General features: G+C 28.5%; 64 protein-coding genes, 3 tRNA genes, 1 rRNA gene, 1 other RNA gene and 2 other annotated features (1 of these 71 only partly in view). Of the genes, 59 read left to right on the top strand and 10 right to left on the bottom strand.

What is annotated here, in order from left to right:
- Window positions 1–4 precede the first annotated feature (4 nt).
- The 5 genes from rrf to AB4Y15_RS00025 all read left to right on the top strand — a co-directional run bounded on the left by rrf (window position 5) and on the right by AB4Y15_RS00025 (window position 5160).
- Window positions 5–121, top strand: a 5S ribosomal RNA gene (gene rrf / locus AB4Y15_RS00005).
- A gap of 72 nt (window positions 122–193) precedes the next feature.
- Window positions 194–865, top strand: coding sequence for a SanA/YdcF family protein (locus tag AB4Y15_RS00010; protein WP_427337649.1), 672 nt, complete (start codon window positions 194–196; stop codon window positions 863–865).
- An 89-nt stretch (window positions 866–954) separates the two neighbouring features.
- Window positions 955–3729: a UPF0182 family membrane protein gene (locus AB4Y15_RS00015; RefSeq protein ID WP_427337650.1), complete on the top strand. Its 2775-nt coding sequence runs from the start codon at window positions 955–957 to the stop codon at window positions 3727–3729.
- Between the two features lie 20 nt (window positions 3730–3749).
- The gene (locus AB4Y15_RS00020; protein ID WP_427337651.1) at window positions 3750–4199 is read left to right on the top strand and encodes an S-ribosylhomocysteine lyase; all 450 of its coding nucleotides are present in this window, start codon (window positions 3750–3752) and stop codon (window positions 4197–4199) included.
- A gap of 1 nt (window position 4200) precedes the next feature.
- The gene (locus AB4Y15_RS00025; RefSeq protein WP_427337652.1) at window positions 4201–5160 is read left to right on the top strand and encodes a PLP-dependent cysteine synthase family protein; all 960 of its coding nucleotides are present in this window, start codon (window positions 4201–4203) and stop codon (window positions 5158–5160) included.
- On the opposite strand, the gene AB4Y15_RS00030 is transcribed toward AB4Y15_RS00025, so the two are convergent.
- Window positions 5157–5354: a hypothetical protein gene (locus AB4Y15_RS00030; RefSeq protein WP_427337653.1), complete on the bottom strand. Its 198-nt coding sequence runs from the start codon at window positions 5352–5354 to the stop codon at window positions 5157–5159. The genes AB4Y15_RS00025 and AB4Y15_RS00030 overlap by 4 nt on opposite strands.
- A 404-nt stretch (window positions 5355–5758) precedes the next feature.
- Window positions 5759–5956: a binding site (T-box leader), on the top strand.
- A gap of 59 nt (window positions 5957–6015) precedes the next feature.
- Between AB4Y15_RS00030 and serS the strand changes: the two genes are divergently transcribed.
- The 5 genes from serS (at window position 6016) to AB4Y15_RS00055 (ending at window position 9418) form a co-directional block, all read left to right on the top strand.
- Window positions 6016–7290, top strand: coding sequence for a serine--tRNA ligase (gene serS / locus AB4Y15_RS00035; RefSeq protein ID WP_427337654.1), 1275 nt, complete (start codon window positions 6016–6018; stop codon window positions 7288–7290).
- A gap of 103 nt (window positions 7291–7393) precedes the next feature.
- Window positions 7394–7470, top strand: a tRNA-Arg gene (locus AB4Y15_RS00040).
- Window positions 7471–7496: 26 nt separating this feature from the next.
- Window positions 7497–7955, top strand: a complete 459-nt coding sequence (gene tadA, locus AB4Y15_RS00045; RefSeq protein WP_427337655.1) for a tRNA adenosine(34) deaminase TadA — start codon at window positions 7497–7499, stop codon at window positions 7953–7955.
- A gap of 49 nt (window positions 7956–8004) precedes the next feature.
- Window positions 8005–8099 (top strand) — tRNA-Ser (locus AB4Y15_RS00050).
- A gap of 299 nt (window positions 8100–8398) precedes the next feature.
- The gene (locus AB4Y15_RS00055; RefSeq protein WP_427337656.1) at window positions 8399–9418 is read left to right on the top strand and encodes a calcium/sodium antiporter; all 1020 of its coding nucleotides are present in this window, start codon (window positions 8399–8401) and stop codon (window positions 9416–9418) included.
- Here the strand turns inward: AB4Y15_RS00055 and AB4Y15_RS00060 are convergent.
- Complete coding sequence (locus AB4Y15_RS00060) at window positions 9409–9516, bottom strand: helix-turn-helix transcriptional regulator (protein WP_427337657.1); 108 nt, start codon at window positions 9514–9516, stop codon at window positions 9409–9411. The two genes, AB4Y15_RS00055 and AB4Y15_RS00060, sit on opposite strands and share 10 nt — an antisense overlap.
- A 158-nt stretch (window positions 9517–9674) precedes the next feature.
- Between AB4Y15_RS00060 and AB4Y15_RS00065 the strand changes: the two genes are divergently transcribed.
- The 29 genes from AB4Y15_RS00065 (at window position 9675) to AB4Y15_RS00205 (ending at window position 31964) form a co-directional block, all read left to right on the top strand.
- Window positions 9675–9767, top strand: a tRNA-Ser gene (locus AB4Y15_RS00065).
- 13 nt (window positions 9768–9780) lie between these two features.
- Window positions 9781–10045: signal recognition particle sRNA large type (gene ffs, locus AB4Y15_RS00070), an RNA gene on the top strand.
- 164 nt (window positions 10046–10209) lie between these two features.
- Window positions 10210–12891 (top strand): HD domain-containing phosphohydrolase, encoded by a 2682-nt coding sequence (locus AB4Y15_RS00075; protein ID WP_427337658.1) that lies wholly within the window; start codon window positions 10210–10212, stop codon window positions 12889–12891.
- 68 nt (window positions 12892–12959) lie between these two features.
- The gene (dnaX, locus tag AB4Y15_RS00080; protein WP_427337659.1) at window positions 12960–14642 is read left to right on the top strand and encodes a DNA polymerase III subunit gamma/tau; all 1683 of its coding nucleotides are present in this window, start codon (window positions 12960–12962) and stop codon (window positions 14640–14642) included.
- A gap of 41 nt (window positions 14643–14683) precedes the next feature.
- The gene (locus AB4Y15_RS00085) at window positions 14684–15013 is read left to right on the top strand and encodes a YbaB/EbfC family nucleoid-associated protein (protein ID WP_427337660.1); all 330 of its coding nucleotides are present in this window, start codon (window positions 14684–14686) and stop codon (window positions 15011–15013) included.
- A gap of 13 nt (window positions 15014–15026) precedes the next feature.
- Window positions 15027–15626 carry a recombination mediator RecR gene (recR, locus tag AB4Y15_RS00090; RefSeq protein ID WP_427337661.1) on the top strand — a complete coding sequence of 200 codons (600 nt, stop codon included), beginning with the start codon at window positions 15027–15029 and terminating at the stop codon, window positions 15624–15626.
- A 983-nt stretch (window positions 15627–16609) separates the two neighbouring features.
- Window positions 16610–16858: a hypothetical protein gene (locus tag AB4Y15_RS00095; RefSeq protein WP_427337662.1), complete on the top strand. Its 249-nt coding sequence runs from the start codon at window positions 16610–16612 to the stop codon at window positions 16856–16858.
- 807 nt (window positions 16859–17665) lie between these two features.
- Window positions 17666–17980, top strand: a complete 315-nt coding sequence (locus AB4Y15_RS00100; protein ID WP_427337663.1) for a hypothetical protein — start codon at window positions 17666–17668, stop codon at window positions 17978–17980.
- A 485-nt stretch (window positions 17981–18465) separates the two neighbouring features.
- Window positions 18466–19035, top strand: coding sequence for a PadR family transcriptional regulator (locus AB4Y15_RS00105; protein ID WP_427337664.1), 570 nt, complete (start codon window positions 18466–18468; stop codon window positions 19033–19035).
- Window positions 19028–19744 carry a flavodoxin family protein gene (locus AB4Y15_RS00110; RefSeq protein ID WP_427337665.1) on the top strand — a complete coding sequence of 239 codons (717 nt, stop codon included), beginning with the start codon at window positions 19028–19030 and terminating at the stop codon, window positions 19742–19744. Before AB4Y15_RS00105 ends, AB4Y15_RS00110 begins: the two co-directional genes overlap by 8 nt.
- On the top strand, window positions 19725–19988 hold the full coding sequence (locus AB4Y15_RS00115) for a hypothetical protein (protein WP_427337666.1): 264 nt from the start codon (window positions 19725–19727) through the stop codon (window positions 19986–19988). Before AB4Y15_RS00110 ends, AB4Y15_RS00115 begins: the two co-directional genes overlap by 20 nt.
- Window positions 19988–20125, top strand: coding sequence for a hypothetical protein (locus AB4Y15_RS00120; protein ID WP_427337667.1), 138 nt, complete (start codon window positions 19988–19990; stop codon window positions 20123–20125). The genes AB4Y15_RS00115 and AB4Y15_RS00120 overlap by 1 nt, the downstream gene beginning before the upstream one ends.
- Before the next feature lie 6 nt (window positions 20126–20131).
- Window positions 20132–20674 (top strand): hypothetical protein, encoded by a 543-nt coding sequence (locus AB4Y15_RS00125; protein WP_427337668.1) that lies wholly within the window; start codon window positions 20132–20134, stop codon window positions 20672–20674.
- A 140-nt stretch (window positions 20675–20814) separates the two neighbouring features.
- Entirely contained in the window at window positions 20815–21435 is a 621-nt protein-coding gene (locus AB4Y15_RS00130; RefSeq protein ID WP_427337670.1) for a hypothetical protein, read from the top strand.
- A gap of 116 nt (window positions 21436–21551) precedes the next feature.
- Window positions 21552–21836: a YaaL family protein gene (locus tag AB4Y15_RS00135; RefSeq protein WP_427337671.1), complete on the top strand. Its 285-nt coding sequence runs from the start codon at window positions 21552–21554 to the stop codon at window positions 21834–21836.
- 87 nt (window positions 21837–21923) lie between these two features.
- Window positions 21924–22196, top strand: a complete 273-nt coding sequence (locus tag AB4Y15_RS00140) for a pro-sigmaK processing inhibitor BofA family protein (RefSeq protein ID WP_427337672.1) — start codon at window positions 21924–21926, stop codon at window positions 22194–22196.
- Window positions 22197–22594: 398 nt separating this feature from the next.
- The gene (locus AB4Y15_RS00145; RefSeq protein ID WP_427337674.1) at window positions 22595–23182 is read left to right on the top strand and encodes a 2-oxoacid:acceptor oxidoreductase subunit gamma family protein; all 588 of its coding nucleotides are present in this window, start codon (window positions 22595–22597) and stop codon (window positions 23180–23182) included.
- A complete protein-coding gene (locus AB4Y15_RS00150; RefSeq protein WP_427337675.1) occupies window positions 23172–23477 on the top strand; it encodes a 4Fe-4S binding protein in 306 nt (101 codons plus the stop codon). Before AB4Y15_RS00145 ends, AB4Y15_RS00150 begins: the two co-directional genes overlap by 11 nt.
- A gap of 18 nt (window positions 23478–23495) precedes the next feature.
- Window positions 23496–24680: a pyruvate synthase subunit PorA gene (gene porA / locus AB4Y15_RS00155; RefSeq protein ID WP_427337676.1), complete on the top strand. Its 1185-nt coding sequence runs from the start codon at window positions 23496–23498 to the stop codon at window positions 24678–24680.
- 12 nt (window positions 24681–24692) lie between these two features.
- Window positions 24693–25625: a thiamine pyrophosphate-dependent enzyme gene (locus AB4Y15_RS00160; RefSeq protein ID WP_427337678.1), complete on the top strand. Its 933-nt coding sequence runs from the start codon at window positions 24693–24695 to the stop codon at window positions 25623–25625.
- Window positions 25626–25750: 125 nt separating this feature from the next.
- On the top strand, window positions 25751–26371 hold the full coding sequence (locus AB4Y15_RS00165; protein ID WP_427337680.1) for a 50S ribosomal protein L25: 621 nt from the start codon (window positions 25751–25753) through the stop codon (window positions 26369–26371).
- A gap of 243 nt (window positions 26372–26614) precedes the next feature.
- Window positions 26615–27211, top strand: a complete 597-nt coding sequence (locus AB4Y15_RS00170) for a 50S ribosomal protein L25 (RefSeq protein WP_427337681.1) — start codon at window positions 26615–26617, stop codon at window positions 27209–27211.
- Between the two features lie 502 nt (window positions 27212–27713).
- A complete protein-coding gene (locus tag AB4Y15_RS00175) occupies window positions 27714–28394 on the top strand; it encodes a hypothetical protein (protein WP_427337682.1) in 681 nt (226 codons plus the stop codon).
- Window positions 28395–28445: 51 nt separating this feature from the next.
- Window positions 28446–28643 (top strand): hypothetical protein, encoded by a 198-nt coding sequence (locus AB4Y15_RS00180; RefSeq protein ID WP_427337684.1) that lies wholly within the window; start codon window positions 28446–28448, stop codon window positions 28641–28643.
- Between the two features lie 524 nt (window positions 28644–29167).
- Complete coding sequence (locus AB4Y15_RS00185) at window positions 29168–29374, top strand: hypothetical protein (RefSeq protein ID WP_427337686.1); 207 nt, start codon at window positions 29168–29170, stop codon at window positions 29372–29374.
- Window positions 29375–29380: 6 nt separating this feature from the next.
- A complete protein-coding gene (locus tag AB4Y15_RS00190) occupies window positions 29381–29896 on the top strand; it encodes a hypothetical protein (RefSeq protein ID WP_427337688.1) in 516 nt (171 codons plus the stop codon).
- A 15-nt stretch (window positions 29897–29911) separates the two neighbouring features.
- Complete coding sequence (locus AB4Y15_RS00195) at window positions 29912–30085, top strand: hypothetical protein (protein ID WP_427337689.1); 174 nt, start codon at window positions 29912–29914, stop codon at window positions 30083–30085.
- A gap of 212 nt (window positions 30086–30297) precedes the next feature.
- Window positions 30298–31020 (top strand): LytR/AlgR family response regulator transcription factor, encoded by a 723-nt coding sequence (locus AB4Y15_RS00200; protein ID WP_427337690.1) that lies wholly within the window; start codon window positions 30298–30300, stop codon window positions 31018–31020.
- Between the two features lie 431 nt (window positions 31021–31451).
- Window positions 31452–31964: a hypothetical protein gene (locus tag AB4Y15_RS00205; RefSeq protein ID WP_427337691.1), complete on the top strand. Its 513-nt coding sequence runs from the start codon at window positions 31452–31454 to the stop codon at window positions 31962–31964.
- A gap of 375 nt (window positions 31965–32339) precedes the next feature.
- Here AB4Y15_RS00205 and AB4Y15_RS00210 read toward each other — a convergent pair whose 3' ends face one another.
- Together AB4Y15_RS00210 and AB4Y15_RS00215 are read right to left on the bottom strand one after the other, a co-directional pair.
- On the bottom strand, window positions 32340–33461 hold the full coding sequence (locus AB4Y15_RS00210; protein WP_427337692.1) for a YibE/F family protein: 1122 nt from the start codon (window positions 33459–33461) through the stop codon (window positions 32340–32342).
- 54 nt (window positions 33462–33515) lie between these two features.
- Complete coding sequence (locus AB4Y15_RS00215; protein ID WP_427337693.1) at window positions 33516–35015, bottom strand: alkaline phosphatase; 1500 nt, start codon at window positions 35013–35015, stop codon at window positions 33516–33518.
- 291 nt (window positions 35016–35306) lie between these two features.
- On the opposite strand from AB4Y15_RS00215, the gene AB4Y15_RS00220 reads away from it, so the two are divergent.
- Genes AB4Y15_RS00220 through AB4Y15_RS00235 form a run of 4 tightly spaced genes read left to right on the top strand, consistent with a single transcriptional unit; the run spans window position 35307 to window position 38449 of the window.
- Window positions 35307–36149: a fumarate hydratase gene (locus AB4Y15_RS00220; protein WP_427337694.1), complete on the top strand. Its 843-nt coding sequence runs from the start codon at window positions 35307–35309 to the stop codon at window positions 36147–36149.
- Window positions 36150–36201: 52 nt separating this feature from the next.
- Window positions 36202–36750 carry a Fe-S-containing hydro-lyase gene (locus AB4Y15_RS00225; protein WP_427337695.1) on the top strand — a complete coding sequence of 183 codons (549 nt, stop codon included), beginning with the start codon at window positions 36202–36204 and terminating at the stop codon, window positions 36748–36750.
- 13 nt (window positions 36751–36763) lie between these two features.
- Window positions 36764–37918, top strand: a complete 1155-nt coding sequence (locus AB4Y15_RS00230) for an NAD(P)-dependent malic enzyme (protein WP_427337696.1) — start codon at window positions 36764–36766, stop codon at window positions 37916–37918.
- A 27-nt stretch (window positions 37919–37945) separates the two neighbouring features.
- Window positions 37946–38449 (top strand): DUF6106 family protein, encoded by a 504-nt coding sequence (locus AB4Y15_RS00235; RefSeq protein WP_427337697.1) that lies wholly within the window; start codon window positions 37946–37948, stop codon window positions 38447–38449.
- 50 nt (window positions 38450–38499) lie between these two features.
- Here AB4Y15_RS00235 and AB4Y15_RS00240 read toward each other — a convergent pair whose 3' ends face one another.
- A complete protein-coding gene (locus tag AB4Y15_RS00240) occupies window positions 38500–39204 on the bottom strand; it encodes a diguanylate cyclase (RefSeq protein ID WP_427337698.1) in 705 nt (234 codons plus the stop codon).
- A gap of 112 nt (window positions 39205–39316) precedes the next feature.
- On the opposite strand from AB4Y15_RS00240, the gene AB4Y15_RS00245 reads away from it, so the two are divergent.
- The gene (locus AB4Y15_RS00245) at window positions 39317–39562 is read left to right on the top strand and encodes a helix-turn-helix domain-containing protein (RefSeq protein WP_427337699.1); all 246 of its coding nucleotides are present in this window, start codon (window positions 39317–39319) and stop codon (window positions 39560–39562) included.
- Window positions 39563–39713: 151 nt separating this feature from the next.
- On the opposite strand, the gene AB4Y15_RS00250 is transcribed toward AB4Y15_RS00245, so the two are convergent.
- On the bottom strand, window positions 39714–40925 hold the full coding sequence (locus AB4Y15_RS00250; protein WP_427337700.1) for an HD-GYP domain-containing protein: 1212 nt from the start codon (window positions 40923–40925) through the stop codon (window positions 39714–39716).
- A 176-nt stretch (window positions 40926–41101) separates the two neighbouring features.
- On the opposite strand from AB4Y15_RS00250, the gene AB4Y15_RS00255 reads away from it, so the two are divergent.
- The 7 genes from AB4Y15_RS00255 to AB4Y15_RS00285 all read left to right on the top strand — a co-directional run bounded on the left by AB4Y15_RS00255 (window position 41102) and on the right by AB4Y15_RS00285 (window position 46109).
- Window positions 41102–41287 (top strand): sigma factor G inhibitor Gin, encoded by a 186-nt coding sequence (locus AB4Y15_RS00255; protein ID WP_427337701.1) that lies wholly within the window; start codon window positions 41102–41104, stop codon window positions 41285–41287.
- 116 nt (window positions 41288–41403) lie between these two features.
- Window positions 41404–42822: an aminotransferase class I/II-fold pyridoxal phosphate-dependent enzyme gene (locus AB4Y15_RS00260; RefSeq protein WP_427337702.1), complete on the top strand. Its 1419-nt coding sequence runs from the start codon at window positions 41404–41406 to the stop codon at window positions 42820–42822.
- A 12-nt stretch (window positions 42823–42834) separates the two neighbouring features.
- A complete protein-coding gene (gene tmk, locus AB4Y15_RS00265) occupies window positions 42835–43479 on the top strand; it encodes a dTMP kinase (RefSeq protein ID WP_427337703.1) in 645 nt (214 codons plus the stop codon).
- Complete coding sequence (locus AB4Y15_RS00270) at window positions 43476–43805, top strand: cyclic di-AMP receptor DarA (RefSeq protein WP_427337704.1); 330 nt, start codon at window positions 43476–43478, stop codon at window positions 43803–43805. Before tmk ends, AB4Y15_RS00270 begins: the two co-directional genes overlap by 4 nt.
- A gap of 11 nt (window positions 43806–43816) precedes the next feature.
- Window positions 43817–44266 carry a YaaR family protein gene (locus AB4Y15_RS00275; protein WP_427337706.1) on the top strand — a complete coding sequence of 150 codons (450 nt, stop codon included), beginning with the start codon at window positions 43817–43819 and terminating at the stop codon, window positions 44264–44266.
- 14 nt (window positions 44267–44280) lie between these two features.
- Complete coding sequence (gene holB, locus AB4Y15_RS00280; protein WP_427337707.1) at window positions 44281–45264, top strand: DNA polymerase III subunit delta'; 984 nt, start codon at window positions 44281–44283, stop codon at window positions 45262–45264.
- Between the two features lie 5 nt (window positions 45265–45269).
- Window positions 45270–46109, top strand: coding sequence for a PSP1 domain-containing protein (locus AB4Y15_RS00285; protein ID WP_427337708.1), 840 nt, complete (start codon window positions 45270–45272; stop codon window positions 46107–46109).
- Window positions 46110–46119: 10 nt separating this feature from the next.
- Here AB4Y15_RS00285 and AB4Y15_RS00290 read toward each other — a convergent pair whose 3' ends face one another.
- Window positions 46120–46854: a hypothetical protein gene (locus AB4Y15_RS00290; protein WP_427337710.1), complete on the bottom strand. Its 735-nt coding sequence runs from the start codon at window positions 46852–46854 to the stop codon at window positions 46120–46122.
- Window positions 46855–46856: 2 nt separating this feature from the next.
- The gene (locus tag AB4Y15_RS00295; RefSeq protein ID WP_427337711.1) at window positions 46857–47687 is read right to left on the bottom strand and encodes a 4Fe-4S binding protein; all 831 of its coding nucleotides are present in this window, start codon (window positions 47685–47687) and stop codon (window positions 46857–46859) included.
- A 282-nt stretch (window positions 47688–47969) separates the two neighbouring features.
- On the opposite strand from AB4Y15_RS00295, the gene fdxA reads away from it, so the two are divergent.
- Complete coding sequence (gene fdxA / locus AB4Y15_RS00300; protein WP_427338128.1) at window positions 47970–48176, top strand: 4Fe-4S ferredoxin; 207 nt, start codon at window positions 47970–47972, stop codon at window positions 48174–48176.
- Between the two features lie 25 nt (window positions 48177–48201).
- On the opposite strand, the gene AB4Y15_RS00305 is transcribed toward fdxA, so the two are convergent.
- The gene (locus tag AB4Y15_RS00305; protein WP_427337712.1) at window positions 48202–49893 is read right to left on the bottom strand and encodes a flavin monoamine oxidase family protein; all 1692 of its coding nucleotides are present in this window, start codon (window positions 49891–49893) and stop codon (window positions 48202–48204) included.
- Between the two features lie 96 nt (window positions 49894–49989).
- On the opposite strand from AB4Y15_RS00305, the gene AB4Y15_RS00310 reads away from it, so the two are divergent.
- The 3 genes from AB4Y15_RS00310 to AB4Y15_RS00320 are packed head-to-tail and all read left to right on the top strand — an operon-like array spanning window position 49990 to window position 51841.
- The gene (locus tag AB4Y15_RS00310; protein WP_427337713.1) at window positions 49990–50751 is read left to right on the top strand and encodes a tRNA1(Val) (adenine(37)-N6)-methyltransferase; all 762 of its coding nucleotides are present in this window, start codon (window positions 49990–49992) and stop codon (window positions 50749–50751) included.
- Window positions 50741–51586, top strand: a complete 846-nt coding sequence (gene rsmI, locus AB4Y15_RS00315) for a 16S rRNA (cytidine(1402)-2'-O)-methyltransferase (protein ID WP_427337714.1) — start codon at window positions 50741–50743, stop codon at window positions 51584–51586. The genes AB4Y15_RS00310 and rsmI overlap by 11 nt, the downstream gene beginning before the upstream one ends.
- Before the next feature lie 27 nt (window positions 51587–51613).
- Window positions 51614–51841, top strand: coding sequence for a DUF1858 domain-containing protein (locus AB4Y15_RS00320; RefSeq protein WP_427337715.1), 228 nt, complete (start codon window positions 51614–51616; stop codon window positions 51839–51841).
- Between the two features lie 115 nt (window positions 51842–51956).
- On the opposite strand, the gene AB4Y15_RS00325 is transcribed toward AB4Y15_RS00320, so the two are convergent.
- Window positions 51957–52199, bottom strand: coding sequence for an AbrB/MazE/SpoVT family DNA-binding domain-containing protein (locus AB4Y15_RS00325; protein ID WP_427337717.1), 243 nt, complete (start codon window positions 52197–52199; stop codon window positions 51957–51959).
- A gap of 358 nt (window positions 52200–52557) precedes the next feature.
- On the opposite strand from AB4Y15_RS00325, the gene AB4Y15_RS00330 reads away from it, so the two are divergent.
- The 4 genes from AB4Y15_RS00330 to metG all read left to right on the top strand — a co-directional run.
- Complete coding sequence (locus tag AB4Y15_RS00330) at window positions 52558–53964, top strand: tRNA nucleotidyltransferase/poly(A) polymerase-related protein (RefSeq protein ID WP_427337718.1); 1407 nt, start codon at window positions 52558–52560, stop codon at window positions 53962–53964.
- A 108-nt stretch (window positions 53965–54072) separates the two neighbouring features.
- Window positions 54073–54648 (top strand): nucleoside recognition domain-containing protein, encoded by a 576-nt coding sequence (locus AB4Y15_RS00335; RefSeq protein ID WP_427337719.1) that lies wholly within the window; start codon window positions 54073–54075, stop codon window positions 54646–54648.
- Between the two features lie 4 nt (window positions 54649–54652).
- A complete protein-coding gene (locus AB4Y15_RS00340) occupies window positions 54653–55186 on the top strand; it encodes a spore maturation protein (RefSeq protein WP_427337720.1) in 534 nt (177 codons plus the stop codon).
- Between the two features lie 82 nt (window positions 55187–55268).
- Window positions 55269–55510, top strand: a binding site (T-box leader).
- A gap of 167 nt (window positions 55511–55677) precedes the next feature.
- Window positions 55678–57498, top strand: partial view of a methionine--tRNA ligase gene (metG, locus tag AB4Y15_RS00345; protein WP_427337721.1) — the 5' portion only. It continues 126 nt past the right edge of the window; the window shows 1821 of its 1947 coding nt (coding positions 1–1821); its start codon is at window positions 55678–55680; its stop codon lies beyond the right edge, outside the window.

The raw sequence follows: 57498 nt of genomic DNA on the forward strand, positions 1-57498 counted from the left end.
CAAATCCGGTGACAATGGCGGAGGGGTCACACCTGTTCCCATTCCGAACACAGAAGTTAAGCCCTCCAGCGCCGATGGTACTTGGCGGGAGACCGCCTGGGAGAGTAGGTCGTTGCCGGATTTCTTTTATTTTTTGTATAAAATTATGTTATAATCTAATAAGAATTCTTTGTTTAATTGGAGATGGTGTATCATGAATAGATTATTTAAACGAATATTATTTATTTTATTGATAGGTATTATATTTGTAATAGGAATGATAGGAATTATTAATTATAATATAATCAATTTTTCTAGTAAATATATTGTATCTTTAGAAGATGCACCAAAATGCGAGGCAGCTTTAGTTCTAGGAGCTTTAGTATATAATAATGGAAGAGTATCGCCTATTCTTCAAGATAGGTTAGATATTGGAATTGAACTTTATAAAAATAATATAGTGAAAAAAGTTTTATTAAGTGGAGATCATGGACGAAAATCATATGATGAAGTTAATGCTATGAAAAAATATGCAATATCGCAAAATGTACCAGTAGAAGATATTTTTTTGGACCATGCAGGATTTAATACATATGATAGTTTATATAGGGCTAAGCATATTTTTCAAGCAAAAAAGATTATTATTGTTACTCAAGAATATCATTTACCAAGAGCAATTTATATTGCTAGAAAATTAGGTATAGAAGCATATGGAGTCATAGCGGACAAACATATTTATCCTAAAATGCCTTTATATAAAAGTAGAGAGGCTTTAGCTCGAGTTAAAGATTATGTACTTGTAAATTTTTTGAAGCCAAGATCAAGATATTTGGGTGAGATTATAGATTTAAGTAGTGATGGACGAGTTACTGATGATAAAAGATAACTTACAAAGTTTGAAATATGTATTAAATGGGTAGTATAATGATAATATGATATTATACTATCTATTTTTTTTGAGGGGGGAAATTAAATTTGAACAAAAAGACCGGTTATATAATTAGTATTGTTATAATTTTAGCATTAGTTTTAATAAGTTCTTTTTCAAGTATCATAAATTTTATTACGGATTATCTATGGTTTAAGGAATTAGGATATACTAAGACATTTTTCACAAAATTAAGAACTCAATTTACAATAGGAATACCTACTTTTATTTTATTAACTTTATTATTAGCTTTTTATTTTAAATCTATCAAAAAAAGCTATTATAAAGTGGCTGGTATAATATCGAATAGGGCTGCAGAAAAAAGATTAAACTCTATAATTTGGGCTGTTTCAGCTTTGGTTTCATTATACATTTCTTCAATATTTGCAGGTAATTTATGGTTTACTATATTAAAGTTTATCAATTCAAACAATTTTAATATTAAAGACCCTATATTTAATAAAGATATATCGTTTTACATATTTAAATTGCCTTTGTTAAGTGAAATTATAGATTTACTATTACTACTTTTGTTTATATTAATTATTTTAACTGTTGTATTTTATCTAATCCTTTTGGCAATAAGAAGGCCAGGGGTTTATAATGAAGATGAATTTTATGATGTTCCGGTTAGAAACTTAGATTCTTTATTTAATAAGAGAATTTTTAAAGTTATATTATTTCAAATAGGATTAATAGGTTTAGTAATATTTATTATATTCGGTTTAAACTATATATTAAAAAGCTATGAAATATTGTATTCAACTAGAGGAAAAGTATATGGTGCAAGTTTTACTGATGTTCATATATCTTTATGGGTTTATAGAATAATGGCTTTTATATCTGTAATTTCAGCGATAGGATTTTTAATTGGTACTATTAAAAGAAAAGTTAGATTAGCATTAACAGGTCCTGTAGTTTTAATAATATTTTCTATGCTAGGAAGTATAGTTAGTGGATTATTTCAGCAGTTTATAGTTGAACCGAATGAGATTTCAAAAGAAGAAAAATATTTAAAATACAACATAGAATATACTCAAAAGGCATACGGATTAGACAATGTAAAAGAAATGAATTTTAATGTTGAACAAAATTTAACGAAAGAAGATTTGATTAAAAATAAAGAAACTATAAAAAATATAAGAATTAATGATTATAGACCTATAAATCAAGTATATAACCAGTTGCAAGGAATAAGACAGTATTACAGATTTAATGATATAGATATAGATAGATATTATATAAATGGAGAATATACACAAGTATTTTTAGCAGCAAGAGAATTAGATCAAGAAAAATTGAGTGACCAAGCTAAAACTTGGATTAATTTACATTTGAAATATACTCATGGATATGGACTTACTTTATCACCAGTTAATTCAGTTACACCAGAAGGGCAGCCTAAACTTCTAATAAAGGATATTCCACCTGTTACAGAGACAGATTTAAAGATAAAAAGGCCAGAAATATACTTCGGTGAATTAACTAATAATTATATAGTAGTAAATACGGATGAAAAAGAATTTGACTATCCAATTGGTGAAAATAATCAAGAAGCAGTATATCAAGGCTCAGCAGGTATAAAATTAAGTGGAATAAACAGACTATTATTTGCAATTAGAGAGGGAAGTTTTAAACTGATATTATCAAGTGATATTAATTCTGATAGTAAAATCATAATAAATAGAAATATTATAGATAGGGTAAAAAAGATAGCACCTTTTATTATATATGATAGCGACCCATATTTAGTTATAAATCAAGAAGATGGTAAACTTTACTGGATAATTGATGGATATACTGTAAGTAGTAGATATCCATATTCACAGCCTTATAGAGACACAAATATTAACTATATTAGAAATTCAGTAAAGGTAGTTATAGATGCTTACAATGGAACTACTAAATACTATGTATTTGATGAAGAAGATCCTATAATAATGACTTATAAAAATATATTTTCTGATTTATTTCTAGATAAAAGTCAGATGCCTAAAGGTTTAAGGGAGCATGTTAGATATCCTCAATTACTATTTGATATACAGTCTGAAGTATATAAGGTATATCATATAAATAATCCTGTTGTTTTTTATAACAAAGAAGACGTATGGGATATAGCTAAAGAAAAATATATGTCAAATGTTCAAAGGGCTGAATCAAATTATGTTATGTTTAAATTACCAGATGAAGATAAAGCAGAATTTCTTTTAACAGTACCTTATACACCAGCTACAAAGCCTAATATGACAGCACTATTTGTTGCTAGAAATGATGGAGAAAATTATGGTAAACTATTTATTTATAAATTTCCGAAATCTAAAACTGTAGACGGTTTAATGATGATAGAATCTAGAATAGATCAAGATTCAAATATTTCACCACAATTGACATTATGGAGTCAAAAAGGTTCTATAGTGTTAAGAGGAAATTTATTAGTAATACCAATAGAAAAGTCTCTATTATATGTAGAACCTATATATTTACAAGCTGATAATGAAAATAGTTTACCAGAGGTTAAAAGAGTAATAGTTGCATATAAAAATAAAATAGTTATGGAAGAAACTTTAGAAGAAGCTCTTACTAAAATCTTCGGACAGATAGATAGAGAAGAAGATAAAAATGGTGTAATTGATAATGTAGATGTAAATATATCAGATGGAAATTTAAAAGAAATAATAAAAAGAGCAAATGAAATATTTAATAAAGCTAAAGAGGCTTCTCAAAAAGGTGATTGGGCTAAATATGGAGAGTATTTAAATAAATTAGAAAATATTTTAAATAGTTTAAATAACTCATTAAACAATGAATCAGTAAATCAATAGGAAGGAGAAAGATTAATCCAATGAAAGTAGAGAGTTTTGAATTAGACCATACAAAAGTGAAGGCTCCTTATGTAAGGAAAGCTGGCAAGATAATTGGTCCTAAGGGTGACATAGTGCAAAAATATGATTTAAGATTTATACAACCTAATGTAGGTGCTATACCAACAGCTGCAATGCATACAATTGAACATTTGATGGCAACTTATTTTAGAGATGAAATAGAAAATATTATAGATATTTCACCTATGGGATGTAGAACTGGATTTTATTTAATAAAATTTGGAGAAACAGATGTTGAAGATATCAGAAAGGCTTGGATTAGAGTTTTAAAAAGAATTATAGAAACTAAAGAAGAAGAGGTTCCAGCTACGAATGAAGTGCAATGTGGCAATTTCAGAGACCATTCATTATTTTCAGCTAAAGAATATGCAAAAACAGTTTTAGAAAAGCTTGAACAAGAAGGTGAATAAAATGAAGAAATATATAGAAAATATAAGTCAAATAATAGGAAATACACCAATGTTTAAATTTGATAATAAAGCTTATGGTATACCAAATAATGTAAATATATTTGCGAAATTAGAATATCTTAATCCTGGTGGTAGTATAAAAGATAGAACAGTTTTGTATATGTTAGAGCAAGCCGAAAAAAAAGGTATTATTAAGCCAGGGGATACTTTACTTGAAGCTACAGCAGGTAATACAGGTATTGCGTTAGCGTTATTAGGTGTACAAAAAGGATACAGAGTTATATTAGTAGTACCAGGTAAATTCTCTATTGAAAAACAGATTATCATGAGAGGATTAGGTGCAGAAGTTTATAGTACACCTACAAAAGAAGGAATGGAAGGGGCTTATAGAAAAATAGAAGAATTATTAAAAGAAATTCCAAATGGTTATGTACTTAATCAATTTACAAATCCACTAAATCCAGAGGCACATTATGTAATGACAGGTCCAGAAATATATGACGATATGGATGGAGAAATAGATGTATTTGTTGCAGGTGCAGGAACTGGTGGTGCTTATTCTGGTATAGTTAAGTATTTAAAAGAAAAGAATAAAAATATAAAAGGAATATTAGCCGATCCAGTAGGTTCAATATTAGGTGGTGGCGAGTATGCTGCTTATAGAATAGAGGGAATTGGTAATGATTTTGTACCTGAAACTATGGATATGTCTTTAGTTGATGAAGCTATTTATGTAAATGATGATGAAGCGTATGATATGGTTAGGGATATTGCAGTAAAATCAGGACTTACAGTTGGATCATCTTCAGGAGCCAATTTGGTAGCTGCAATAAAATATGCAAAGAAATATAAAGGCGATAAGAAAATTAACATTGTAACTTTAATGCCTGATAGAAGTGATAGATATTTCAGTAAAGATATATATGGGTTTAATGATATGTATGAAAGTGATGAGGACTAAATTTCATTAGTCCTCATTATTTTTATTTCTTCAGCAGACATAGAGTCTAATTGTTTAGCTTTTATAGCTATATCATTTCTATTAATAATTCCTTTATCTACTAGAACTTCAATGATGCTTGCAATAGCTAAGGTATTTCTATAATCTATTTCTTTTAAATCACTTAATTGAGCAATAAAGTCTATATTGTTCATAATAACCCTCCTAACCAATTATATATTTGTATTGTTGACAAATTTATGAAATATATACAATAGTTTTGGGGAGAATAGTATTAATATTTTTTTATAATCCATAGGAAATTATAATAAAATCCCATATTTTAAAAATTTAATATTGATTTTATTGAAACTTTGTCTGGCATGTTTACATGCCAGAGTCGTTATAAACTACATTAATTTGTGGATAATTTTAAATATAATTTCCGTAATGGATATAGGCAAAATCTTCCTTAATTTATTTAAATTGAAGATTTTGTTCTACATATTTATGTTTTAAACGTTATGGTGATATTATCATAAAATAATCACACAAAATTTTGAAATCACCTTGAAAAAGATTATTTTGTATGGTAAAATTATGCTCAAAATTAGATAGGAAAAAAGCTTTGAAGGGAAATAGTAGATAATTTGCTTCCTTAAGAGAGCCGATGGTTGGTGGAAATCGGTGGGAGCGGTTATCGAATCCGTCCTGGAGCTTTTTACCCAAAAGTAAAACCGATGCACCGGTTATAGTGCACAAAAGTGAGCTTAAAGCTAACTAGGGTGGCAACGCGGGAAAACTTCTCGTCCCTAAATAATTTAGGGATGGGAATTTTTTTTTAGAATAAAGATAGTAAAAGAAGAGGGGTTCTCTATGTTAGATATTAAAAGAATAAGAAATAATCCAGATGAAGTGAGGAAAGCTCTAGAAAAAAGAGGTTTAGGTTCAGAAATTGATGAGGTACTGGAACTAGATGAAAAGAGAAGAAAACTATTAGTTCAAGTTGAAGAAATGAAGGCAAAACAAAATGCTGTATCAAAAGAGATACCAAAGCTTAAGAAGGAAGGAAAAGATATTTCGGAAGTACTAAATGAAATGAAGGAATTATCTCAAAAGATTAAGGACATTGATGTATTAGTTAAGGAAATTGATAATCAATTAAGAGAAGCTTTGTTAAGAATACCCAATACACCTCATCCTGATATTCCAATAGGAGATAGTGATGAAGATAATGTTGAAGTTAGGAGATGGGGAAATCCTACAAAGTTTGATTTTGAGCCAAAAGCTCATTGGGATATCGGTGCTGATTTAGATATATTAGATTTTGAGAGAGCTTCTAAAATTACAGGTTCAAGATTTGCTCTATTTAAAGGGTATGGAGCAATGCTTGAAAGAGCATTAATCAACTTTATGATAAACTTGCATACTAAGGAACATGGGTTTACAGAAATAATGCCACCATTTATGGTAAATAGAGATAGTATGATTGGAACAGGCCAGCTTCCAAAATTCGAAGAAGATGCTTTTAGACTACCTAGTAAAGACTTCTTTTTAGTTCCTACAGCAGAAGTTCCTGTAACTAATATACACAGAGATGAAATATTAAAAGAAGAAATGCTACCAATATACTATGTTGCTTATACACCTTGTTTTAGGCAAGAAGCAGGTTCGGCTGGGAGAGATACTAGAGGTCTTATTAGAAATCATCAATTTGATAAGGTTGAATTAGTTAAAATAGTTAAACCAGAGAATTCATACAGCGAATTAGAAACATTAACTAATTGTGCTGAAAAAGTTTTACAGCTTCTAAAATTACCATATAGAGTAGTAGAATTATGTTCTGGAGATTTAGGATTTTCAGCTGCAAAAACTTATGATATAGAAGTTTGGATGCCAAGTTATAACAGATATGTAGAAATATCATCTTGTAGTAATTTTGAAGATTACCAAGCAAGAAGGTTAAATATGAGATATAGACCAAATGATAAAGGTAAGGTAACATTTGTTCATACTCTAAATGGTTCTGGTTTAGCAGTAGGAAGGACATTTGCAGCAATACTTGAAAATTATCAACAAGAAGATGGAAGTGTAGTTATACCAGAAGTGCTAAGACCATATATGGGTGGATTAGAAGTAATTAAGAAATAGTCTAGGTATCAGGATATCCTGATACCTTGTTATATTAAACTTGATTTGACAAAAAATATATATTGATGTATCATATATAGTTGTGGTAATGATTATATTTTGTGCACCCGTAGCTCAGTAGGATAGAGCGGCGGCCTCCTAAGCCGTGTGTCGGAGGTTCGAATCCTCTCGGGTGCGCCATTTTTGTATATAGGAGAAGCTTGTCTATGGATGAATATTTCATGAGATTGGCTTTAGAAGAAGCATATAAAGCTTATAAAATTGATGAGGTTCCTGTAGGAGCTATTATTGTAAAAGATGGAAAGGTTATAGGAAGAGGACATAATACTAAAGAAACATTAAAGGACGCCACTTGCCATGCAGAGATTATAGCTATTAAAGAGGCAAGTAAAGCACTAGGAGGTTGGAGACTTTTAGGAACCACTATGTATGTTACTATAGAGCCTTGTCCAATGTGTGCAGGAGCAATAATAAATTCTAGGATAGAAAGACTTGTTATAGGTGCTAGAGATATAAAAATGGGCGGCTGTGGTTCTGTAATAAATATAGTTGATAATCCTAAATTTAATCACAGAGTAGATGTTGTATGGGGTGTGTTAGATAAACATTGCTCTGATATTATGAAAGAATTTTTTAAAAAACTTAGAGGAGATTCAAAAAAGTAATACATATATAGAAATTTTATTATTAGCTTATTAGCTATATTTTAAATATGGAGAGATGGCAGAGCTGGTCGAATGCGCCTGACTCGAAATCAGGTGTACACCCCCTAAGGTGTACCGAGGGTTCGAATCCCTCTCTCTCCGCCATATAAAAATTGATATTATTGTTTTTTTAAGACAAAGCACTAATTGATTTAAAAGTTAATATTATAATGAATAAATTCATAAGTGCACAGGGGAGTAACTAGCACTTTTTAAGTGTAATTAAGCCAACATCATGATAAGTTTTCTTATCTGGCTTAATTTTAAATAGTGAGACTTGTGTATAGCGTTATTACGTTATACTCAAGTCTTTATTTTTACAAAGACGAAAATTATATTTAAAATTATTCACAATTCAATAAGGTATAATAATTCCTTATGAATTAAAAAAGGAAGGTGTTTTTATGGAATCGTTAATATCAAATATTATTACTGATGCATCTTTACCAGTTCTCTTTATGATTATAGCAATAACTTTATATACGTTAAGTAAAGGAGCTGATTTACTAGTAGACGAGGCAGTAGCATTATCAGAGGAATTAGGAATACCAAAAATGATTATTGGTGCTACAATTGTGAGTTTAGGAACTACACTTCCTGAAGCTTCAGTTTCGGTCATGGCATCAATTACAGGCAATTCTAGTTTAGCTTTAGGGAATGCAGTTGGTTCTGTAATATGTGATACAGGACTCATACTTGGTATTGCAGCATTAATTTCCCCACTTAAAATACAGAAAGATGTTGTTAATAGGCATGGTTGGATTCAATTTTTTGCTGGATTATTGTTAGTGTTAGTTTCTATACCATTCACTTCTTTAAGATATATATTTACTAAAGGAGGATATATATCTAATTTATCTGGATTTTTACTTGTTTTCTTGTTAATAGTATATATATACACTTCTATAAAATGGACTAAAAATAGTAAAAATGAAGATTCAGTTGTAGTAGAGTCTAGCGGAAAAATAAAAAATAAATTTATGATTTTAATAAAACTAGTTTTAGGTGTAGTTATTATTATTATCTCTTCGAAAATATTAATTCCAACAGTACAAGAAACGGCTATGAGATTAAATGTTCCAAATAGTGTAATAGCAGCTACTTTAGTTGCATTTGGCACATCACTTCCAGAACTTGTTACATCTGTTACAGCTTCTATAAAAGGTCATGGAGAATTAGCTATTGGTAATGTTATAGGTGCAGATATTTTAAATGTACTATTCGTGGTAGGATCAGCGGCAGCCTTTTCAAAAGAAGGTATACACGTTACTCCTGATTTTTTCAAATTATATTTTCCAGCAATGATATTTGTCTTAGCTGTATTCAGATTAAGCACTATATTTAGTAAAGATAAATTAAAAAGAACATCAGGATTGATTTTACTATTAACTTATATTGTAATAAGCATATTAAGTTATTTGTAGTAAATAGATATTATTTTAAAGTAGATGTGTTTAAATAATCTTGAAAAGTAGCTTTGATTGTTAAAACTTACTGCGATAGAAACGTCTAAAATAGACATTTCATAGATTGTTTGCTTTTTATTATTTAGCGTTAGCTATTAGCCTGTCTTTTGTCTAAAATAGCTTGGCATGGCGTAATTTAGTATTATTTAACACTTTACAAAAACTAATAGGAGATGATATAATTATATTTGCATGACTTTAATATAATATATGTGGAGAGATGGCTGAGTCTGGCTGAAGGCGCTCGCCTGGAAAGCGGGTAGACGCGAAAAGCGTCTCGCGGGTTCGAATCCCGCTCTCTCCGCCAAAATTAAAGTTTGCCGTGCTAGATGGGGAGGTAGCGGTGCCCTGTAACCTGCAATCCGCTATAGCAGGGTCGAATTCCCGATTGAGGCTTACTATTGTGAGGTCTGCCCTGAGTAAGTGGCGTTGACGATTGGGTCCTACGCAACGGAAATTCATGAACCCCGTCAGGTCCGGGAGGAAGCAGCGGTAAGTGAACACTTCCGTGTGCCGTAGGGGTGCCTGATCTGAGTTAACTGCTCAGGTAACGCTTGGAGTAGTAAGTCGAGGTCGGGTGCACGGCTTTGAATTAAAGAACTATGATATAAATCATAGTTCTTTTTTTTGTAGAATTATGTAGAAAAAAAGAGGAAAATGTTGTATTATGTAGAATATATAGTATTGCAACTTTTTTATCAGAAAATTCAATAATTTTAACTACTTAGAAGCAATAGAGGGTGTTAGTGATGATATTTGGTTCGTTTAAGAGAAAATTGATTATTACTCTTATCATATTAGCTATTATTCCAATTATTACTTTGGGAATTGTGATAGATTTTACAGTAAAAGAACAAATAATAAATCAGGCAATAGATATTAAAACTCAGTTTGTTAATAATAAAGCAGATGAAATTAATAGATGGTTTAATGATAAAGAAAGAATTTTAGAGACTATTGCAACTAATTATTTAATTTATAAAAAAGAGAAGGATTTAGTAATTAATTCTGAAAAGGTAAGCGATTATCTTAAAAATTTAGCTAAAGAGATAGATTCTTTCTCAGATATATATATAATTACAAAAGATAAAGAAAAACATAACTCTATTTTATTGAATGATGAAATTGATATTAGAATAAAATTATTATATGATGAAGTTTTAAAGAATGGGAATACTTTATGGAGTCAACCTTATAAAGATTTAAAAACTGGAAAAACGTTTCTGACTGTGCTTATTCCTATAAAAGATGAAACAGGAGATATTAAAGAAGTAATAGGGGCAAATATATTTATTAAGTCTATAGAAGATATATTTAAGGAGTTAGAAAATAAATTAGCAGCTGATGGTTTTACTATTAGAGTTACAACTTTAGAAGGTAAAGAAATAAATTTTTTTTATGAAACTAATAGAGCAACTAATAGTTTTGACAAAGAACTAAAGAATATTAATTTAGCAGCATTGATAGATGGCGATAACGGAAAAATATCAATTCAAGATAAAGAGTATTTTGTTATTCAATCAATCATTTCTAAGGTAGGATGGAAATTAGTTTGTTTGATAGATAAAGGCGTATTTTATAAAAATATAATAAAAATAAATGAATACATAATAACAACTGTAATATTTACACTAATATTTGTAATATTATTAGCTTCATTTTTATCTAATCAGTTTTCTAAACCATTAGAAGAATTAAGAGAAGGAACTATTGAATTATATAAAGGTAATTATGATTATAAAATACCAATGTATAGAAATGATGAATTTGGACAATTAGCAAAAGCTTTTAATAGAACAGCAGAAGAACTTAATAAATCCTATAAAAGACTGAGCGAACAGACAAAAATGTTAATAGAAAATAATAAACAGTTACAGGGCATGAATATGGAGTTAGAAGCTTCATATGAACAGCTCCAATCGATGGCTTTAGAACTTAACGAGTCAGAAGAAAAGTATAGGTTATTAGTTGAAAATATGAATGATTTAGTATGGGCTATTGATTCTAATTATAGAATTACTTTTGTAAATGACCAGATTAAAGACATGTTGAAGTATGATAAAGAAGAAGCTATAGGTACAGATATAAGGGATTTTCTATCAAAGATATGGTATTTTAATAGTAAAGGTGGCAAGAGTGCTAATTTAGATAGTAATTTTGAGAAGTTGTTAGAAAGTGATTATGATAATATTCAAGTTGTGTTAATATCTAAAAATGGAAAGGAAGTAATAGGAGAAGTTAGTACTAGAAGAATATTTGATAAAGGAAAACTTGTTGGTGTGCATGGTGTACTAAGGGACATTACAGAGAGAAAAAAATTATATAGTCAAATTATAAGAAAAAATGAAGAACTTTTTACAATCAATAAAATCAGCAAAAACTTAAATTCTACTATGAATTTAGATAAACTTCTAAAAATGGTCGTTGATGATATAGTAGACCTCATGAAAATTCCTTTGTGTACGATAAGACTATTGACAAAAGATAATAAATTGAAATTAATGGCTTATTCAGGTGAACTGACAGATATTATATGGTTTGATGATATACCGATTGATGAAGATATTTTAGGGAAAGCTGTAATAGAAGGCAAAATTATTACAACTAGTGAATTTACTGAAGAAAATACAAGTAAGTACAATGAAAGGATTATCAAAAGTGGTAAAGTTAATTGTATAAATACTATTCCACTTATTGCAAGGGAAAAAATTCTAGGGGTGCTTGCAGTAGCTACAAAAAAAGAAATGAATGAAAGCCAAATTACTATTTTGACTTCTGTAGCTAATCAAGTAGCTATGATAATTGAAAATATAAATTTATACAATGGACTAAAAGAAAGCTATCTAAGAACGATAAAGACCTTAGCAGCAACAGTAGAAGCGAAAGATAAATATACAGAAGGTCATTCATATAGAGTTTCTAAATATTCATATTTAATTGCAAAACATATGGGATTACCTGACAAAGTATGTGAGGAAGTAGAAATAGGCGGTATTCTTCATGATATAGGGAAAATAGGAATTAAGGATTCAATACTTACTAAAGCAGGGGGACTGACGGATGAAGAATTTAATGAGATAAAAAAGCATCCTACAATAGGTGCTAGAATACTTCAAAATGTAGGTTTTTCAGATGTTGTTATGAATGTAATCAAATATCATCATAAAAGGTATGATTTAAAAGGGTATCCAGAAGAAAGCAAATTAGAAGAATTACCTTTAGAAGCTTGTATAGTAGGTGTTGCTGATGCTTTAGATGCGATGGCATCAAATAGATCGTATAGAAAGGCTATGAGCATAGAAGATGCTATTAAAGAAATTATAAGAAATAAAGGGACTCAATTTCATCCAGAGGTTGTGGATGCATTAGTGGATATATATAGAAGGGATCCTGAAACTATTATAGAGATTTCAAAATCTTACTGTGGTTAATATTTAATGACTAGCAGCTTTAGCTGCTTTTTTATGGTAGAAGTATTTAGTATCTGATATAATTAATTATGGAAAAACATCTATTTGAAGGTGATGAAATGGCATATCAAGCTTTATATAGAAAATATAGACCTAAGGATTTTGATAGTGTTTTAGGTCAAGAACATGTTACCACAATATTGAAAAATCAAATAATAAATAATAATATTGCTCATGCATATTTGTTTTCAGGAACAAGGGGAACAGGTAAGACATCTACTGCTAAAATATTTGCAAGGGCTGTTAATTGTTTAAACAATAAAGATGGAAATCCATGTAATGAATGTGAAATATGCAAAGGGATATTGAATGACACTATTATGGATGTTATAGAGATGGATGCAGCTTCGAACAATAGTGTAGATGATATAAGAGAATTAAGAGAAAAAGTTAAATATCCTCCTTCAAAAGGAAAATATAAGGTTTATATAATAGATGAGGTTCATATGCTATCAAAAGGGGCTTTTAATGCACTTTTAAAAACGCTAGAAGAGCCACCAAAGCACCTGTTATTTATTTTAGCTACTACAGAACCTCAAAAACTGCCAGCTACAATATTATCAAGATGCCAAAGATTTGATTTTAAGAGAATAAGTGTAGATGATATTGTTAAAAATATGAGGTCTATATGTGATGAATTAAATATAGATGTAGAAGATAGAGGTCTTAGGCTTATAGCTAGAAATTCTGATGGTGCAATGAGAGATGCACTCAGCATATTAGACCAATGTGTATCTTTTTCTGATGGAAAAATAACATATGAATATGTTTTATCCATATTAGGTACAGTAAACCTAGACATTATTTTTGAAGTAACCGACGCTGTTATTAATGGTAATTTAGACAAAACTTTAGAGTTAGTTGACAAGATAGTCAGAGACGGAAAAGATATTAATCAGTTCATTAAAGATTTGATTTTGCACTTTAGAAATTTAATGATAGCAAAAACTTCTAACAATATTGAAGACATTATAGATGCTTCTGATGAAATGATAGATAAGCTAAGCAAGCAGGCGAAAAATATTGAATTAAATGATATAATGAGAGCTATTAAGATATTATCTGACGTAGAAGTTAAAGCAAAATGGTCGTCTCAACCTAGAATAATTTTAGAAGTAGGGTTAATAAAATTTATAAAATCACAATCTGATATTGATATAGATAATTTATTAGAGAAGGTTGCAAGACTTGAAAAGATTATAGAAGAAGGTAAATTCCATATAAGTAAATCAAGTTATTCATACAATACTGAATTTAAAACTTCAATATCAGAAGATATTAAAAAAGATACTTCAGAGCAGAAAGTACAAGCAAAAGATGAGATATTTAAGAAAGATGAAAATATTAATAATGAGAATATAAGTTTTGACAAAATAAATTCAGAGTGGTCAAATTTTCTAAAGAGCTTAAAGAAAGAGAAAATTAGTATACATGCTTTATTGATGGAAGGAAAATTAATTAGCTTTGAGAATAATATATTAACAATAGCTTTCGAAGATGGTTTTGCTTTTCATAAAGATGCTATAGAAAAGAAAAATAATAAAGAGTTTGTAGAAAAATCGATAAGTAAATATTTTAATTGTGATATAAAGATGAAATTTATTATGACAAATGAAATAAAAAAGACAGGGGATAAACAGGAAGATAAAAAAAAAGATATAATTGAACAGATTAAAAATATTTTTGGTGAAGATTTAGTTGAAGTTGTTTGATATAATTAGTCTGACAAAATAAAATTAAGGAGGATGATATAATGGCAAAAGGAAGATTTCCAGGCATGGGAAATTTCAATAACATGATGAAGCAAGTACAAAAAATGCAAAAAGAAATAGCAAAGTTGCAAAAAGAGCTAGAAGAAAGAGAAGTAGAAGCAAGTTCAGGTGGTGGAGCTGTTACAGTTAAAGCAAATGGTAAGAAAGAAATACTAGATATAACTATAGATAAAGATGTAGTAGATCCTGATGATATAGAAATGCTACAGGATTTAATTTTAGCTGCAGTAAATGAGGCCTTAAGAAAGGCAGACGATATGGTAACTAGTGAGATGCAGAAAATTACTGGAGGAATGCCAGGTTTATTCTAAGAAGGTGATATAGATGGAATACTTTCCTAAGCCGATTGCAAAACTAATAGAAGAATTTTCGAAACTACCTGGTGTAGGTAAAAAGACAGCTCAACGATTAGCGTTTTATGTACTTAATATGAAAAAAGAAGAAGCATTAAGTCTTGCAAATGCAATAGTTAATGCAAAAAGGGATATCAAATATTGTAGTATATGTGGAAATTTAACGGATAGAGACCCTTGTATAATTTGTAGTAATAAAAGAAGAGATGAAACTTTAATATGTGTAGTTGAAGATCCTAAAGATATAGTGGCAATGGAGAGAACTAAAGAATTCAAGGGACTTTATCATGTGCTTCATGGTAGTATTTCACCTATGGAAGGTATTGGACCAGAGGATATTAGAATTAGAGAATTGCTTGTTAGAATAAAAAATAGTCCAGTAAAAGAAGTTATTTTGGCTACAAATCCTACCATTGAAGGTGAAGCTACGGCAATGTATATATCGAAGCTCATAAAACCAATGGGGATAAAAACTACTCGAATAGCCCATGGAATACCAGTGGGAGGAGATTTAGAATACGCAGATGAGGTTACATTATCAAAAGCTTTAGAAGGAAGAAGAGAAATATAATTATGTATATGCCTCTTGTATATTATAAATAAACTTCTTTCACTAAAAATAAAGTTCTATTAAAAAACATGGTCTTAAAGATTAAATATCTTTAAAACCATGTTTTTTTAGTAAATAATGTATTAACTTTAGCCATCTTTGTTTATTTTTATATATAGTCTATATTCAACCATACTATATTTTGCATACTTATTAAAATATACCTTATATTTAAAATTTCTCGTGATGAGAAAGGGAACATCTTGCCAATATGGAATAGTTTCAGAGATTATAAATAGGAAAATAACCAAATAAAAAAATCAATGCAATAAATTCTAAAATTTTATTTGTTCTTATAGAAAATCTATTTTTTCTATATTTCCAATATCCCCAACTGTTTATGATTTGAAAAGGAATGTATAATACTGAAATTGTAAATATTATTAATTGAAAGAGATAACTACCCATACTAAATTCACTCCTAATAATATTTATGGTTTTCAAATATAGATATTTATCCATAATATCATATCTTATATAATAAATGCTGAACTTTATTCTAGTTTTTTCAAAGGGAATTAATTAAAAACAAAAAAGATTTATTGATATATAAAGGCATTGAATCTGTTACTATATATCTCACAAAAAAACTCTTATCACTGCAAAAAAAGTTTTATAACTAAAAAAAGTTTTATTAGAAAGTATGGTTGAAGGGAAGAAGAGAAATCCTCTTTAACCATGTTTTTTTATTTAGAAAAAGAAGGTAAAAGAGGTATAATATTAGAATAATTAAATAAATAAAATAATCTTGAGACTATATGGTGAAAAATTTATTAATAAGTAATTGAGCATTATAGAAAATCATAATGGATTTGCTACTGAAGGGGTTATTGTCATATATTAAAAACATTAAACAGCATAGCAATTAATTTTAAAGATTTTTATATGATATAGTTTTTTTCAAGATTATTAAATAAAGCCTTTTAATAAAGGAGAATGAAAAGATGGATAGAAAAGATCAAGATATATTAGATTACAATAATAAATTTATGAAGAGAATTCTTAAATCTCTTTTATATACTTTTATTGTATTTATAATTTCAGTGTGGGGAGTGTTTTCAGTTATTGGGTTAATATTTAATAATATGTCAGTTGCACAGTCAAATACATGGGCAATAATAAGTATATGTATTGGGATAATATTCACAATATTTTACTGCACCTTTACCATCTTAGATGAGATAAAAAAATAAATATAACTTCTGTTGAATTATATGAAGAAAACTTAAAAGTGCGAGGTGATAATAGTGAAAGTAGTAGTTAAATTTGATGTAGATGCAGATATTGGCTGTATATAAATGGGGAAAAGGTTGGTTGCTATTATCGTTCAGAAGCATTTATAGAATGGTTAAACATTTTTATTTTACCTAATTCATCAAATAAATCAAAATTGTTAGAAAGTAAAGTAAAGAATTGGAATGAAAATCTACCATCTATATTTTTTTAACTAATTACCTAGTTTATAAATATAATTTTTTCATAGAGGAGTAAACTAATATGAAATATATGGGTAATAGAGAATATTAGAATATTTGATAACATTGTAATTAATCATTATAGATTAAGCCAAGAAAATCTTGCAGATATAAAGAATTATGTATCTATTAATGGATTTTTATTTATATCTGGATTTGGACATAAACATAAGATTGATAAAAAGATAAGGAAAGAGGATTTTATTCAACCTACTGATTTTGATGTACTAAATGATTCGTTTGAACTTATTGAGTATATTGAAAGTGAAGATAATAAGGAATTTTTTGCAACTTATATTTTCAGAAAGAAGTAGGCTTATAATATTCATAAAAATAAATCAAATAATGTTATTAGAGGTGATTGTATTGAGAGGAGCAATACTTACAAAACAAAAAATGTACTATACCTATATGAATAAGATTTTTGCAGCACTTAATAATATATAATTAGAATATAATTGGTTAATTTCAAATTATGAATGCAATCATTATCCAGATAAATTAATACCTTTTGATAAAGAATATGTGTGGATTTCAGGAGAAGATTTAACCCGAGTTGTATTTGAAAATAATATACAATTCATATGGGGAGTATTTTCTGCATTTGATAAAAATATTAAAATAGAGAATGTTCTAAAGTATCCCCTTTCCTATGCAGATGGAAACCCAAGTTTTTGGAGTAATAATTATAAAATGCAAAACCCCCTTGCTGAAATAGAAATAGTTTCTTGGGATTCAGCATCTGTTTTGATTATAGCAAAGCAAGACGAAGTAGTAGATTACTTTCTTAAAAGTTTTCCACTTGCAGAGGATTTAATAGAATATAATAGAAAACAATAAAATATGCTTATAATAATTATTAAGAAGAAAAAGAAATAAAAGACACGGATTAAAAAGATGATTTAAAACTTTTTTATAGAAATACTTAATCCTTAACCCTTAAAATTGTTATCTATGTATATCAAAAATAAACTCATATTACTTACAAATAAACTTCTTTCATTAAAAATAAAGTTTTATCAAAAATCATGGTTTAATATGAGTGCAAGCTCCATTTAAGCCATGATTTTTTTATTTTTGCTATATTAGAGAATGATTTAAAAAAACAAATTAATAGAAAAACCAAAATGGAAAAACATAAAGAGAAAAAGAATGAAATGATTTAAGATTCTTCAAACAAGTATAAAGTTTAATGTGCTAATTTATAATTATGTAAATTTTTGAATCAACGTATTTTTTTTGTAGGATATTAATAAAATACTTTACAAAAGCATATTCTACTTATATAATAATATACAAGTAGAATATAAAGGAGGGGTAGCATTGTGTCTCTTAAACATGGTATTCTTGGATTGCTTTCTTATAATTCAATGACCGGTTATGATTTAATGAAATATTTTAATGAATCTTTGAAGTTTTTCTGGAATGCTCAAACTAGTCAGATATACAGAGAATTGAATAATTTAGAGAAAAAAGGATTTGTGAAATCAGATATAGTTTATCAGGAAAATAAACCTAATAAAAGGGTATACACTATTACTAAAAATGGAAAAGCAGAATTTCTAAAATGGTTGAATGAATATTCATTAAAAGAGTCAGTAAAAGTAAGAAATTCTTTTCTTATGAGAGTGTTTTTTAGTGCTAATGCTGATCCAGATAAATTAATAGAGGCACTTTTGGAATATAAGAAGTATAATGTGGATTTTTTAAAGAGTTTAGAAGTTATCCATAAAAAATTGGATACATTTCAAGAAATTATTGACTCAAAAAATGAAAAGTTATTTTGGGAACTGACATTAAGAAATGGGATTATATCAGCAGAAGGCAATATTAAATGGGTAGAAGAAGCAATTAGTAAAATTAAAAATTTGAAAGGCGATGATAATAGTGAATAAAATTTTAGTTTTGAATGGTAGTCCTAGAGGAAAAAATGGGAATACACATAAATTAGTTGATAAGTTTTTAGAAGGTATAAAAGAAATTGATACAAAAACAGTTATAGAATATGTGGAATTAAAAAATAAAAATATTAAAAATTGTATAGGATGTTTTTCATGTTGGAATAGAACACCTGGCAAATGTGTTCAAAAAGATGATATGGATGAATTGTTAGAAAAATTTATTGAAGCAGATATTATTATTTGGGCAACTCCATTGTATCACTATACTATGACATCAATATTAAAAAAATTTGTGGAGAGGACTTTGCCACTAAATGAACCTTATATAGTAAAAAAAGGAGATGTATTTGGTCATCCAGAAAGATATGATATTAGAAAAAAGAAAAATATTTTAATTTCAAATTGTGGATTTCCAGAGTATCATAATTTTCAATTGCTTATAGATGAATTCAAAAAAATAAGTAAGGAACAATTAAATGGAAGCATATTATGTGTTGAAGGAGAATTATTATCAATAAAACCGTTGCAAAATAGAATTAAATGGTATTTAGATGGAGTAAAAAAAGCAGGAAAAGAGTTTGCTGTTGATGGATATATACATGAAGAGACATTAAAATTACTAAAAAAACCTCTTATTCCCATAGAAGAATTTATTGAAATGGCAAATTTAAGTTGGCAGGTTGATGAAGGAAATAAGTTATGATAACTTAAAAGGATATAATTTTCTTAAATTAATGAAACATAGTTTTAATCCTTTGAATGCAAAAGATATGAATGATGTTCTTGAGTTCGATTTCATAGATTTGAAAGAGCAGTATCACTTTATAATTAAAGATGGTAAATGTGAGTTAAGAAAAGGGAAAAGTGACAATTATACTACAAAAGTTATTACAACATATGAAACCTGGATTAAAATACTAATCATGAGCTTGATGGGGTGCAAGTAATGTTAGATGGTCTTTATAGAATTGATGGAGATTTGAATTTTATGATGAATCTTGAGAGAATATTTGAGTCAAATGATAAAGATAAGCAAAATGAACAGTTTTCAAAGAACAATAAAATATTAGGCATTGGTGGATAAAAATGGATGAGTCTTTCGTTTATACCATGGATTTTGTCATGGATATTTATTAATCGTAATTTATTGTTAGGAGTGATAGTTCCGTTAAGTATTAGCATAGGAATTATAGTTATAAAGAGAAAAGCTAAAAGTATTATTTATTTTGAAAAAATCAATGTATTATATTTTGCAATTCTTTTAATTATAGGCTATTTTGGAGATGAAATATTAGCAAATAACGGTAGTGAAATAAATTATTTTGCCATGGCTCTTATATGGTTGAATTCAGTTTTTGATAATAAACCCCTTACAGCAGATTATTTAAAATATAGATATGATATTTCTATAGAAAAGAATCCAGTGTTTATAAAAACAAATAATATACTTATATTATTTTGGAGTGGAATATTTGTTATTCAGGGAATAATTTATATAACATTGAAATCTTATGGATATTTTAAAATTACACTTTTACTTTATTTATTGATATTTGTTGCACTAAAATTTACGAATCGGTTTTCAATGTGGTATCCTAAAAAAATCGCTAGTGGAGATAGTTTGCTTGAATAATAAATAATATAGTGAATTTGATATTATTCTGAAGTTTAATATTAAAAAAATAAAGTTAGATATAAAAATGATTTAGGTTATTTATGTAGAATATTATATCTAAAAAGTTAAGATGATAATCGAAAGGGGCTAATGTTTTTATGCAAATAGAATACATTAGATTTATCGTAGAGGAAGTTTTTTTAAGAAATAATCGTTATAAATATGAATATATTTCAGATATTAAAGAATTCAAAGAAATAAATGATTATGCAAATCGAGTAATAGAATGGCTGAAAAGTGGCAAAAAAAAGAGATGGATAGGAGGTATATATAAATATATTTATGAACAGCAGTTAGATTTTTTAGATTATAAGAGTTACGATGAACTAACTAATCGGGATAACGGGATATATGTTATTGCAGATAATAAAGGTGATGTTTTATATATAGGTAAATCAGATAATAAAGATTTTGATTTGTTTTCTAGATTATTTGACCATTTAGTTCCTAAACTATCTGAACAATATCCTAATGGACAGGTTAATAACAATACTCCAGAAATATGGAGTGATGAAATAAATGCAGGGAAAAACTTAAAGATTTTTGTATGTTGTAATATTAACTTTGATCCTGAATTATTAGAAATATATTTGATTGCAAGATATAAACTAAAATATGGGCATAGTCCTAAATATAATAAAGATAATGCAAAGCCATTTAGTAAAAAGCCGTTATTAAATAGTCTTATTAATTATACAGATTTTTTAATGAGATTATAGCTAATATAAGAAAGTGTAGTATTACAAGGATAATTTTAAAAGAGTTTATTTGGCGTGTATAACCCTCCAAAAAATTGTAAATAATTAAGATAAAAATTATTTTGGGGGGTTTTAATATGTCTAATATATTTTCGCAAAATAAAGTGAAAATACTTTTAAATGTAAATAATCTATTAATTAATATGAAGGACAAGTTGATTCATCATAAAAGTAATGAAGAGGAATTTTTTAAAACTCTAAAAGAGGCACATTTTGAATGGAAAGAAGCAGAAAATTATTTCCAGAACGTAACGGATCCTGATTTAATAGATTTTGCTATTTATAATATGGAAGCTGCAAAAACAAAATATATCTATCTTTTAAAGGAAGCTAGAAAAAAAGGGATAAAAACATCCGTATAAAGGCTTGTAATATTATTTTATTTTTATTTATATACTTAAATAAGAAAACATTTAAATTAAGAAAACATTTTTAGGAGCGTGGGGGAAATGGGCTTAGGTTTAGAGATGGGGGTAGCTTTGTCATATATACTAGCATTAGTTGTAATTTTGATTGTTGTAATGCTTCTTTTAAAGCCATTAAAGCTGATTTTGAAATTAATAATTAATGGAATAATAGGGTTGGTATTGCTTTTAGCAGTAAATTTCGTTGGTAAATTCATTGGAATAAAGATAGGGATTAATATCATAACGATAATCGTTGCAGGATTTTTAGGGATACCGGGAGTAATTTTGTTAATAATAATAAATTATATTTTGTAAATAAAAGTGGTAGAATAAAAGAGGGAACGTTTTCCCTCTTTTTTCTTTACTAAAAAACTATTAATTTTTTTTAAAATAAAAATTTGATAAATTTATTTTATATCATGTTGTATCTATTGAACAATTTATATTTATCTGTTATACTAAAAATTGCAAACTGTTATATATTTAAAACTAAGATTTCCAGCATTATTAATGACCTGTTATATGAGGAATATAATATTGTATTATAACAGACAGGATAAAAAAATACTGTTCTATAACAATTGATTTTATTTTCATAAGTCAATAATTCCTTTATATTTATTGAAGGAATTAAAGCTAATATATAGAAATATTCTGTGTATTTATCAGGACACAAAATCATTTTAATGGTCAATATGAAAGGAGGAAAATTGATGGCAAAAAAAATGATTGAAATTCGTTGGCATGGCCGTGGTGGTCAAGGTGCAAAAACTGCTTCATTATTGTTAGCTGAAGCTGCATTTGCTACAGGTAAATTTATACAAGGATTCCCTGAGTATGGTCCAGAAAGAATGGGGGCACCAATTACAGCTTACAACAGAATTAGTGATAGTAAAATAAGAATACATAGTAATATCTATGAACCAGACTATGTAGTAGTTGTTGATGAAACTTTACTTAAAGATGTAGATGTAACAGCTGGATTGAAAAAAGAAGGTGCTATTGTAATTAACTCAGAAAAAAGCCCTGAGGAATTAAGACCATTATTAAAAGGATATGAAGGAAAAGTTTATACTATTGATGCAAGAAAAATTTCAATTGAAACATTAGGAAAATATTTTCCAAACACTCCAATGTTAGGAGCTATAGTTAAAGTTGCTAATATAATGGAAGAAGAAGATTTCTTAAAAGCTATGGAAGAATCTTTTGCTCATAAGTTTGCTACAAAGCCAGAGGTTATCGAAGGAAACATGGAAGCTATCAAGAGAGCCTTGAAGGAGGTTAAGGGCGATGAAAGATAATAAAAAAGTTACAATAACGACTGAAACGACTTGGAAAGAAATAACTCCAGGTGGAATCATTTACGAAGCTGGTAATGCACAAAATTATAAAACTGGCGAATGGAGATCAATGAAACCTATTTGGAATAGTGAGAAATGTAAGCAATGTTTATTATGCTTCCCTGTATGCCCTGACTCATCAATATTAGTTGAAGACGGAAAATTAGTAGGAATTGACTATGATCATTGTAAGGGTTGCGGAGTATGTGTAGAAGTATGTCCATTTAATGTATTTGATTTTGTTAAAGAAGAATAGTTGTAAGGAGGGAAACAAATGGCTATAAGAGAAAGATTAAGTGGTAACGAAGCAGTTGCAACTGCTATGAAACAAATAAATCCTGATGTTGTTGCAGCTTTCCCTATTACTCCATCAACTGAAGTACCACAGTATTTCTCACAATTTGTTGCTAATGGTTCAGTTGATACAGAGTTCATTGCTGTTGAAAGTGAGCACAGTGCTATGAGTGCTTGTGTTGGTGCATCAGCAGCAGGTGCAAGGGTTATGACTGCTACATCAGCTAACGGTCTTGCTTTAATGTGGGAGATATTATATATTGCTGCTTCATCAAGATTACCAATAGTTATGCCTGTTATAAACAGAGCATTATCAGGTCCAATCAATATCCATAATGACCATAGTGATTCTATGGGAGCTAGAGATTCAGGTTGGATACAATTATATTCAGAAGATAATCAAGAAGCATATGACAATATAATTCAAGCTATAAGAATAGCAGAACATAAAGATGTTAGACTTCCTGTAATGGTATGTATGGATGGTTTTATAGTGAGCCATTCAGTTGAAAATATAGAGCTATTAGAAACTGAAAAGGTTAAAGAGTTTGTTGGTGAATATGATCCAGGTTTAGATACATTATTAAATCCAGAGCAGCCAGTTGCTATGGGACCATTGGATTTACCACCACATTATTTCGAACATAAACGTCAACAAGCTGAAGCGATGAAGAATGCTAAGAAAGTTATTTTAGAAATAGCTAAAGAATTCGAAGCTTTAACAGGAAGAAAATATGGTCTATTTGAAGAGTACAAAATGGAAGATGCAGAAGTTGCTATTGTTGTACTTAACTCAACTGCTGGAACAGCTAAAGAAGTAGTAGATGAGCTAAGAGAAAAAGGAGTAAAAGCTGGATTAATTAAGATAAGAGTATTTAGACCATTCCCTGTTGAAGAATTAAGAGATGCATTAAAGCATGTTAAAGCTATAGCTGTAATGGATAAAGCAGATAGTTTTTCAGCTGCTGGTGGTCCAGTATTTGTTGAGACTAGAGCGGCTTTATATGATACAGAAACTAAGCCAGTTGTAATAAGCTATATTTATGGTTTAGGTGGTAGAGACGTAAGAACTGACGATATTATGAAGGTATACAATGACTTACTTGAAATAGTTAAAACAGGAGAAGTTAAGTCAGTTTACAACTACTTGGGTGTAAGAGAATAGGAGGTGCAGTAAATGGCTTTAAATTTAAGAGAAGCTGCAAAAAGACCTGAAAGATTTACAGGTGGTCATAGATTATGTGCTGGATGTGGTGCTTCTGTAACTGTTCGTGCTGTTTTAAGAGCATTAAAACCAGAGGATAAGGCAGTTATAGGTGCTGCTACTGGTTGTTTAGAGGTTTCAAGTTTCTTATATCCATATACAGCTTGGAAAGATTCATTTATTCACAATGCATTCGAGAATGTAGGTGCTACTATAAGTGGTGTTGAAGCTGCTTATAGAGTTTTAAAGAAAAAAGGAAAAATAGACGCTACTTATAAGTTTATAGCTTTTGGTGGAGACGGTGGTACTTACGATATAGGTCTTCAATCATTGTCAGGAGCAATGGAAAGAGGACATGATATGGTGTATGTATGCTATGACAATGGTGCTTACATGAACACTGGTATCCAAAGGTCATCAGCTACTCCAAAATATGCGAATACAACAACTTCTCCAGCAGGAAAAGTTGTTCCAGGTAAGCAACAGTTTAGAAAAGATTTAACTGAAGTTATGGCAGCACATCATATACCATATGTTGCTCAAACAGCACCATTTGGTAACTTTAGCGACATACATCAAAAGGCTGAAAAAGCAATATATACTGAAGGACCAGCTTTCTTAAATGTATTTACTCCATGTCCTCGTGGATGGAGATATGATACTCCAAAATTAATGGAAATAATTAAGTTAGCTATAGATACATGCTATTGGCCATTATATGAAGTTGAAAACGGTAAATGGAGATTAACATATAAGCCTAAGAAGAAGCTTCCAATAGAAGACTTCTTAAGACCACAAGGAAGATTTAAACACTTATTCAAACCAGAAAATCAACATTTAATTGAAGAACTTCAAAAAGAAGTTGACAGAAGATGGGAAATGCTTCTTGAAAAATGTGGAGAATAAAAAGAACCCTAACCTTTGATAGGTTAGGGTTTTTTTCTCTAAAAAACTCTTTGAAAAAATTGAATTATCCTTAATTTTTTGATTTAATATTATTAAAGAAATAATATATAAAAGGGGGATATGCTATGGCTGCACCAAAATTGAATGTAGAATTGAGGAACGAAGTTGGCAAAAGGTGTTCTATTAAATTGCGAAAGAATGGTTTTATACCAGGAGTAATTTATGGTCACAATAAAGAAACTAAAAGCATCAAACTAAATGAAGCTGAAGTTTCAAAGGTTTTAAACACAATAGGTTCTGGTTCTACAGTAAACTTAAATTTAAATGGAGAAATGATTCCAGCTATAATCAAAGAAGTACAAAAAGATATTATTAAAGGTAATTTATTGCATATAGATTTTCAGCAGCTTTCTGAAAATGAAGAAATTAAAGTTTTTGTTCCTGTAGTTTTATTAGGCAAGGGGAAAGTAGAGACTTCGACAACTATTATTCAACAGCAGATAATGGAATTAGAGATAAGATGTTTACCAAAATATATACCAAAATCTATAGAGATTGATGTATCAAATTTAAAATTTGGTGATTCTATTACAGTAGGGGACTTGAATTTAGGAGAAAATATAGAAATATTGCATGATGAAGATGAAGTCATAGCATCATTAACTGCAAATAGCAAGTATGAAGAACTTGAAGAGGATAAGGATGTACCTATTTATGAAAGTGATAAGAGTATATTAGATAAATAAACTTAAAGCGGCCTTTGGCCGCTTTAGTTTTTTTCACAAATTAGATTATTTATGAAAATAACGCTCATGCGGATGAATTTAGAAAAAACTAAATTCTTTCAAGCATTCGCTTTCATTTTCATAAAATATTTAAATAGATAAGTTTGTTAACAGTCTAAAGCGGCTTTTGGCCGCTTTTTTTCATGTTTAAAAAATATATTATTGGAGATAATGAGTAGAGAGAAAAACAAAGGAGGAGAAATTATGAATGATATACATATAAATTGCAACATAAGAAATGAAACAGGGAAAAATGCATGTCATAGAATTAGAAACAATGGCCAAATACCGGGAATTATATATGGGCGTAATTTTTCAAATTATAGCGTCCAATTTGATGCTAATGAGCTTAACAAAATAATTAAAGAATATGGAGAAAATGCACTGATTAATGTTGAAGTAGAAGGGAATACCTTTCCAGCAATGATAAAAGAAATACAAAGAGATCCAATTAAAGGCGATATAATTCATATCGATTTACAAAAGGTTTATGAAACAGAAAGAATACATGCTACAGTACCTATTGTGTTAAAAGGTAAAGAGTATGTAAAAAATATTGGAGTTATACAGCAGCAATTAAAAAATATAGAGATAGAATGTCTACCTACACAAGTACCAAAGAACATTACGATTGACATATCTAATCTTTTAACAGGCCATTCATTAAGAGTATCCGATGTAGAGTTTGGAGAAGAAATAAGTGTTTTAAACGATAAAAATGAAATAATAGTATCACTCGCATCTATGAAGAATGAAGATGATGAAGAAGTTGAAAATGAAGATGAGGTTAATTTAATATAAATCAACAAAGAAAAAACCTGTATCTAAGCTATATATAGTTTAGATACAGGTTTTTTTCAATTTTTTTCAAAAGCATAAAAATTATTAACAATGAAGATTATATTGAAATACATATAGGAATAAAACTAAAGTTTATTTGGTGCAAAGATATAAAACAATAAAGGCTAATTTTTGTTTTTGTTAAATAAATACCAAATACCACATTTTATCGACCACTTTTATAAAACTTATTGAAAAAATTTACAGAATTAATAAAATTTAAGATGAGAAAGTTATAAATAAGTGAATGAAAGGGTGAAAATTATGTTATATATAAGACCACCAAATTAAAATAATTTATTAGCAAATTGGCGTAGATAAGTTTTTTAGTAGAGTTAATATTAAAGTTGTTCAAAAAATAGTTTAGTATTTTAGCGTTAAATTTAGTATTAAATTTTTAATAATACAAATAAAAAAGAGGAATGGGTAAAAATAAAAGATTATAGAGGGAGGATGTAATAGTATGAAAAAAATGATGTTAATATTAACAATTTTCATTTTGGTTTTAGCTTGTACAGTAGGTGTTTATGCAGATTCTACTAATAATGAACAAGTTATAGACCTTAAAAAGAGTGATTTTAATGGATACCTTAAAGTAGAAGACGAACAGACAGTTGTAAGTAAAGTTTTAACTTTTGAAGAGCTTGTTGAAAGAATAGCTAAAGATAATAATATTTCAAAATTAGAAGCAACTAATGAAATAATTAGAAACTATGCTAAAAATAAAATTGGAATTAATAGTTTAAGTACAAATAACTTAAAAGCATTAATGTCTAATAAAACCTATAGAGTAATTAGTTCAAGATTTACGGTTACCTCTGTGTACAAGCCTAGTTTAGTTTTTTATTGTGAAACATCTGAAGGTGGTAGTTTTTGGGGAATAGTGAAAATATTATATGTAGGAATGAATAGAGAGTATAACGGCATTGTTAAACAATTTAATGGAACTGTTTATAGTAATTTAGAAAATGCCGGTAGGATTTTTTGGATTGTTAATGGAGATTTTTATGATAAAGGGACTACTACCTTTAGCGGTGGAGTTGATATTGGTATAGGAGAATCTGCTACTGTAAAATTCAACTTGTCTTATTCTAGTAACTATTATGCATATTGTTACGAAGAAGGTAGTTACAATATTAGATAATGAATCGATTATAATATTTAGATAATCTTACTCAGACTTGGGGGGCTAATTTTGAAAAAAGATTTAATTATTAGTTTTATTATAGGAGTTTTCATTATACTAATTCCAACAATAATTACAGGTCATACGTATAATACAAGCACTGCTATAGGAGGATTGTTATATAGTGAATTTATAATGCGAAATATTTCTTTTATAATTGGATTGCTGGTTATTTACGATGGGCTTAAAAATTATTTTAATAAATGATTTAATAGAATTTGTTGTTCAATATTTTAATGTTAAAAATCAAATGAAGTGTTTACAAAATAGCAATATAAGTAAAATAATTGTATTTTATTTAATAATAGGAGGTAGATGATATTACATCTGCCTCTTGTTAGATTATGTAAAAACATTAAAATTATAACAATGAAGATTATATTGAAATACATATAGAAACTAATAGAAACTAAAGTAAAACCATAAACTTGCCCTTGTTGCAAGGCTATAACTATTTAAAAGGTTTAATTTTGTTTTTGGGAAATACATACTAAATACCATATTTCATTGACCACTTTTGCAAAACTTATTGAAAAAATTTACAGAGTTAATAAAATTTAAGATGAAAAAGTTACAAATAAGTGAATGAAAGGGTTAAAATTATGTTATATATAAGACCACTAAATTAAAATAATTTGCTGGTAAATTGATGTTAAGAAAAGTTTCAATAATTATTTTTGTGATGTATGAAAAAATTCTATTATAAAAAACATAGAAAGGAATGATAGAAAATGAATAAAACTAAAAATTTATTTAGTTTTTTATTAGCATTATTTCTGATTGTTGCATCTTTTTCAGGAGTAGATGCTCAAAATGAATCAAAAATTTTGTCAGATGAAATAAAGAAAGAAATTATTGCTAATTTAATAGAATTAGGTGTTACGGATAAGTCAGTCCAATCCAATTTAATAAAAAAATTAGAACGTGGCGAAATATGAGACTGTATGAATGAAGATAAAGTATCTAAAATACCTCGAAGTTTGATTACACCTACTATACAAGATCCAGTTAAAAGATATGTTTTTGAGGATGGGTCTGTATTATTAGTAGAGATTTTTGGCGGAAATGCGAAGAAAAAACAAGTTAATAAAATTCATGATATGTTTGCTAATGATATGTTTATACCTGAAAATATAAGTGGTTCTGGTTATACAATAATAGAAGATCAAAGAGTATCAATAAAGAGAGGTCTAGTTGCAATAGGATTTACAATTGATTATTGTTATGTAAATGGAGGATATGATTATATAATAGATGTTCGTAAACCATATTGTAATGTTGTAGGAGGAACATATAGTGATTTGAATTTAAGTATAGTTAGAAAAAGAGAAACTGCTAGCTTACCTGCAGAAGCTGTGGCAAGTGCAAATGTTAGTTTTATTGGTGGTATAGCTGCTGGAGGCACTCATTTTTGTGTGTTTAAGCTGCAAAATGATAAATATGAAGTAACTTATTATTAACGAGGTAGATTCTCTATGAAATTAAAATATAGTAAAGTTGCTATATTATTTTTAATAACAATTTTAATTTTACTAACTTTTTTTACTAAAGCGTTAACTTTACCAAATAGTTATTTGATACAATTGGCAGCTATATTAGGGATTATTGTTATAATATTGATAATATTTAAAATAATAGTATATTATTAAGGTTTTATTAAACTTTTTGGCTGTTAAGAATAGAGCGTGAAGTTATTCAAGAATTAAATTCAAACATTGAAAAGGCTTGCAAAAAAGACACTTAAATTGTTAAGTGTCTTTTTTGCGCTTCAAAACTTATGCCATCAGAAGGAATTTAAGAAGATTTATAGAATAATTTAATTGCAAATAATGTTAAAATTTAACTTATGAGGTGGTTTTTTATGCAGTTAAATATAGCAGTTTGTGATGATGAACCACTACAAGTAGAGATAATTACTTCGTATTTAAAATCATTAGATATTAAATATAAAATAGAAATAATAAAAGCTTTAAGTGGAGAAGAGTTATTAAAGAAAATAGAAGCCAAAAAAATAGATGTAGCTTTTTTAGATATAGCGATGGAAAATATGAAAGGAATAGAATTGGGAATGGAAATAAGAAAAAAATATCAAGATTGTATTATAGTGTTTATAACTGGTTTTGAAAATTATGCCCTAGATGCATTTAATATAAAAGCTTTAAACTATATATTAAAGCCTGTTACAAAAAGTGAGTTTAATAAGTGTATGGAAGATATAATTTTAAGAATAGAAGAGAAAAGAGCCTTTAAAGAGAAAAATAGTGTCTTAAGTATTTATAACAAAAAAGGTGTGGTTAAGATAAAATATGAAGATATATATTATTTTGAAAAAATACTAAATAAAATAAAAGTGTATACGATAAAAGGAGAATATGAATACTATGGGACTTTAAAAGGACTAAAAAAAGAGCTGGATATGAATAACAGTTTTATACAATGTCATCAAGGATATATAGTAAATAAAGCAAAAATTGTAGAATTAAGAGATGGACAAATATATATAAAAGATATTAATAGATTTATACCTGTTAGCAGAAGGATGAAAATAAAGGTGAAAAAAATTTTAAAGGAGAACTTATTTTAGATTACAAAACTAATATGAGTATATGGATAATAGTAAAATACATACCAAATACCATATCTCATCGACTACTGTTGTAGAACTTATTGAAAAAATTTATAGAATTAATAAAATTTAAGATAAGAAAGTTTCAAATAAGTGCATGAAAGAGTGAAAATTATGTTATATATAAGACCACCAAATTAAAAATTTTGATGGTGGAGGTTTTGAAATAACTTATGGCATAGAAAAAGATGATACAACAACTAATGATGATTTCAAGACAGAAAGCTATATAGCTTTTCATGTTTTTTATGCTCCTAAGCCAGATTTTCCATTAGATACTCCTAAATAGTTTGCTGTTACTACGAATAAAACTTATTGTTCTGTAGATCTTGCAGATTATTAATTTTTAAAATTATTTGATTATATAGGGAAATAATTTAGGTGATTATATGAAAAAAATCAAATTAATAGCTATAGTATGTATATTATTATTACTTATAGTTATTCATACAAAAAATGAACAGTTAGGAAAAGAGTATTTGCGAACAATAAATATACTGACTCATATAGTAAAATCTATGATTGAAAATTTAGAAAGCGATAATCCGGATCCAGAATATCATCAGAAATTATTAGAGCAAATTCAAATTATAAATTATTTTTTAACTGCCCATGAAGATTTAGCGTTTTTAGATGAATCTATTTATTATATTTTTGATGACAGACAGTTTAATCAAATAAAGACTAAAGAGAAAATACTGCTTTTAAAAAGATTTTATAATAGTTTAGATTGGCTATCAAAAGAGATAGACTATTATAGCAAGTATTTTATTTCATTAGATTTTCATTTTCATGGAGAGGGTTTTATAAAGAATAAACCTGTTGCAACTTACTATTACTTAAATATCCGAAAAAGTGCAATTGAGGCTAAATTTAGAGAAATTTATAAAGATAAAGAATAAGTCGAAAACCTGTATCTAAATTATTATACAATTTAGATACAGGTTTTTTTCTGCAAGAACATGGGTTAACATTACTATAGAAAAAAGTAGAAAAAAATGATATAATGAAACAAAATCTCCGATTTTAATGAATTAAGGAAAATTTTGTTGAAATCCAATGTCAAAGTGTGGTGAAAAACAATGAGAATAGCTCTATTAATTCTTTTGTTAATTCCCTTTATAATGTTGCAAACCTATATAATAAAAGACATTTTAGAAGTAGCTAGAGAGAGTATAAAGCATAATTCTTATAGCAAGAATAATAGATTAAATAAATATAATTATTACAGACGTTCTAAGTTTAATAAAAATAACATAAGAGCAGTCAAATAATCGTCATCTTTCAGCTCCAGTTGTGAAAACCCATCCTGCAACTATAGCAGTAATAGGTGCTACTAAAACTAATCCTATACTACCCACAAGAGTCCTCATTATTTCTGCACTTACAATTTTTAAGTTTATTATTCTAATAAGACTTGAATTTTTAGTCATAAATAACATAAGTAAAGTTAAATATCCCCCAGAATAAGCTAATAAAAGAGTTGTTGTCATTGTACCAATCACTGCTCTACCAATATTGAAACCCGATTGAATTAATTCTCTTGTCTGTATGCCAGGTTTTTTAATCTTAATTTCTTCTATAGAAGCAGCAACATCCATAGCTATATCCATAGCTGCTCCAGAAGCACCAATTATAATTGCGGCGTAAAAAATATGTTTCATATTAAGATCAAGATGACCACTAAATACAAGAGTTTCTGCAAATGGTGAAGTCATTCCATAAAGAGATAATTTATTCCCAAAAAACACCGTTATTCCTATGGTAACAAATAGCCCACATATCGTTCCAATAAAGGCAGCTATGCCTTTTTTGGTAAACCCAGCTACGGAAAAAATTATTATAGCTGTCAATAACGTAAGTACTAATGAAGTAATAAATAAAGGCTCTTTTCCGCTTAACAGAGCTGGAATTAAAATATTCCATATTACAAATAGACTAGCTATGAAAGAAAACAATGCCTTTAATCCAGTAAACCTAGCATATAAAATTAAACATAGTATAAATACTGCAAATAAAATAAATTGCCAATCCTGTCTATAAATATCAATAGCTTTAACTCCTTTTATTTCCCCATCTTTTTCTAATATACTAACTATTATCTTATCTCCTATTTTGTAATAATTATCAAAATCTAGCTTTCCTACTAATTGATTTACTGCTTTTAATTTTTTTCCTCTATATTTTCCTTCTTTTATTTCAACTACTAATGACTGAAAACCTATTTTGGCTATTCCCGCTTGAATTACTTCAGAGTTATCAGTTTCGAAAACAATAGCTTTAACTTCAAATAGATTGCTATTTTGTTTATTTCCTGAAATTAAATCCTTTGTATTTATTATGGCAAATATAAGTAATATCAATCCTATAACAAACAATATAGGTATAGTTTTTTTCATCGGAAATCACCTCATATAAGAAAGAGTAATACAAAATAGCCAGGATAACCCCGGCTATTTTGATAATTCAACGCCCATTACACTTGCCAAAGTTCTTGCTATTTCAGTATTATCTTTAAATCCAGTGAATTTTTCTGCTCCTACACCAACTGCTGACATAGGTATTGATGTTCCTGAATGCGCAAAAGTTGTCCATTCTATATTTGCCCTTTCTGAAATTATATGAGTTGTAGCTATAGCTACAGGACCATAATAAGATGGACCATATTCTGAAATATCATATTTAGCTTTATTGTCTGCTAAATCCATAGCTTTAATGATTTTTGCCTTTTCTGCTTCAGTCAAATTATCTAATCCAAAATTTTCAGCAATATATTTAAAATATGCTTCTCTATTTCCATCATATTTTTTAGTTAATACATCTTCAACAGAAGCTTTAACGTCAAGAAGTTCATTTAATTTTAAAAAATAATTTTTAGCAAATCCTAATCCCATACCACCAGTTTCATGGTCTCCAACAACTACAATTAAAGTTTTATCTGGATGTTTTTTATAAAATTCATATGCTTCTTTAACGGCATCATCAAATGCTAAAACATCATATATAGCACCAACAGCATCATTTGCATGACATGCATGATCTATTCTTCCACCTTCAATCATAAAAAAGAATCCATTAGGATATTTTGATAAAACTTCTATACCCTTTTTAGTTATTTCTGCTATGCTTGGAACTTGATTATTTGTGTCATGAATTCTATCAATTTCATATGGTAAATGGGATAGTGTAAATGCAGCAAATACTTTTTCTTGTCCTTTTGGTGAATAATTTCTAAACCTATCAGACTGTTCTTTTCCATAAAACACTTTATATCCTCTATTAGCAAATTCTTTCATTAAATTTCTATTATCTTTTCTTTTTGAGCCATTCATACTTGGCATTTTATCAACCCAGCCTTGTGGTAGGAAATGTCTAGCTCCACCGCCAGCAAAAAATTCGACGTTGCTATCTAAAAAATCAACTGCAATCTCATTTTCATTACTTCTGTTTTCATTATGAGAGGCAAATACTGCTGGTGTTGCATGCGTTAATCTAGTTGTAGTAGCTATACCTGTAGCCATTCCCTTTTCTTCAGCTACTTCAATAAGAGTTTTTACATTTGTACCGTCAGGCAACTTTGATATTACGCCGTTATTAGTTTTATGTCCTGTAGCAAGTGCTGTTCCAGCAGCCGCTGAATCAGTTATCAATGAATTTGCAGAATATGTAGTATTAATCCCTGCAATAGGTAATTGATTAATTAATAATTTAGCAGATTTATCTCCAGTTTTTTCTTGTAAAAAATATTCTGCAATTTGTCTTTGAGCAGATCCTAATCCATCACCTATAAAATAAAATACATACTTTGGAGCTTTTTTTGTACTTGCTTCAGTTACAGTTGTCTTAAGCACTTTTGTACTACCTTTAGTACCTACCATACCATTAGCAGCTATTAAAATAATAATTAATACTGCTAACAGCATCTTTGAGAAACCTTTTTTCTTCTTAAACATTTTAAATCCTCCTTTTTTTATAATCCATAAGGAAATTATATGCCTTATTAAATTGGATAAATTCAAATATAATTTCCGTAACGGATATAAGCAAAATTTACCTTATACAATTTATTTAAATCGAAGATTTTGTTTAAATCATAATAATACTAATTTCAGAATATCAGTTAAATATTAACATATTATTAACTAAATGTTAATTTTATGTTTATCAACTAGCATATTACGAATTGAAATTAGATTGTTTTTTAATTAAAATAGATATAAGAATATTTTTGGAGATGACTTAAAATGAGAAAGATAAATGTAAGTGAGATAATAGATAAAGTTAAAGAAATGTGTATAAAGGCTAATTATGAATTAGGGGAAGATGTGCTGAGAAAGCTGCAAGATGCTAGAGATAAAGAACAATCTCCCATTGGAAAAGACATTCTGGACAAGTTAATATTAAATGCAAACATATCAAAAAATGAGCAAATGCCAATGTGTCAAGATACTGGAATGGCAGTTTTTTTTGTTGAAATAGGACAGGATGTATATATAGAAGGTGGGAATTTAACTGAAGCAATAAATGAAGGAGTTAGACAAGGTTATAAAGAGGGTTTTTTAAGAAAATCAGTAGTTAAAGACCCAATAATAAGAGAAAATACTATGGATAATACACCTGCAATAATACATTATGATTTAGTCGATGGAGATAAACTTAAAATAAGTTTTGCCCCAAAGGGATTTGGAAGTGAAAATATGTCTGGTTTAAAAATGTTAAAGCCGTCAGATGGGATTGAAGGCATCAAGAAATTTGTTTTAGATGTAGTAAAAAGTGCAGGTGCTAATCCTTGTCCTCCTATTGTCGTTGGTGTAGGTATCGGGGGAACAATGGAAAAAGCGTGTATATTAGCCAAGAAAGCTTTATTTAGAAAGTTAGGAGAATATAGTCCTATAAAGCATATAGAAAAATTAGAAAAAGAACTATTAGATGAGATAAATAAAACTGGAATAGGTCCTCAGGGATTAGGAGGAAATGTTACAGCTTTATCTGTAAATATAGAAGTTTTTCCTACTCATATCGCTGGATTACCTGTTGCAGTTAATATAAACTGTCATGCAGCAAGACATATAGAAGTAGAGCTATGAAATAGAAATTAGAATATAGGGAAATGCTATGAAGATAAGAAGGTGGATTTAATTGAAAGAAATAAAAATAACTACTCCATTAGATGATAATATTATAAAAAAATTAAATGCTGGAGATAGAGTATATATTACAGGTACTATTTATACTGCTAGAGATGCAGCACATAAAAGGATGGTAGACAGTTTAAAAAATGGCGAAGGATTGCCTTTTGATATAAATAATTCTATAATCTATTATGTTGGGCCATGTCCACCAAAACCAGGGCAAGTGATAGGATCAGCAGGACCTACTACAAGTTATAGAATGGATGATTATACTCCTATATTATTGAAAGTCGGATTAAAAGGAATGATAGGAAAAGGTAATAGGAGTAAAGATGTTATTGATTCAATAGTAGAAAATAATTGTGTGTACTTTGTTGCTATAGGAGGAGCAGGAGCTTTGATTTCAAGTTGTATTAAATCCTCAGAAATTATAGCTTATGAAGATTTGGGGGCAGAAGCTATAAGAAAACTTTATGTTGAGGATTTACCAGTTATAGTTGCTATAGATAGTAGAGGAAATAACTTGTATGATATAAACTTAAAAAATCAAAGATAGAAGGAGAAAGGTTATGAATATAGGTGAAAAATCTCTTAAATTACATGAAAAAACTAAAGGTAAGATTTCTATCAAATCAAAAGTTGATATTGTTGACAAAGAGAGTTTATCACTAGCATATACACCTGGAGTTGCAGAGCCTTGTAAACGTATAAAAGAAGATAAAAATAATATATATAAATATACATCTAAAGGTAATATGGTTGCTGTTGTAACAGATGGTAGTGCAGTTTTAGGGTTAGGAGATATAGGGGCAGATGCTGCATTACCTGTTATGGAAGGAAAAGCAATACTTTTTAAAGAATTTGCGGATATAGATAGTTTTCCGATTTGCATTAATTCTAAGGATATAGATACAATAGTTAATACTGTAAAACTTATAAGTTCATCCTTTGGAGGTATAAATCTTGAGGATATTTCAGCTCCAAGATGTTTTGAAATAGAGGAAAGGTTAAAAAAAGAACTAGATATTCCTGTATTTCATGATGATCAGCATGGTACAGCTATTGTAGTATTGGCAGGTCTTTTAAATAGTGCAAGGCTTTTAAAAAGGGAATTAAAGAGCTTCAAAATAGTTATTAATGGGGCAGGAGCTGCAGGAATAGCAATTTGTAAATTACTTTTAAAAGTAGGGATAAAAGATATAATTGTATGTGATAGTAAAGGAGCTATTTATAAAGGTAGAGAAGGTTTAAATTGGGTTAAAGAAGAAATTTCTCATATCACAAATCCAAGAGAAGAAAAGGGGCAGCTTAGAGATGTAATTAAGGACAAAGATGTATTTATAGGAGTGTCAGTACCAGGAGTTTTAACAGGAGATATGATTCAGAGTATGAATGATGACCCAATTATATTTGCTCTTTCTAATCCTGTACCAGAGATTATGCCTGATATTGCAAAAGAACATGGTGCAAAAATAGTTGCTACGGGTAGATCTGATTTTAGTAATCAGATAAATAATGTATTAGCTTTTCCTGGTATTTTTAGAGGAGCTTTAGATGCTAAGGCAAAATCTATAAATGATGATATGAAAATAGCAGCAGCTCATGCAATTGCATCTATTATAGAAGATGATGAATTAAATAGTGATTATATAATACCTAATCCATTTGATAAAAGAGTTGTAAAAAGAGTATCAGAAGCCGTAAAAAATATAATAAATGCTTAGAAAGTATGATATGAAAGGAAGAGAATTATGAGAAATGTCATAAAAGAGGTGATAACAAAAAAACCAAAACCTTTTTGGGAAGTTATTTTAATGATATTAATTTCTGTAATAGGTGTGAATTTTCTCATAACATTATGTAATAAATTAGGTGAAAAATATGCTGGTATTGCTAGTATTATCATATTAATACTTTCTATAGGTGTTTGTATATTTATAATAAAAAGGTTATTAGAATGCTACACTTATATTTTAGTAGATGATGAACTTCTATTTGAAAGAAGTGTTGGTAAGAAAAACAGTTTAATCTTGAAAGTTCCTATAGATGATATAAAAATTATAAAGCCTTATAGAGAGTTAAAAAATGATGAAAGCATTGCTTATACTTATAAATTTATCTGTGATAAGGAATATGATAAATTTTATTTTGGAGAATTTGAGAAGGAAGGTAAAAGATATAGATTTATCTTTAAACCAGGTGAAAGGTTATTAAAAGCTTTAGGTAACAAAGTTTTTAGTAATGTAGAAAGCTGAGGATATTAAAAATTCTCAGCTTTTTGTATAATTTTTTCTCTATATTAAATTTAAATTTTGTTTTTTTTTCTTTTATACATAAAATAGTCTGCTTTTTCAAAAGCCAACTGTAGATTATTAATACTATTTGTATTAGCAAATCCAAAGGTTACACTAATAGTGAAAGGAACTTTTTTACTTTTTAGCGAGATATTACGTTTAATTCTGTTTATTATTTTTTTAATTATATCATTTCCTACATTAGGAACTATAATTATAAATTCATCTCCACCATATCTTATTGGTATATCTTTTTTTCTTATAGATTCTTTAATAGATTGTGAAACTATTTTTATAGCTTTATCTCCTGAACTGTGTCCCCAATTATCATTTATACTTTTTAAATTATCCATATCTATTATTATAAGTCCATATGTTTTATATTTAGGGAAATTTAAAATACCGTTCTTAAAATGTTCCCAGAAATTTCTATTATGTAAATTAGTAAGAGAATCTATGTATGCAAGTTTCTTATAATAATCTATGTTGAATATATCTGCAGTTATTGAAATTAAATAAAATACATTATCCTTATGTAATATTTTTTTACTTGTTATTATATATTCTTTATATTTTATTTTATTTTGGTCTTTATCTTTACTTAAATTTAAAATATTAGAGTTTTTTACTAAAGAGTTATAGAATTCCGATTTTTCTGAATTACAGAATAAAATCCCTCCATTTTCACATAATAATAAAATAATGCCTTCTTTCATTTTCACATCCCCCAATAGACCTATTTTTGACTCATTGTTCTTTATTAGAACATAGTTTTCAAAAAAATAAAATACTCTTAAATTAAATAATGTTAAGAGGTGAATATTGTATATGAAACTAATAAACTATAAACAAGACAAAAATTTAATTGGTAAAAGATTGAAAATAGCACGTTTAAAAAATAATCTAACCCAACAGCAAGTTTCTATAAAATTACAAACTATGGGCGTATATATAGATAGAGCGAGTATATCAAAAATAGAACAATGTAAAAGGATAGTTACCGATTATGAATTAGTAGCTTTTTCTAAACTTTTAGGTGTCAGCGTAAATTGGCTGTTAGGTATTGAAAAATAATAAAGTTTGTTAATCCCTGGAGGGATTTATAAAATTTTTAGTTATTTTAGAGTAATACCATCCAAGTATTACTATAATTATTTATTAAAAAATTGTCAAGTTCTTGTATTTAAGGTAGTTTAATTATAAATATACTGCAAATTTAAAAGTATTATTTAGAAAAAACTTTATCAATATCGTTTACTATTGCAATATCAATACCTCCACTATTTGCTATTTGTCTCAAAATTTCTATAGCTTTATAGTGAGGCATAGGTTTACGATAAGGTCTTTCTTCAGTAAGTGCTTGATAAATATCTAAACAAGCCATAAGTCTTGAGTTAAAATCCAATTGTTTATTATTTTTTCCAAAAGGATATCCTGAACCATCTAATTTTTCATGGTGATTTGCTGCCCATTCAGTAATTTCTTTAAAACCGCTTATTTCGCTTAAAACTATTCTAGTATAATAAGTATGAGTTTTTATTATATCAAATTCTTTTTCTGTCAATTTACTATTTTTATCTAATATAGAATTAGGTATTGCTAGTTTTCCTAAATCGTGTAAATCTGCAGCGATAATTAATTTTAGTTTTTCTTCTCTATCTTTATTATAATAATCGCTCATTTCAGACACTTTTAAGCTTAATCCATATGAATGTTTAAGTGTAAATTTAGATTTAGAGTCTATAATTTTTGAGAAAACTCTTGTTATATCATGTATTTTTTTTAGATTCAAATTTTTACTAAATGAGGGTACATTAGACTTTAATGCTTTAATTATGTATTCATCTTTCAAATCCAGCCAAAAGCTGGTGTTTTTACTGACTTTCAGAAATATATTAACTAACTTACTAGAGAATAGTTTGTTCTCATTAGCCTTTACGAAGGATAGTACTTCATTTCTATTTTTAAAATATGAATTTTTCAAGTCAAATTTTAAGTCTAATGTATCAGCTAAGGAAATTATTTGAGACATTAAAGGAATACTATCTTCTTTTTTGCCAAAAAAACCGCTTCCATCATAATTTTCATGATGATATAAAATTACACCTTCAACATTAGTCAAGAATGGGTAATTTTTCAAATTTTCTTCAGATATAATACAGTGCTTTCTACAGCTTTCAATACTGTTTAATATATCTACATTCCTATTTTGAAGGGTATCGTGTATGGCTTTTTCACTTATACTGTTATCATGTAAAAGGGCTAGCGATACTAAATCGAAAATTTCTTCTGGTTGCATTCCCATTTCTTCAGCCATTTTTAAAGAGATGTATGCAACTCTTTTTGAGTGATTTAAAGGTACTCCAAGTATGTCAGTTTCAATGAAATCTAATGCCCATGATACAGCGAGTAAAAATTCATTTAGATTAAATTCCATTGTATTCCCCCTTAAATTATACTAATTATGTTTCTATTATAACATTTATTAGTTTTTATAAAGTGATAAATGATATTAAATAATACAAGGTAATGACGAACTTTTGGCATGCTTTACGAATAAAATATTAAAAAAGGGTAAAAATCTAGTTAATAATTATTTAAGGGGATGGTAAAATGGACCTAAAAATATGTAAAATGTGCAATAAGTTAGATTATAATGGGATAGATTTATTAGGAGTACATATATGCAAAGAATGTGAATACGATATTATTAACATAGATGTTAAAGATATAAAATATGAATATTACAAGACGATAATTAAACATATTTGGATAGAATATTTAATAGGTTCAAATTAAATTTTATTGACATGGGTTTATTCATTCCATGTCTTTTTGTTTTGTATAGATTAGATTATAATACAGATAAAGGAGAAAAATAGTATTAGTAGAATTTATACATTAGGAGGAACTTTATGAGAGTGCCTATTATAGAAGGATTAGACCATTATATTAATAAAAATAAAACGAGATTTCATATGCCAGGGCATAAAGGTAAAAAAGCTTTGATAGATTGGGCAAATTTAATTCCTCAAATAGACGTTACTGAGATTGAAGGAACAGATAATTTACACTCACCTAATTCAATAATACTAGAGAGTCTTAAGTTAGCTTCTAAAACATTTAAGACAAAAAGAACTTACTACTCAGTTAATGGTACTACTGGTGGTATTTATGCTGCAATAATGTCATCTACCAAACCAGGCGATAAAATTTTAATCCAGAGAAACTGTCATAAATCGGTATATAATGCTATAATATTAGGAAAATTAAATCCGATATATATATATCCTAACTATAATAGTGAGTATAATATAGTTACTGATATAAATCCTGATGATATAGAAAAAGCACTTTTAAAACATAGTGATATTAAAGCTGTTGTTATAACAAATCCTTCATATTTTGGTGTATGTAGTGATGTAGAGAGCATAGCTAAAATAGTACATAAATATAATAAAATTTTAATAGTAGATGAAGCGCATGGCAGTCATCTTATATTTAGCAACAAACTACCTAAATCTGCCATTGAATCTGGTGCAGATATAGTTTTACAGAGTACACATAAGACTTTGCCTGCATTTACACAATCATCTATGATTCATGTATGCAGCAATAGAGTTGATTTAGAAAGACTAGAAACAATGCTTACAATTCATATGACTACAAGCCCTTCTTATATTTTAATGTCTTCGCTTGATTTTGCTAGAGCTTATATGGCTAAGGAAGGTAAGCAAAAACTGAATACTTTAATAGAAAATATAGAGGAAATTACGTCTTTTATGAATAACATTGAGGGAGTTGAAGTCTTTAATAACAGAGATAAAAAAGTATGTTTTGATTTTGATATAACTAAAATATTGATTAATCTTACGGGTATAAACATAAATGGAAGTAGATTAGAGGAAATTTTAAGTAGAGATTATGATATACAGGTAGAGATGTCTGATATTTATTATGTATTAGCATTGACTACAGTTTTTGATGAATATGAAGATCTAGAAAAATTGGCATTAGCTATTGAAGATATAGCCAAAAAAGAAGTTTATAGAGCAGATAAAGTGGACAAAGTAGATTTTAAATATATTAAACCAAAAACAAGAACTTCTATTTATGATGCTTTTTATAGTGAAGTAGAAAATATTTTAATTACTAAGAGTATTGGTAGAATATCAGCTAATTTTGTTATACCTTATCCACCAGGGATACCGATATTATGTCCAGGAGAAGAAATTACAGAAAGTATAGTAGAATATATTAATTATTTAAAAACGATGAAAATACAAATTTTAGGTCTTAGTAAAGATATGAATGAAATTAAGATTATAAAGTAAAGGATGGTACAAATGAGAGGAATATTTATTACAATAGAGGGTCCAGACGGGTCAGGTAAGAGTACACAAATAAGGTTACTAGAGGAATATTTAAAAGATAAAGGCTATAATGTAGTAGTAACTAGAGAACCTGGTGGAACTAGAATTAGTGAGGATATAAGAAAGGTTATTTTAGATACATCTAATACAAATATGTCGCCACATACAGAAGCTTTACTATATGCAGCATCTAGGGCGCAACATGTATATGAAACTATTTTACCAGCTTTAAGAAAAGGGAAAATAGTTATATGTGATAGATTTGTAGATTCTAGTTTAGTGTATCAAGGTTTTGCTAGAGGATTAGGAATTGAGAAAATTAAAGAAATAAATGATTTTGCAACAGAAGGGCTTGAGCCTGATATTACTTTATTTTTTGATATAGATGTAGATGTTGCTTTAAAGAGAATAGGAAATAGAACTACAAGAGATAGACTTGATAAGGAGAATGTAGAATTTCATAGAAAAGTGTATGAGGGATATATGAAGATCAGAGAAATGTATTCGCATAGGATAGAAGTAATTAATGCAGCTTGTGATATTGAAAATACATTTAAACAGGTAAAAAATGTAATAGATAGACTGTTAGAATTAAACGAAAAGGAGGTGTTAAGATGAAACTTATTATAGCAATAGTTCAGGATGAAGATGCTCCTAAATTAATAGATGTTCTTATGGAAAATAATTATGGTATTACTAAATTAGCATCTACAGGAGGATTTCTAAAATCAGGTAACACTACACTACTGATAGGTGTCGAAAAAGAAAAGGTTGATGAAGTTATTAAAATCATAAAGGAGCTTTGTCATTCAAGAAAGCAAGTTACAACTTCTCCTTCACTTACAACTGTATCTTCAGGAGTTTACGTGCCGTATCCTGTTGAGGTTCAAGTTGGTGGTGCAACAATATTTGTAGTTGATGTAGACCGTTTTGAAAAGATATAGGAGGATTTTTTATGAAAATAAGTGATATATCCGGTAAAAACGGCAAAACGCTTAACAAAATTAATGAAGTTAGTAATAAAAGTGATGTTAATAGAATAAAATTTAGTCAATCTCTAAAGATTATGGAAGGGCTAAATAAAAAAGAAAGATTAGATTTGCTGCTAAAGCAGATAGACAAGCAGGCAGAGAGATTATCTAAAAAGATAGATATAGGTGAGTTGATAGCTTATAAAAAATTAGTTTCACAATTTATGAAAGAAGCTTTGGAATCTATGGTTAAATTTAGTAAAAATAGTTTTCTTGATAGAAGAGGAAGGCATAGGATTTATGCTATAATAAAGAAAGTAGACAAAGAACTTGAGAAGTTAACGGAAGATGTATTGAAAAAGGAAAAAGACAATCTAAATATATTAAAAAGACTTGACGATATTAGGGGACTTATTTTAGATATTTATCTGTAGTTGGAGGATAAAGTATGGATTTTAATGATATAATAGGGCATGAACAAAATATTTCAAAGCTTCAAAATGCAATTAGAAATGATAGTGTAGCTCATGGTTACCTTTTTGAAGGACCTAAATCTATGGGTAAAAAGAAACTTGCTTTTGTCTTTGCTAAAACTCTGTTATGTGAAAAAAAAGGCATAGAGCCATGCAATAAATGTTCATCATGTCTTAAATTCGATTCAGGAAATCATCCAGATTTTGATATAATAAATCCTGAAGGGAATTCTATAAAAAGAGAACAAATAGAAAAATTACTTCATTCTATCAGAATGTTGCCTTATGAGGGTATAAGAAGAGTATATGTTATAGAAGATGCATATAAAATGACTCAGGAGGCACAAAATAGTTTTCTTAAGACTTTGGAAGAGCCACCTGAATATGCAGTCATTATACTTATAACTGATAATAGTAAGAGCCTTTTGCCTACTATAGTTTCAAGATGTCAAGGAATAAAGTTTTCATATGTTGAGAACGAAAAGATAGAGAAATTATTAGTGAACAAGTATGGTTGTTCTAGGGAAGAAGCAAGTTTTATAGCTTCATTTTCAAACGGGATAGTAGGAAAGGCTGTTAAATTAATACAATCTGAAGAATTTAGAAAATTAAGAGAGGATATTATTTCTGCTATAGATGATATTATTTACTCAGACAAATTTAGAATATTTAGTTTGAGTCAAATTTTTGTTGAGAATAAGGAAAATATAGAAGAGATATTGGATTTATTAACAATTTGGTTTAGAGATATTATGATTATTAAAGCAACAGGAGATACTAGATTTATAATGAATAAAGATAAAATAGAGCTTATATATAAGCATAGTAATACTCTGTCAATGGAAAAAGTAAGTGATATAATAGAAAATATTGAAAAAACTAAAGAAGATATAACTTCTAATGTTAATTTTCAGCTGGCTATTGAAGTTATGCTTCTAAAAGTGCAGCAGGAGGTATAGTTTTTATGGTTACTGTAGTAGGAGTTAGATTCAAAAAGGCTGGCAAGATATATTATTTTGATCCAGCTGAATTAGAAATTAAGAAAAATGATTATGTGATTGTTGAAACAGTTAGAGGTGTAGAATTTGGGCAGGTTGTAGTAGGACCGAAAGAAGTGAGTGAAGAAGAAATAATTTCTCCTTTAAAGCCTGTAATAAGAGTAGCAACTGAAGAAGATATAGAAAAGCATTATGAAAATAAGGAAAAAGAAAATATTGCTTTTGATATATGCTTAAAAAAAATAGAAGAACATGGTTTAGAAATGAAACTAATAGATGTTGAATATACATTTGACAACAATAAGGTTATATTCTATTTTACAGCTGATGGTAGAGTTGATTTTAGAGAACTTGTAAGAGATTTGGCTTCAGTATTTAGAACTAGAATTGAATTAAGGCAAATCGGAGTAAGAGATGAAGCTAAAATGATAGGAGGACTTGGGCCTTGTGGAAGGGCTATGTGTTGTGCTAGCTTTTTAGGTGAGTTTGAACCTGTTTCTATAAAAATGGCAAAAGAACAGAATTTATCATTAAATCCAACTAAGATTTCAGGAATTTGTGGTAGGCTTATGTGTTGTTTAAAATATGAGCACGAGACTTATGAAAAATCATTAGAAAAGCTGCCTGAAATTGGAGCTTTAGTTGTTACTCCAAAGGGGAATGGTATAGTTATAGAAACTAATACATTACTAGAGTCAGTAAAGGTTAAAGTTAAACAAGGGGACACAGAAGAAATATTTTTATTTTCAGTTGATGAAATTGAAGTTGTAAATGAAGATGAAGAAGATAAAGATAAAGAGGTCTAAAATGACCTCCTTATTTATTTGATTTATTTAATTCTGCTTGTAAAAGTTCTTTTATTTCGGAAAATTCAATACCTTCATTATTACAAAAGTCTCTTATTGTAATACTTGTGCTAGGGATTTTATTTTTTATTATGTCTTCAATGGTTTCTTTATCTAATCCCCAATCTAATAGTTCTTTAAAAGTAGTTTTACCTTTTATAATGTATTCATTTTCGCTACTATCTTCACTTACTTTTGTTTGTGTTTCAATTGGAGATGTAATATCAACTTTATGATTTTCAATATAATCTAATTCTTTTTCATTAAGAGTTCCTAAAGATTTCAGTAAGTCAACTGCATTTTTAGGTAAATAAGTATTTTCTTCTGGTTCATAAGGCAATCCTTTGTATAAGGCTACAAATAGTTTCACCGAATCACTACCTATTTCTATACCTTCATCTAGCTGATTACTAAAAATATTTTCTAAATCTTTGCTTTTAAAAGAAGAAATATCATCTATATTTTCAAGATGAAAGGCAAATTGTAATTTATCAATGGGAATTTCAAATAAAGTACTGATATCTTGAAAAGTATATGAACCTCTTATATCTGCTGGATTATATTGACCTTTAAATTCACCTTCTTTAAATCTTGCAGGTATTTTAGCAGATTCAGTTTGCCACAAGTTTAAATATGATGTTGTTAATATACCACCAAATAATATAATAAAAATTGTTAAACCAAGCGAGTAGGACTTAATTTTCATTATTATTTGCCTCCTTTCGTAGATAATTCTACAGTTGATGGTATAGGACAATTATTTTCAGATGTACATTCTAAACATGTTATACATTGATGATTTTTTACAACTTGATTTTTTGCAACTTCTATATTCATAGGACAAACTTTAGAACATACATTGCAGTTTACACATGTTTTAGAGTTTCTTCTGACTTTAAATATCCTGAAAAAGTTAAATATCCCTAGTAAAGCTCCATATGGGCAGGCATATTTACACCAAGGTCTTTCTACGAATAAAGAAAGTATTAAAGTTAAAATAAGAACTAATATACCGCCTATAGCTGCTTCGCCGCTCCAGAAATTAAATAAAGCATAATAAGGGTCAATATTAGAAAAGACTAATTTACCAGAAACTGCTGTCATATATAGTACCCAAGCTAAGACTCCATATCTTAAAAATCTGAGATATTTGTCTATCTTATATGGGATAAAACGATTATATTTTTTTCTGAATATTTTTTTGCCGATTTTGCCGAACCATTCTTGTATTGAACCAAGTGGGCATATCCAACCGCAGAATACAGGTCCAAATAGTAGTGCTAATAATAAAACTAGTAACATGAGAATAAAAGAAGATGTATGTATTTTTTTAACGAAAGTTCCAACAGTTATGAATTGGTATATTGAAACTACACCTCCAAATGGGCATAATGCATGGAGTGAAGCGTTAGAAAAAAGTGGGATATTTATATTTGATTCACTTAGCGTATGATTTATACTAATAATTGCTATTATTATGAAAAATAAAATTTGAACAATAATGCGAGGTTTAATTTTGGTTAATTTCTTTTTTTTCATTTTATCAACTCCCATTTTCATATTTTTAATTTAATTATAGAATCGTTTTGTGACAATTTTATGACATTACTGTGGAAAAACATTGACGTTAATCTATGTTAAAAATAATAAAAGTACTTTTATAAAACAATAATAAATGTTAAAATAAAGGAGAACACTACTTATAGTGTTATATCGATTACGATATTCATCTTGACTTTTTGTAAATCAAGATGAATATTGGTAAAGTTTCAGAAGAATCTGCTTATAAAAAACCTCGGACTTTATGTTCAGAGGAAGAAGTTGAGATTCTTTTATTCCCAGAAGGAGGTGAACCTAATGGCTTACAAAATTACAGATGCTTGCATCAGCTGTGGAGCATGCGAGCCAGAGTGTCCTGTAAATGTTATTAGTCCAGGAGAAGATAAATATGTAATTGATGCAGATGGTTGCATTGAGTGCGGTGCTTGCGCAAATGTATGTCCAGTAGATGCACCAGTACAAGAATAATTATAAATACATAAGAAAGACCCAGTTAGGGTCTTTCTTTTATGCATTTTTCAACTAATTTGTTTGCTGCTTTCATTCCACTATTTAACGCACCCTGCATCCATCCATGCTTAGGGGAAGTATGTTCACCTGCGAAAAAAACCTTATTATTGAATTCTGGCTTTATCATAGTGTAAGAAAATAGCTTTTTTTGTTCAGGCAAGAAATAGCAGAATGCCCCTCTAAACAGAAGTTCATTGTTCCATTGTATGGTTTTATAATCTGTCACAATACTATCTAAATAACCTTTTTTTAGACCATGAACCATTTCAATTTCTCTTTTTATTTCTGTAAATCTATCGTTATCTTCCAAGTTGCCGAGTCTTACAGCATCTAAGTTGAAATTATATGAAGCTAAAAGAACTCCAGGATCGTAAGGCGAACAATTTGAATTGCAGGTAGCATGGTCTGATGGATACCATATAGATGAAATTGGAAGATCAGTATGTGAGCCACCACCAATTATTCTTTCAGAAGGGCTTCCTTCTTCCCAGAAACGTTTATTACATAAAAATAGAGTTTTTTGTGCATTTGCATAATTTACTTCTTTAATTGCTTGCATTTTATTATTACTAAAGAGTGGGTAAATTTCTATAGTTCTAAGGGTAGAAAATGGAATTGCACAAATTATATAATCAAAAGATTCTTTTATTTCTTGATTTGAATTTTTTATTTTATATTTAATTAAAACTTTATTATTAACATTGTCATTATAAATTCCAGTTACTATACATCCTGTCTTAAAAATTACTTTTCCTAATTTATCAATAGAGATGTTTTTATATTCTTTTGGATTTTCTGAGATTAAAGAATTATAAAAAGCATATGGAAGACTAGAAAGACCATCTACAATTTCGTATAAATATGCAAAATCTTGAGGGTATTCTTCTTGTAAAAATTCTATATAACTGTAATAGTAAAACGAACCTGCTAGAGGTACAACATTAGATATCAAATCTATAGCTCCTTGACTAAGTCCCATAAACTCCAGAACCTGCCTCATATTAAGTCTAGTCCAAAATAGCAATTGAGGATGATAAATAGATTTGATTTGTAAAATTTCTTTTCTTATAGTTGGAGGCATATTTAAAAGAGGTATTCCAAATCCATAATTCACTAATTTTTGCCATGGAGTTCGTTTTTCCCATTTTGTAAGTTTGTATTTAGGATATATTTTTTCCATTACATTTTTTCCTTTAGGATCATTTCTAACTCTTGTATTTCTTAAGTAAATAAAAGCATTTGGATTATCTTGTATGAAAGGCCTAGTTTTTAGGTTAAATAAATCTATGTAATGCCATGTAGTTTCATGTGAAACGGGGATTCTCATAGGACCTAATTCGCCGTAAAGTTTTTTATCTTTATCAAAATAATACGTATAGACTCTTCCACCTATACGATTTTCTGAAGCTTCGAATAAAGTTATATTAAAACCTATTTTTCGAAGTTCAAACGCTGATGATAACCCTGCTAAACCAGCGCCTATAATTCCTATTTTTATACCTTTAAAAATACCTGGCATAGCTAAAGAAGTTATTTCTTCAGGAGGATTAAGTAATGAGATAATATTATTGTAATCGTTTAATCTACATACTTTATTTAATGCATTTATTAAAAGTTTATGTCTCTGTTTTTTAGTTGGATTTATAGGTTGAATACATGAAAATTTTTGTTGCAAAAAATCACCCCTTAATAAAATCTTTTATTTAAAATATATTTAGGAAATCTTATAAAATGCTATAATAGTAATAAGAAAGTTATGGGAGAGTGACAAATGAGGAAAGTAATCTTAAAGGAAGATGAGAGAATAGATGATTTACAATGTGAAGGGTTAAAAATTATACAAAATACTAAAGGTTTTTGCTTTGGTATGGATGCTGTATTATTGGCAAATTTTTGTGACATAAAGGATAATTCAGAAATAGTAGATTTAGGTACGGGAACAGGCATAATTCCATTATTGTTATGGGCTAAAAACAAAGTAAAAAAGATATATGGAGTAGAAATCCAAAAAGATGTTGCAGAAATGGCTAAAAGGTCAGTTTTTATGAATGAGCTTGAAAGGTTTATAGAGATAGTAAATATTGACCTAAAAGAAGCTCCTGAGATTCTTGGTATTAATAAATATGATGTAGTAACTAGTAATCCGCCTTATATGATTCTAGGTAGCGGGGCTATTAATCCTGAAGATAAAAAGGCTATTTCAAGACATGAAATAATGTGTACGCTTGAAGATGTCATAAGGGTATCTAGTAGGCTATTAAAGCATAATGGAAGGTTTTTCTTAGTCCACAGACCACATAGAATCGTTGATATATTATGTCTATTGAGGAAATATAAACTTGAACCTAAAAGCTTAAGGTTTGTCCATCCTAAAGTTGGAGAAAGACCTAATTTAATTTTAATAAAGAGTATTAAAGCGTCTAAACCTGAATTGAAATTTTTAAAACCACTTTATGTATACAAAGAAGATGGAAGTTATACCGATGAAATTTATGAAATTTATGGAATGGAGAGGGGGAAGGATGTTGAGTAAAGGTGTATTATATATATGTCCTACCCCTATTGGGAACTTAGAAGATATTACAATCAGAGTTCTTAATATATTAAAAAGTGTAGATTTAATAGCAGCGGAAGATACTAGACATACTTTGAAGCTATTGAATCATTATGATATAAAAAAGCCACTAACAAGTTATCATGAGCATAATATAAAACAAAAAGGGAAATTTTTAATAGATAAGCTTTTAAAAGGAGAAAATATAGCTTTAGTTTCTGATGCTGGAATGCCAGGGATATCAGATCCTGGAGAGGATTTAATAAAGCTTGCGATTGAAAATGATATAAATGTAGTTGGCCTACCAGGACCTAGTGCATCTTTATTAGCTTTAGTAATTTCGGGTTTTTCTACAAGGAGATTTGTTTTTGAGGGATTCTTGCCTTCTAATAAAAAAGAAAGAAGAGAAAGACTTAATAAAATTAAAAGAGAAGATAGAACTATTATTTTTTATGAATCTCCTCATAGACTTATAAGTTCCTTAAAGGATATGAAAGAAATATTAGGAGACAGGAAAATTGCAGTTGCAAGAGAACTTACAAAGAAGTATGAAGAAATTTTCAGAGGTACTATAAAGGAGGCAATCGATAAATTTCAGAAAGATGGTATAAAAGGTGAATTTGTGTTGGTAATAGAAGGAGTAAAAATAGAAGATGATGAATTTGATGACAATTGGTGGGCTGACATGGCAGTAAAAGAACATATATTGTTTTATATAAATAAGGGATTTAATAAAAAAGATGCAATTAAAATAGTGGCAAAAGAAAGAAATATGCCTAAGAGAGATGTCTATAAAGAAAGTTTGTCTATTTAAGCTTAATAAAGAATTGGGGTGTGGGAAATGAAAATTACTAAAGATATGGTTATTTATGATATTATAAGAGATAATATAAAAGCTTTAGACGTATTAAAAAAGTATGGTTTGTATTGTAATTCATGTAATGCAGTTTATAATGAGTCAATTGAAGTGGCTTCAAGAGTTCATCATGTAGATTTAGATAAGTTACTAGAAGATTTAAATAGTTTAGATGAGAATAACAAAATTTTCGATTTAAACAAATCAAGGTAGATTTTATTCAAATCTATAAATGGAAATTATATTCAAAATTATCTACAATTTAATAGGGAATATAATTTTCTATGGATTATAAATAATAAAAGCAGCTTAATAGCTGCTTTTATTATTATAGATTCTTTAATTCTTCAAGACAAGCTGGACAGATGTTTTTACCTTTGAATACTTGTACGTCTTTAGCTTGTCCACAGAAAATACATGCTGGTGCATATTTTTTTAGAATTATATGTTCGCCATCTACATAGATTTCTAAAGAATCTTTTTCACCAATCTCAAAAGTAGTTCTTAATTCTTTTGGAATAACAATTCTTCCTAATTCATCTACTTTTCTAACGATACCAGTTGACTTCATAAAATTCCCCTCCTAATATTAATTTTAGTCATAATTCGACAACTTCCTACAAAGAAATAGTACCAGATATGCCAATAAAAGTCAACATAAAATTTAAAATTTCCAAAAATTAATGTATTTAATTAGTATGAGTTTATTAAAAAAATATCTAGTTATTAGCCAATAATTGTTAATTTATTAACTAATGAATGTGAGTATTAATTGACATATTTTTATCAATAATTTGATTTGTCAACAAGCTGAATTTATTATTTTTCTATTAGTGATTTAATATTTCAAATGGTATATAATTATAATAAAGAATACTAATGATATTGGTTTTGAGGGGTTGATTTAATTGGATTTAATCCTTCCTAAATTGAGGAAAATAGGGAATGAAAAAAATGTCAAAATTTATCTTGTAGGTGGTTATATAAGGGATTACTTACTTGAAAAGTCTAATGAGGATATTGATTTTGTTGTTGAAGGGAATGTAGAAGACATAGCTAAAGAATTTGCTGAATCTATAAATGGAAAGCTAATTACTTTAGGTGGTAGACATAAATTTTATAGGATTGTTGATAATAAAAGGAATGTTACAGTAGATTTAAGCCAATTGAAAGGCAATGACATAAAAGAGGATTTATTAAACAGAGATTTTACCATAAATAGCTTAGCGATTGATATAGATAAAATAGAAAAAGGGAAAATTCTCAAAGAAAATATTATTGACGTAGCAAATGGACTTGACGATTTAAATAAAGGTATTATCAGACATGTTAAAGAAAATGCTTTTGAAGAAGATCCGATTAGGATGTTAAGAGCAGTTAGATTTATGTCGCAGCTTGAGTTTGAACTATATGATACCACAAAAAGGCTTATAAAGAAAAATAAAGACAAGATAAAAAACATGCCTTATGAGAGGATAACACATGAGTTATTTAAGTTATTAAAGTATAGAAGAACTTACTACTATTTTAATTATATGGATAGAACGTTAAATATTTTAGAAGAAATTTTTCCAGAAATAGAACCTATGAGAGAGATAGGAAAATGTAAGTATCATGTAGTCGATTCTTTAACTCATTCAATTTACACACTTAAAGTAGCAGAAGATATTATCTATGCAGATAGTTATTTTGAAGATCATGTAAGAAAGGCATACGAGGAGCATACTAAAAAAATAGTTGCATCAGGGCATACAAGATTAGATTTAATAAAATTAGGGGCATTTTTTCACGATGTAGGGAAACCATCAGCTAAAAAAGTAGATGAAACAGGAAGGATAAGGTTTAAAGGACACGAAATAACAGGAGCAGAAATAGTAAAAAAAATTGCTGAAAGACTTAAATTAAGCATAAAAGAAAGAGATTTACTTTATAAAATGGTTGCAAAACATATGCTTCCGTTAGTTTTATATAAAAATAATGATGTAAGTGGAAAGGCTTTATATGGAATGTTTTCAGAGTTAAAAGAAGATACTTTAGATGTTTTACTTATATCTTTAGCAGATATAATAGCGACAAGAAAGTTACTGTATCCAGAAGAAGAAATGGGGAAATTTAAAGTTCATATAGAATATATGGCTAATAATTATCTAACAAGATACAAAGAAATAGAAAAGATATCTAATATTATAACGGGAAAAGAGATTATGCAAAAATTTGATTTGGGTGAAAATGTATTAGTCGGTGATTTGCTAGAAGAAGTAAGGAAAGCAATATATTACGGTAAGATAAGTGCTAATAAAGAAGCCGCATTAAGATATATTGAACAGATATTGTAAGTTTTGATAAAACATATAGAACTCGTATTATACGGGTTCTATTTTGTTTTTTTGAAATATCTTATTTTTTAAAGGCATATAATTTGATAGGAAAGAGGGGGGAGAATTTTGATAAATTATATATGGTTTTTCTTGATTTTTATTGGAATAATTGTTTCGATTATAAACGGTAATATAGATTCAATAAATACAGTTATTATAGAAGATACGCAGGAAGCTGTAAAATTTGCTATAAGTTTAACTGGGATTATGGCAGTATGGCTTGGACTTATGAATATTGCGAACAAGTCTGGGCTGATAAATGCATTTAGCAGAATATTGAGACCTATTACTAGGCTCTTGTTTCCTGAACTTCCACAAAATCATCCAGCAATAAGTGCGATAATTATGAATATGGTAACTAATATGTTTGGAGCAGGCAATTCTGCTACAGCTTTAGGAATTAAGGCTATGGAAGAGATGAATAAACTTAATGCAGACAAAAAAAAGGCTTCTAATGCAATGTGTATGTTTTTAGTAATAAATATGTCTTCAATACAGTTAGTTCCTCTCACAGTGCTTAAAATTAGAGCAGATGCAGGTTCGTTAAATCCTACAGAGATAATTGGCACATCTTTAATAGCTACTACAATTTCTACGTTAGTAGGAATAATAAGTGTCAAGATATTTCAATTAAGAGGTTGATAGTATGGTTTATATATTAAATTTAATTTCTATATCTATAATACCAATAATTATATCCATCATATTAATTCATGGGTATCTGAAGGGGATAGATTTATATGATGCTTTTGTTGATGGTGCTAAAGAAGGATTTAAAACATCTATTAGAATAATGCCGTATCTAATAGCTATTTTTGTAGCCATAGGGATATTTAAACGTTCAGGTGCTATGGAGATTATTGTGAACTTTTTTAGTCCTTTAGCTAAATTTTTATCTATACCGAAAGAAGTAATTCCTTTAATTATAATGAGACCTATTTCAGGCAGCGGTTCACTAGCAGTAGTAAAAGATATAATAACTACATATGGCCCTGATTCTTTTGTTGGTAGAGTGGCATCAACAATGATGGGTTCTGCTGAAACTATTTTTTATACTATGGCTGTTTACTTTGGTGCTGTGGGTATCAAAGATGGTAGATACACTTTAAAAGCGGCATTATTATCCCATCTGGCTTCTGTAATCGCTTCAGTTATAGTTTGTAGACTGATGTTTTTTTAATAGGTTATTGAAACTGGAAAAATTTCTTGACAAATAGATATATTTTTTTGTATAGTTTTTGATAAATAAACATACTATAATAGAAAAAACTATGAAGGGAAGAGTAGGCTTAACATTCTAATTATAGAGAGCCAGGGTTGGTGAAAACTGGTATTAGAGGTTAAGCTGAAGATGGCCCCTGAGTTGAATAGCTGAAAGTTAAGTAGGCTATTACGGGTTTGTATCCGTTAAAATTACAAGGTTATTATTGTAACCTACTAAGGCATAAGTCGTGAGGCTTATGTAAATTAGGGTGGTAACGCGAATTAATCCTTCGTCCCTATATGTCAGGGGTGAAGGATTTTTATTTTTAAATGTAAAATTGAAAATGGAAAATGTAAAATTATTAATAGTTAATAGTCAACAGTCCATAGTTATCAGTTAAGTTTAAAATTAAAATGATATTTAGCATTTAAAATTTAAAATTTATTTAGAATGGGAGGAGATATATTATGAATAAGACTTTTTATATTACAACACCAATTTATTATCCAAGTAATAATCTTCATATAGGACATACATATACAACTGTTGCTGCAGATGTATTAGCTAGATTTAAAAGACTTACAGGGTATGAAGTTAAGTTTCTTACTGGTACAGATGAACACGGACAAAAGATTGACAAAATAGCTAAAGAAAAGGGGATAACTCCTAAGGAATATGTGGATAAAATCGTAGAAGACATTAAGAAGCTGTGGAAAACTTTAGAGATTACAAATGATATTTTTATTAGAACTACGGATAAGCAGCATGAAGAAGTAGTTCAAAAGATATTCACAAAGCTATATGAAAAGGGAGACATATATAAAGGTTACTATGAAGGACTTTATTGCACTCCTTGTGAGTCTTTCTGGACAGAGAGTCAACTTGTGGATGGAAAATGTCCAGACTGTGGAAGGGAAGTTGAACTGACAAAAGAAGAAGCTTACTTTTTCAAATTATCAAAATATCAAGATAGATTAATTAAGTTTTTTGAAGAAAATCCAGAGTTTTTACAGCCTGAATCCAGAAGGAATGAAATGATAAATAATTTCTTAAAGCCAGGACTTGAAGATTTATGTGTATCAAGGACTTCATTCGATTGGGGAGTTAAAGTTCCATTTGATGAAAAACACGTAATATACGTTTGGTTTGATGCAGTATGCAATTATATTACAGCTTTAGGTTATTTAACAGATAAAGATGAAGATTTTAAGAAATTTTGGCCTGCTGATGTGCATTTAGTAGGTAAAGAAATTGTCAGATTCCATACTATTGTTTGGCCTGCTATTTTAATGGCTTTAGATATAGATGTTCCTAAAAAAGTTTTTGGGCATGGTTGGATATTATTTGAAGATGAGAAAATGTCAAAATCTAAAGGGAATGTAGTTTATCCAGAACCTTTAATTGAGCTTTACGGAATAGATGCATTAAAATATTTCTTATTAAGAGAGTTTTCATTTGGTCAAGATGGTTCTTTCTCTAAAGAGAAGTTTTTACAAAGAATTAATTCAGATTTAGCTAATGACCTTGGAAATTTAGTTAGCAGAACAGTAGCCATGATAGAAAAATACAATGGCGGAATTATACCAAAGCCAGTAGAAGATGGAGAATATGATGAGAGTCTAAAAGAAATGGCAACTTCGACACCTTATAAAGTTGAAAGATTAATGGATAAATTAAACTTCAGTAATGCTTTAGAAGAAATTTGGAAATTGATAGGAAGAACAAATAAATATATAGATGAAACAATGCCTTGGATTTTAGCTAAAGAAGAAGATAAAAAAGGCAGACTTGATACGGTACTCTATAACTTAGCAGAATCACTTAGAATTATATCTGTATTAATAAGACCTTTTATGGAAAGAACATCAAATGCTATTTGGAGGCAGTTAGGATTAGATAGTGGGCAAGGAACATCATGGGACGACATAAGTAAATGGGGCAGGCTACCTTCAGGATTAAAGGTTAGAAGAGAAAATCCAATGTTCCCAAGATTAGATATTAAAAAGGAATTAGAGAGATTAAATAAAGTAAATGAAGAATTTTTAAATAAAAGACAAGGCGCAAACTCAGCTAATGAAACAGATGAAGATAATTTTATTACGATAGATGATTTTGATAAAATTGATTTGAGAGTAGCAAAAGTTATAGAGGCAAAAAAACATCCTAATGCTGATAAACTTTTAGTTTTACAACTTGAAGTTGGAGAGGAAAAGAGACAGGTTGTTTCAGGAATAGCTAAATATTACAATCCAGAAGATTTAGTAGGAAAAAATGTTATACTTGTAGCT

Source organism: Caloranaerobacter longqiensis, assembly GCF_050286925.1.
Taxonomy (GTDB): Bacteria; Bacillota; Clostridia; order Tissierellales; family Thermohalobacteraceae; genus Caloranaerobacter.

What these genes read in the sequence shown, in the direction of transcription:
- AB4Y15_RS00025 (WP_427337652.1), top strand. Translation starts at nt 4,201, where the DNA reads ATGAAGAAATATATAGAAAATATAAGTCAAATAATAGGAAATACACCA.
- AB4Y15_RS00190 (WP_427337688.1), top strand. Translation starts at nt 29,381, where the DNA reads ATGAATGAAGATAAAGTATCTAAAATACCTCGAAGTTTGATTACACCT.
- AB4Y15_RS00220 (WP_427337694.1), top strand. Translation starts at nt 35,307, where the DNA reads ATGAGAAAGATAAATGTAAGTGAGATAATAGATAAAGTTAAAGAAATG.
- recR (WP_427337661.1), top strand. Translation starts at nt 15,027, where the DNA reads ATGGAATACTTTCCTAAGCCGATTGCAAAACTAATAGAAGAATTTTCG.
- AB4Y15_RS00270 (WP_427337704.1), top strand. Translation starts at nt 43,476, where the DNA reads ATGAAACTTATTATAGCAATAGTTCAGGATGAAGATGCTCCTAAATTA.
- AB4Y15_RS00245 (WP_427337699.1), top strand. Translation starts at nt 39,317, where the DNA reads ATGAAACTAATAAACTATAAACAAGACAAAAATTTAATTGGTAAAAGA.
- porA (WP_427337676.1), top strand. Translation starts at nt 23,496, where the DNA reads ATGGCTATAAGAGAAAGATTAAGTGGTAACGAAGCAGTTGCAACTGCT.
- AB4Y15_RS00235 (WP_427337697.1), top strand. Translation starts at nt 37,946, where the DNA reads ATGAGAAATGTCATAAAAGAGGTGATAACAAAAAAACCAAAACCTTTT.
- AB4Y15_RS00020 (WP_427337651.1), top strand. Translation starts at nt 3,750, where the DNA reads ATGAAAGTAGAGAGTTTTGAATTAGACCATACAAAAGTGAAGGCTCCT.
- AB4Y15_RS00160 (WP_427337678.1), top strand. Translation starts at nt 24,693, where the DNA reads ATGGCTTTAAATTTAAGAGAAGCTGCAAAAAGACCTGAAAGATTTACA.
- serS (WP_427337654.1), top strand. Translation starts at nt 6,016, where the DNA reads ATGTTAGATATTAAAAGAATAAGAAATAATCCAGATGAAGTGAGGAAA.
- AB4Y15_RS00290 (WP_427337710.1), bottom strand. Translation starts at nt 46,854, where the DNA reads ATGAAAATTAAGTCCTACTCGCTTGGTTTAACAATTTTTATTATATTA.
- AB4Y15_RS00205 (WP_427337691.1), top strand. Translation starts at nt 31,452, where the DNA reads ATGAAAAAAATCAAATTAATAGCTATAGTATGTATATTATTATTACTT.
- AB4Y15_RS00230 (WP_427337696.1), top strand. Translation starts at nt 36,764, where the DNA reads ATGAATATAGGTGAAAAATCTCTTAAATTACATGAAAAAACTAAAGGT.
- AB4Y15_RS00095 (WP_427337662.1), top strand. Translation starts at nt 16,610, where the DNA reads ATGGATAGAAAAGATCAAGATATATTAGATTACAATAATAAATTTATG.
- AB4Y15_RS00285 (WP_427337708.1), top strand. Translation starts at nt 45,270, where the DNA reads ATGGTTACTGTAGTAGGAGTTAGATTCAAAAAGGCTGGCAAGATATAT.
- AB4Y15_RS00295 (WP_427337711.1), bottom strand. Translation starts at nt 47,687, where the DNA reads ATGAAAAAAAAGAAATTAACCAAAATTAAACCTCGCATTATTGTTCAA.
- AB4Y15_RS00075 (WP_427337658.1), top strand. Translation starts at nt 10,210, where the DNA reads ATGATATTTGGTTCGTTTAAGAGAAAATTGATTATTACTCTTATCATA.
- AB4Y15_RS00275 (WP_427337706.1), top strand. Translation starts at nt 43,817, where the DNA reads ATGAAAATAAGTGATATATCCGGTAAAAACGGCAAAACGCTTAACAAA.
- AB4Y15_RS00175 (WP_427337682.1), top strand. Translation starts at nt 27,714, where the DNA reads ATGAAAAAAATGATGTTAATATTAACAATTTTCATTTTGGTTTTAGCT.
- AB4Y15_RS00150 (WP_427337675.1), top strand. Translation starts at nt 23,172, where the DNA reads ATGAAAGATAATAAAAAAGTTACAATAACGACTGAAACGACTTGGAAA.
- AB4Y15_RS00310 (WP_427337713.1), top strand. Translation starts at nt 49,990, where the DNA reads ATGAGGAAAGTAATCTTAAAGGAAGATGAGAGAATAGATGATTTACAA.
- AB4Y15_RS00260 (WP_427337702.1), top strand. Translation starts at nt 41,404, where the DNA reads ATGAGAGTGCCTATTATAGAAGGATTAGACCATTATATTAATAAAAAT.
- tmk (WP_427337703.1), top strand. Translation starts at nt 42,835, where the DNA reads ATGAGAGGAATATTTATTACAATAGAGGGTCCAGACGGGTCAGGTAAG.
- AB4Y15_RS00240 (WP_427337698.1), bottom strand. Translation starts at nt 39,204, where the DNA reads ATGAAAGAAGGCATTATTTTATTATTATGTGAAAATGGAGGGATTTTA.
- AB4Y15_RS00165 (WP_427337680.1), top strand. Translation starts at nt 25,751, where the DNA reads ATGGCTGCACCAAAATTGAATGTAGAATTGAGGAACGAAGTTGGCAAA.
- AB4Y15_RS00030 (WP_427337653.1), bottom strand. Translation starts at nt 5,354, where the DNA reads ATGAACAATATAGACTTTATTGCTCAATTAAGTGATTTAAAAGAAATA.
- AB4Y15_RS00140 (WP_427337672.1), top strand. Translation starts at nt 21,924, where the DNA reads ATGGGCTTAGGTTTAGAGATGGGGGTAGCTTTGTCATATATACTAGCA.
- AB4Y15_RS00185 (WP_427337686.1), top strand. Translation starts at nt 29,168, where the DNA reads ATGAATAAAACTAAAAATTTATTTAGTTTTTTATTAGCATTATTTCTG.
- AB4Y15_RS00250 (WP_427337700.1), bottom strand. Translation starts at nt 40,925, where the DNA reads ATGGAATTTAATCTAAATGAATTTTTACTCGCTGTATCATGGGCATTA.
- AB4Y15_RS00125 (WP_427337668.1), top strand. Translation starts at nt 20,132, where the DNA reads ATGAGTCTTTCGTTTATACCATGGATTTTGTCATGGATATTTATTAAT.
- AB4Y15_RS00130 (WP_427337670.1), top strand. Translation starts at nt 20,815, where the DNA reads ATGCAAATAGAATACATTAGATTTATCGTAGAGGAAGTTTTTTTAAGA.
- AB4Y15_RS00145 (WP_427337674.1), top strand. Translation starts at nt 22,595, where the DNA reads ATGGCAAAAAAAATGATTGAAATTCGTTGGCATGGCCGTGGTGGTCAA.
- tadA (WP_427337655.1), top strand. Translation starts at nt 7,497, where the DNA reads ATGGATGAATATTTCATGAGATTGGCTTTAGAAGAAGCATATAAAGCT.
- holB (WP_427337707.1), top strand. Translation starts at nt 44,281, where the DNA reads ATGGATTTTAATGATATAATAGGGCATGAACAAAATATTTCAAAGCTT.
- AB4Y15_RS00010 (WP_427337649.1), top strand. Translation starts at nt 194, where the DNA reads ATGAATAGATTATTTAAACGAATATTATTTATTTTATTGATAGGTATT.
- AB4Y15_RS00055 (WP_427337656.1), top strand. Translation starts at nt 8,399, where the DNA reads ATGGAATCGTTAATATCAAATATTATTACTGATGCATCTTTACCAGTT.
- AB4Y15_RS00060 (WP_427337657.1), bottom strand. Translation starts at nt 9,516, where the DNA reads ATGTCTATTTTAGACGTTTCTATCGCAGTAAGTTTTAACAATCAAAGC.
- AB4Y15_RS00340 (WP_427337720.1), top strand. Translation starts at nt 54,653, where the DNA reads ATGGTTTATATATTAAATTTAATTTCTATATCTATAATACCAATAATT.
- AB4Y15_RS00135 (WP_427337671.1), top strand. Translation starts at nt 21,552, where the DNA reads ATGTCTAATATATTTTCGCAAAATAAAGTGAAAATACTTTTAAATGTA.
- AB4Y15_RS00115 (WP_427337666.1), top strand. Translation starts at nt 19,725, where the DNA reads ATGAAGGAAATAAGTTATGATAACTTAAAAGGATATAATTTTCTTAAA.
- AB4Y15_RS00320 (WP_427337715.1), top strand. Translation starts at nt 51,614, where the DNA reads ATGAAAATTACTAAAGATATGGTTATTTATGATATTATAAGAGATAAT.
- AB4Y15_RS00195 (WP_427337689.1), top strand. Translation starts at nt 29,912, where the DNA reads ATGAAATTAAAATATAGTAAAGTTGCTATATTATTTTTAATAACAATT.
- AB4Y15_RS00210 (WP_427337692.1), bottom strand. Translation starts at nt 33,461, where the DNA reads ATGAAAAAAACTATACCTATATTGTTTGTTATAGGATTGATATTACTT.
- AB4Y15_RS00325 (WP_427337717.1), bottom strand. Translation starts at nt 52,199, where the DNA reads ATGAAGTCAACTGGTATCGTTAGAAAAGTAGATGAATTAGGAAGAATT.
- AB4Y15_RS00255 (WP_427337701.1), top strand. Translation starts at nt 41,102, where the DNA reads ATGGACCTAAAAATATGTAAAATGTGCAATAAGTTAGATTATAATGGG.
- AB4Y15_RS00215 (WP_427337693.1), bottom strand. Translation starts at nt 35,015, where the DNA reads ATGTTTAAGAAGAAAAAAGGTTTCTCAAAGATGCTGTTAGCAGTATTA.
- AB4Y15_RS00200 (WP_427337690.1), top strand. Translation starts at nt 30,298, where the DNA reads ATGCAGTTAAATATAGCAGTTTGTGATGATGAACCACTACAAGTAGAG.
- AB4Y15_RS00170 (WP_427337681.1), top strand. Translation starts at nt 26,615, where the DNA reads ATGAATGATATACATATAAATTGCAACATAAGAAATGAAACAGGGAAA.
- AB4Y15_RS00120 (WP_427337667.1), top strand. Translation starts at nt 19,988, where the DNA reads ATGTTAGATGGTCTTTATAGAATTGATGGAGATTTGAATTTTATGATG.
- rsmI (WP_427337714.1), top strand. Translation starts at nt 50,741, where the DNA reads ATGTTGAGTAAAGGTGTATTATATATATGTCCTACCCCTATTGGGAAC.
- dnaX (WP_427337659.1), top strand. Translation starts at nt 12,960, where the DNA reads ATGGAAAAACATCTATTTGAAGGTGATGAAATGGCATATCAAGCTTTA.
- AB4Y15_RS00085 (WP_427337660.1), top strand. Translation starts at nt 14,684, where the DNA reads ATGGCAAAAGGAAGATTTCCAGGCATGGGAAATTTCAATAACATGATG.